Raw genomic sequence first — 57671 nt, 5'->3', positions numbered from 1 at the left:
AGGTCATAGATGGCCGCCTGCGTCGGGTTCGAACGCCCATAGGTGCCCTTGAGCGTGATATCGAGCTTGTCGTCCGGCTTGATGCGCAGAATCGCGCGGGCCGCCACCGAATTGGTGGAATTGAGGTCCGGCTGGCCAGGCGCGATGTTCTTGATGTAGCCATCGCCCTTCGCATAATTGGCCGACACGCGAAGACCCACGACATCCTTGACCAGCGTGGTGTCGAGCGCACCCTGAGCGGTGAAATTGTTGTAATTGCCATAACCGACCTGCACATCGCCGCTGGTGCCCGACAGGGTGGGGCGCCGCGAGATGAAGTTGATCGTGCCGCCCGTGGTGTTGCGGCCATAGAGCGTGCCCTGCGGCCCGCGCAGCACCTCGATCCGTTCCAGATCATAGAGCTGCAAGCCGTGCGCCGCGCGCGCCGCGATATAGGCATCGTCGAAATAGACGCCGACCGGCGAGGCCTGATTGGGGTTGTGCTCATTGGCGACGCCGATGCCGCGAATGGTGAAATTCGGCTGGGAATCGCCATAGGGGCTGTTGACCTGCAGCGAGGGAATCGTGCCGGTCAATTGCGCGGTGCTGGTGATGCCGCGCTTGGCCAGATCATCCTGCGAGATGGCGCTGATGGCGATCGGCACGCGCATCATGGATTCCGACCGGCGCTGCGCTGTCACGATGATGTCGCCCGACACGGGCGCCGAGGGAGCCGGTTGCGTGCCGACCTTTTCGGATGAGGCGGCCTCTGCAGCCGGCCTCGGGGTGCCGTCAGCTGTTTGGGCGTGGCCAAGTCCCGCCGATACGGTTAGCGCAATCGCAGCGACACTCGCGAGATAGTGCGTTTTCATGCATCCCCCTGTCATGGCCGATGTTACGGCTCTCATCAGGTGGGCATAGCGCCACGACCAGTTCAGCGTCGATTGACGGAAACCCGTCAGGGGCCGCCCTTCCCGGTCGGCCGCAAATATCGTGCTCAAAAGAGCAGCCCAATCACCCTCATCCGACAGGCTTTGACGCCAGTGATCATGCGGTGAGGAGTCAGCCCTCAGACAGGCCAGGCTCAGCCCGGGCGGATTTTTGACCGGCAGTGTGTGGGATTTGCGGCCCGGAATACAGGGCTTTATGTCCAGTGCATCCCTGAACCATTCGGCATCATAGCCCCGATCATCGACCCGAGGCTTACGGTGACTCTTGGGAAGATACGGCGACAAACGCTCATGCCCAGTCTCCTCCCGGAGCCTGAATCACATCGCGGGCCGCCAACCAATGGGTCCTGAGCCCAGTCGCTGCACCACCAGATCGAGCAATGCCCTCATTCTCGCCAACCGCCGCATATCCCTATGATAGCCCACGAAAGTGTCTCGCCCCGGCGGTGCCTCGCCAAGATCAACGGCGACTATGCCGGGCATGACATCCCCCAGCAGACGAGGCAGAACCGCAAGCCCAGCGCCATCAGCACAGAGGCGTGCCTGAACCTGCCGGTTGTTGCTGCGAAAAGCCACACAGGCCTCGGGCAATCTTTGCCGCAGCCAAACGGCATCGGGCATCTGGGCAAACCCGACGTCCATCGTAACCAGACGGGCTCCCTGCCCTTCCCCAATGGCTGATGCATCGAAGCCAAGCGGCGCGTAAACTGCGTAAGGAACATGCAGCAGGCGGCGCGAGATCACCTCCGGCTCGTCAAAAGGCTTGATGCGGAACACCATATCCGCCTCCCGGCGCGGCAGGCTGTAGAGCCGCGCATCGGTCAGCAGTTCCACGCAGACGCCGGGATGCAGCGCCCCAAACTCAGCCAGCACCGGGGCGAGCAGACAACTTCCGAACCATTCCGAGCAGGACAGGCGCAGCATGCCCTCCAACTGCCCCTCGCTGCCGTTGAGTTCGCGCTGGAAGGCCAGCGCCTCTTCCTCGATCCTTTCGGCATGGGCCAGCACGAGGCTGCCCTCATCGGTGAGGACAAAACCATCGGCGGTGCGCTGGAAGAGGATATGGCCGACCGCCTCCTCCAGCGCGCGCAAACGGCGCCCCATGGTCGGCTGCGTCTGCCCGAGCGAGCGCGCCGCCGCGCCCAATGTGCCGGTGCGGGCGATGGCCAGAAAGACCCGCAGATCACTCCATTCCATCATCGTCATTTCCCCTCTAATTGCGCGCGATCGAGGCATGGATCGGCAGCAGCGCAGCCCCCAGCGCCGGTCCTGCCCGTCCCAGCTTCGAGACCTCGATGGGACAGGCCGCGATCTCGCAATGGCCGCGATGGTCGCCCCAGACCAGCGGGCCCTTGTTCAGCCGGTCGGCCAGTTGCTGCATCAGCGCCATCGGCAAAGGGCTGATCAGCCGCAAGGCGCCCGGATCGAACCAGGCGATGGCCGAATTGATCGCCTGCAGCAATTGCGCCGAAGCCCGGTCCAGCCAGGCGTCGATGGTGCCCTGATAGCCCGAGGTCACCAGATCGAAATCCGCCAGCGAGGTCACGGGGCAGCCCGCGGCGCGCAGCATGTCGAGCAGATCGAGCGTGGTGGGGCGCGGGCGCCCGCTGGGATAGAACATGCCGATCTCGCCCGCGCTGCCCATCTCGCCGCGCATCAGGCGGCCCTCATGGATGATGCCCGCCCCCACACCGTGCCCCAGCAGGATCACCACCGCGGTCGAGCAGCGCTCGATCAGCCCGCCCAGATAATATTCGGCCAGAGCGGCAGAGGCGGCATCGTTCTCAATCCACACCGGCAGCCCCAGCGTATCGTCCATGATCTGGAGCAGCGGCACATTCTGCCAGCCGGGCCAGTTGTGCACCACATTCCAGCGGTTGCCGTCGCGCGACAGCGCCGGGCCCGGTACGCTGAGCCCCACGCCATAGAGCCTGCTGCTGAGCAGGCGATGCTCCACCGCCAGTTCGTGGATGCGCCGGTCGATCAGCCGTCCGAACTGCCATGGATCGACGGGCTCGATCTTCTCTGTGGTCATGGAGATAACGCCCCCGGCATAATCGATCAGCGCGATCTCCATGATGCCGGTGTACATCGTCACCCCCACCGAATAGCCGCCTGCCGAGGACACGCGCAGGGGCACAGTCGGGCGGCCGCGCCCTTGCGGGATGGCGCCTTCCACCTCCTCGATCAGCCCCAGTGTCAGCAGCCCGCGCGACAGTTTGGTGATCGCGCCATTGCTGACCTGCATCGCCTGCGCCAGATCGGACCGCGCCTGAGCACCATGCGTGCGCAGCCGCCACAGCAGGCGCTTTTCCTCATCCATCAGGTTCAGCAACTGGGGCTTGCTCATGGGATTCCTTAGCCGTGGTTGTGCCCGGTTTGGCAGTTTTGTCACAGAAATGCCATTTGAGATTTATTTTTCAAATAATAATTAAATCTGTCACCGCTTCTGCTCATATGCCCGCGAGCAGCAGACTCAACCGGAGGAATTTTCACAGGCCCGATCATGGTCGCCACAAGGCAGGCGAAACGCCGCTCAAGCCTTGCGGGCGAGACCGTGAAAAGCGCGCAAATATGACAATCATCCGCAAAAGATACCATTTCAAAACATTCGAGCAAATTTCATATACTTGTAATATCGGTATATTTTGATTTTATTTAATACCAATTCACCCATCGTCTTGTAATGATCTTGACATATTTCTCCCCGTCCACGACACTGGACCGACAAAACCAGTGCCGAACAAAGACGAGCCAAGACCGGTAGGGAGCCGGATTTCGTACCTAGACGCCAATGCCATGCCACAGCACGCCCATCGCGATGATCCATCGGGGCTGATCTGCCGGACGCACGCCTTCATCCGAAAGCGGCGCCTGCCGACGCGCGCCTGAAATCCGTCGCATAACCGGCCTGCCAAGGCAGAGCGCGGCGTCATGCCAGTTCCGATTGCGTAGCCCACAGGGGGGAGTACCTTTGATGACCAGAACCACTTTACTGCACAGTTGCGCCTGTCTGGCGCTGTCTCTGACCGCCACAACTGCCTTCGCCCAGAGCGAGGCCGGGGCATCCGACGCCGCCAACCAGCCCGCCGACATCGTCGTCACCGGCTCGGCCCGCGCGGAGCGCCGCTTCGACGTGTCCTATGCGGTCAACTCGCTCTCGCAGGCCGAAATCCAGAAGCTGGCGCCCGCCAGCATGGCCGATCTGCTGGGCAAGCTGCCCGGCATCCAGGTCGAGCCCACCGGCGGCGAGGTGCAGAACATCACCCGCGTGCGCGGCATCCCCACCGATGGCGGCTATGCCTATTTCCAGCAGGACGGCCTGCCGCTGTTCCATGAGGGCGACGGCTATTTCTTCCGCGCCGCCGACCTTCAGCGCTATGATCTGATGGATGCGCGCATGGAAACCGTGCGCGGCGGCCCGGCGCCGATCTATGCCAGCCAGGCGGCGGCCATCGTCAACAACATCACCGTTTCGGGCGGCGAGGTCTCCAAGGGCAAGGCGCAGCTCACGCTGGGCACCACCGGGCTTTATCGCCTCGACCTGATGCAGTCGGGCAAGCTGGGCGACCGCACCTATTACGCCATCGGCGGTTTCATCCGCTACAACGATGGCTATCGCGACAATGGCTTCCCCAATGACAAGGGCGGGCAGATCCGGGCCAACATCAAGCATGATTTCGACAATGGCTCGATCAAGATCACGGCCAATTATCTGAACGATCACAACGTCTTCTATCTGCCGATCCCCATTGCCGATCCGCGCAATCCGGGCACCAGCCTCAACCCCTACATCAACTATTTCAGCGGCACGATGAACTCGCCCGCGCTGCGCAATGTCAACATCAGCTATCTCGACGCCAGTGGCGCGCGCGAAACGCTGCATCGCGATCTGGGCAATGGCCGCCATATGCAGTTCGGCAATCTGGGCATCCAGTATGACGGCGACTTCAACGGCTGGATCGTTTCGGCCAAGGCCGGTTTCACCAAGGGCAAGCTGAGCTTCGACGCCTTCTACTCGACCACCAATCCGGTCGACGGCACGACTTTCGCCAACTCCTATCTGGGCGCGGCGCGCACCGCCTTTGGCGCGGGTGTCGACCACATCGGCTATGCTATAGCGGGAACGAACGGGCAGACCGCCTACAACCCCGGCGCGGATTCCGGGCTGGTGATGCAGGGCCAGTATCGCGCCGTCGAGTCCAGCTTCTACTCCGGCCAGGCCGATTTCAGCCTGACGCACAAGTTCGAGACCGGCATCGGCGCGCATGACGTCAAGGTCGGCCTCTATGCCAGCGCCTATGGCGAGACGCTGTTCAGCGTCTACCAGAACTATATGGTGCAGGTGAAGGGCAAGCCTGCCACGCTGGATATGGTCGCCTATTCGGCCAACAACAGCGTGCTGGGCTATGTCACCGACAATGGCGCGCTCAACGATGCCAGCACGCTGAGCCAGGGCAATGTCGATGCCAAGATGTATGCGGTTTACGCCAACGACACCTGGACCATCGCCAAGGGCCTGCGCGTCGATGCCGGTATCCGCCATGAGGGCTACACCTTCGACGGCTATGCGCTGCTGACCTCGACCGCCAATCTGGGCAATGCCTCGACGCTGGCCGACGATGCCACCCGCCGCTTCAACGGCAGCATCCAGCCGCACAAGCTGAGCCCCCAGATCACCAACTGGACGGTGGGCGCCAATTACGACATCACCCGCAACTTCGGCGGCTATGTGCGCGCCTCGCATCTGGAAATTCCGCCCACGGCGACAGTGGCGGCCTCGGTCGATCCGGTGATCCTGACCACCAAGGCCAACCAGTTCGAAGCGGGTCTGAAGGCCTCCTTCGGCCGGTCCTACCTCTATCTCACGGGCTTCTACACCAAGTTCAACCCCTACAACGCCTCCTTCGTGGCCTTCAACCCGACCACCGGACGCAACGACCAGAGCGTGCCCTTCTACGGCGACGTGGTGGTCAAGGGCGTGGAAATGGATGGCGCGCTGCATATCGCAGGCGGCCTCTCGGTGGCCGGATCGCTGACCGTGCAGAGCCCCAAATATCAGAACCTGACCAACACCAGTGGCGCCGATCCCTCGCAGGTCAATGGCCGCCAGATCATCCGCGAGCCCAAGCTGTTCGGCAACATCCGCCCCAACTATGCCTTTGACATGGGCGGCAACCATGTCGAGGTCTATGGCACCTACAGCTACACCAGCAAGCGCTATGTCGACTTCTTCAACCAGACGGCGCTGCCCGCCTATGGCATGTTCGGCGTGGGCCTGACCGCCACGCGCGGGACATGGCAGTTCCAGGCGGTGGGCGACAACATCACCAACGCCCATGGCCTGACCGAAGGCAACACCCGCACCGACATCCTGTCGGGTCAGGGCACGGCCAATGCGATCTATGGCCGCCCGCTCTTCGGCCGCAACTTCCGCTTCATCCTGAGCAAGAGCTGGTGATGAGAGCGGGTCTGACAGTCGCGGCGCTGACCGCCGCTTTTGTCGCGCAACCGGGGTTTTCCGCCCCGGTTGCGAGTAGCCACTGGCACGCCATGGCCGGCACCATGTTCCCCGCGCTGGAGGCTATCCAGCGCGAGGCACTGCCCGCGCAGGCCCAACGCATGCTGGCCGCAAGGCGGACACGGATCGAGGCCTGCAAGGACGACGCAGCCTGCCTGATGCAGGCCGCCCGCTGGCAGGAGGCCGAGATCGCCCAGATCGCGGACCATGCTGTCGCCCATTACAAGGCCCCCGATGACGGCGCCAAAGGCGATATCCGGCGGCAGTTGGTGGGCATCAATGCGATCATCGCCGTCTATGGTGAAGGTCAGCCCGCACGCTATCCCGCCATTGACGGGCCGGTGAAGGGCGCCGGGAGCGGGCAGAACGCGCTCACCAACCTGCACTTTGCCGCCGAACTGGCGCAGGGCGGCATGCAGGACCCGGTCGCCGCGCTGGACCCCAGCATCGCGGTTGCCATCGCCCTGCTCGACGCCAATGACCGCGACGAACCCGCCGCTTTCGAGCCGCTGGATGCCAAATACAACGCCGAGGCTCTGGCGCTGGCGAAGACCACCCCATGGGCCCGCTATCGCTACAGCGCGATCATCGTTCCGGGCGTGGGGCCCGAAGAGGTGGGCGTGCCGATCAGCGCGCGCAGCAAGCTCAATGTGCGCATGGCGGCGCAGCGTTTTGCCGATGGCCTCGCGCCCTTCATCATCGTGAGCGGCGCCAATGTCCATCCGCGCGGCACCCGCTTCGTCGAGGCGGTGCAACTGCGCAAAGCGCTGATCGAACAGTTCAACGTGCCCGCTGCGGCGATCGTCATCGATCCCTATGCGCGTCACACCACCACCAATCTGCGCAACATCACGCGCCGTCTGGTGGCGATGGGCGCTCCGCTGGACAAGGACACGCTGATCGTCACCAACCCGGAGCAGAGCGCGATGATCGAAAGCGCCGACTTTGCCGCGCGCAACCGCAAGGAACTGGGCTATCTGCCGGGAACGGTGGGCAAGCGATTGTCACCCAACGATCTGATCTTCCGACCGGCGATCCAGTCGCTGCGGGTGGATCCGCTCGACCCGCTCGACCCCTGACGCAGGGAGGCGTGGCGTGAACAGCGCCACGCCTTGGCATCGGCCATGAAATCTGGAACAAGCGCCGCCTCGCACATCCTTCGGGGGGAGGACGCCTTGACCACGCCATCGACATCACCCCCGGCCCCCGCATGGCGCCGCGATCTGCCGCTCGTCACCTATTCCGCCGGGAATTTCGGCAAGAATCTGCTGCTGTCCAGCGTCGATGTCACCCTGCTGTTCATGCTGACCGACATTCTGGGCCTCTCGCCCGTGGCGGTCGGGCAGTTGATGCTGGCAGTACTGCTGGGCGACCTCATCTTCGACATCGGTTCGGGCGTGCTGGCCAGTTGGGCGCAGCCTTACGGCTTCGACTATCGCCGGATCATCGCATGGGGAGCGCTGCCCTGTTCGGCCGGCTTTGCCCTGTTGTTCGCCCTGCCAGCGCTGGACTGGCACAGTGGCGTACTGATCGCCGCCATCCTGCTGGGCTTTCGCGGTGCCTATGCCATCATCGACGTGCCGCATAACAGCCTGCTCGCACGTGTCGCGCCTGGCAGCCATGCGCGAGGGCGCGCATCGGGCTATCGCCTGTTCTTCAGCACGCTGGCCAGCCTGGCCACGGCGCTGGTGCTGGCGCCTGCCGTCATGCAGGCCGCGCATCGTGGGCAGCCCCTTCGGCTGGCGCTGATCGGCGCGGCAGGAGGCGCACTGGCCTGCCTCGCCTTGTGGATCTCCGCCATGCGCTGGCGCAGGAGTGAGCGCGAGCCTGCACCCGCCATCCACGCCATGGCTCTGCTGCCCCGCTTCGATCCACTGTTCCTCGCCGTCGCCTGCATCGCGCTGATCACCGGCTTTGCCATGCCGATGTTCGGGCGGATGACCTTCTATCTCGCCAGCTATGTCTATGATCAGCCTGCTCTGGCCAGTCGGCTGCTGCTGGCCGTCACGCTGGGGCAATTGCCCGGCGTGCTGCTGTGGACCTGGGGCGTGCGCCATGCCGAGAAGACCACGCTGCTGGCGCTCAGCCATGCGCTGACGATCCTGAGCATCGCCCTTTTCGCCATGGTCGGACCGGGCTGGCTGATCCCGGCAGCGGGGCTCATCGGGCTGGCGCTGGCCGGCGTGTTCATGCTGCCCTGGGGCATCGTCGCCGATGCCGTGGACTTTGCCCAGATGCGCCACGGCACCCGCCGCGAGACCGCCGCCTTCGCCGCCGTGCTGGTGATGATCAAGGCCAGCGGCGCAGCCTCCATCGGCCTGATCGGCTGGACGCTGGGCCATCTGGGCTATGTCGCCGGAGCGGCGCAGCCCCCTTCCGTCGTGATGGGCATGAAGATCATGGGACTGGGCGTGCCGGTGCTGGGCAGCGCGGTGGCGATCCTGCTGTTGACGCGCATGTCGCTGGGCCACGCCAGACACGCAAGCGTGCTGCGCGTGCTGAACCGCAGAGCGCGTCGTTCGGCAGGCGGCTGACACGTTTCGACCAACGACATGGCGCCCCATTACGGTTTGGCGCGATCTCTTCTATGATGGAGGGATGTCATCGGACGAACCACCTGCCGCGCGGCTTGCCCCTTCCCTTGCCCTGATGTCGATCGCCTGTTTCTGGGCTTTCTATTTTACCATCTGGTCGCTGCGCTGGATGGCGCTCTGGCCGGACGATCAGACCGGCATGCTGGGCAAACGCGCAGTGGTTTCGCTGGCCAGCGCCGGAGTAACCGTGATCTTCTACCTACTGATGCGCCGCGTCGCCGGGAGGAGACTGCGCAGCAGCTTCATTCTGGCGCTGCTGCTCGCGGTGCCGGCGGCGATCTTCTACTCCTCCTTCAACTGGTACATGTTCAGCCATATCGGTGAAGGCGTGCCCATGAGCTGGCACTGGTCACCCGCGCCGAAACAACCCTTGCCGCCACCGCCGCCTGCTCCCCCCGCGCCTCCACCGGCGCCGGGAATGCCCAATGTCAGCGTCGGCATGGTGCACAAGGGCATGGAAGAGAGCATGACACCGCTGCAGTCGATCGCGGATCAGGCGGGCAACGGCTATTTCTTCTTCATCGCCTGGGCCGCGCTCTATCTGGCGCTCAGCTATGCGGTCCGGGCCGCCGCGCTGGAGCGGCGCGCGGCGGATCTGCGCGCGGCGGCGCAATCGGCCGAGCTCAAGGCGCTGCGCTATCAGGTCAATCCGCATTTCCTGTTCAACACGCTCAATGCCTTGTCGTCGTTGATCCTGACCGGCAAGCGCGAGGAAGCCGAGCAGATGATCATCAATCTGGCCACCTTCTTCCGCACCAGCCTGACCGGCGACCCGACCGAGGATGTGCCGCTGTCCGACGAGATCATGCTGCAAAGGCTCTATCTCGATATCGAACTGGTGCGCTTCCCAGAAAGGCTGCTGGTCGAGATCGATGTGCCCGAAGGGCTGCTCGCAGCTTGCGTGCCGGGGTTGATCCTGCAGCCGCTGGTGGAAAATGCCGTCAAATATGCGGTGTCGCGCTCGCGCCGCCCGGTGACGATCCGCATCGCCGCGCGCGAGGAAGGTGACAGGATCACGCTCATCGTCGCGGATGACGGCGATCCGGCGCCGCAAGCACAGGAAGGCGGTACCGGTCTGGGCCTGCGCAATGTCCGCGACCGGCTGATCGCGCGCTTCGGCACTTCGGCGAGCTGTGATTGGACGGCGGCGCCCAAGGGCGGATTTACCGTCACCCTGACCCTGCCGCTGGTGCGCCATGGTTGCTGAGCGGGCTTTAAGAACCCTGATCGTCGATGACGAACCCCTCGCCATCGAGCGGTTGCAGATCCTCTGCGCCGCCATCCCCGCTGTGCAACTGGTGGGCACAGCCTCCGACGGCGAGGCGGCGCTGCGGATGATCGAGGCGCTCTCGCCCGAGATCGTGCTGCTCGATATCTCGATGCCGGGGCTGGACGGGCTCGATGTGGCGCGGGCTCTGGAAGGGCATGGGTCAGGCAAGGTGACGCGACCGGCCATCGTCTTCTGCACCGCTTTCGACCAGTTCGCCGTGGCGGCCTTCGATGTCGCGGCGGTGGGCTATCTGCTGAAACCCGTGACGCCCGATCAGCTCGCCAAAACGATCGCCCGGATCGCCGAGACCCTGCACGCGCACAATCCCGCGCCTGCGCAAACGCCCGAATGGGTCGAGGAGTTCTGGGTCCCTCACCGCTCCGAGGTCATCCGCATCGCCGCGCAGGACATCGACCGCATCGAGGCCGAGCGCGACTATATGCGCCTGCATGTCGGCACGCGCAGTTTCCTGCTGCATCAGACGATCAGCGTGCTGGAGCAAAGGCTCAATCCCGCGCGCTTTCTGCGCCTGCACCGCTCGACCATCGTGCGGCGCGATCTGATCGCCAAGCTGCGTCATGACGGGCTCGGCACCTGGCATGCCGTGCTGAGCGACGGCGCGGAGATAAGGATCGGCCGCAGCTATCTGGCCAATGTCCGCGCGCTGGTCGGGCGCGGCTGACAAAAACAGCCTCCGGGATCATCTCCCGGAGGCTGTGGGGGGCGGGGGCGGCGGTGTCACGGTGCCTTGGGCGCCATTTTCTCATTGCTGGCCAGCGCCTTGTCGCCGCGCGCCTGGGCCAGCGCCATATGCACCTGCGTTCTGGAGCTGATCAGCGCAGTGTTGCGGCAGTTGTTGTAGATCTCGCGCATCGGCCCGAAATCGCCCGGATCGGGGCGGACGCACAGGTCGTTGACGGCATGCATCACCCGGCTGCGGAGCGCATCCTGCCCGGCGCGGGTGGTCAGATCGAGGTCGCCGTAATGCACGAAGCGCTGCGGCGCCTCCTCGGATGCGGGCGATGCGGCGAAGGCGGGCGTGGCTGCCAGCGTGCAGGACAGGCCGAGCACGGCAAGCGTGCGAAGAAAGGCGGTGGACATGATCGGTGCTCCTCCTGTGGCGGGGGGAAGGCCCCACCTGCTGCGGCACCATGGCTGCGGTGCCGCTGAGCACCGTTCTAGGCGCGGTCCGCGATGGAGGCGCGCGGTCCTCGATAAGCCCCCCACTGGCCTCCACCAAGGGCCGGAAGCATCGACGAAAGGCCAAGCCCTGTCGACGAACGTCAGGGGATTTCGGAGCCGCGTTGCGACGCGCGGCTCCGAAAGGGTCGTCAGAAACGATAGCGGGCGGTGCCGAAGAACTCCTGCGGCGAACCGGTCTGCATCGTGTTGTTCAGCGATGTGGCATCGTTGAAGAACTGGCCCGAACCCAGCGGGCCGATGTAGCGCTTGTTGAACAGATTGGTGGCGCTCACCTGCAGCTCGACGCCCTTGAGCGCCCCCTGCGTGAAGCGATAGCCCAGCGAGGCATCGACCACGGTGTAGCCCGGAACCTTCACGTCGCCGATATAGGTGACGTTACGCTGCGAAGTGTAAGTCCCGGAGATGTTGCCGAAGATCTGCCCGTCGTCATAATTGACCTCACCCTTGGCGAGATGGGCGGGGGTGTCGACCGGGCGCACGCCCTTGGTGCGCACCAGCGCGGCGCCGTTCACCGTGTCATCGTCATACTTGCTGTCATTGTAGGAGTAGGAGGCGATCAGCGACAGCGACCGGGTGATCGTCCAGGTGGCGCCCACCTCGACACCCCGGCTGGTGACGCTGCCGACATTCTGCAGCACGCTGGGGTTGCCCAGAATGTTGGCCTGCGCGAAAGCGGCCAGCAGGCGGTTCTTGAACTTCACGTCATAGAGCGCGATGTCGCCGCGCAGCTTGCCCGCCTTGAAGCGCCAGCCGCCCTCGATGGTGCGTGAGGTTTCGGGCTTCAACGTGTCCTTGATCGCCTCGAAACCGGCCTGCGTGGTGCCGAAGGGCCCACGGAAGCTGCTTTGATAGGCGCGCATATTCTCGGCGTAATTGGCGAAGAACTCTTGCCCCGCCACGCGATATGTTGCGCCAAGCTGCGGCTGGAACCAGTCCTTCGCGCCGATGGTGGCGTTGATGAAGGGTGTGCCCGCCGTGGTGACGATGCCATTGCGAATGTTCGCGCCCTTGAAGCCCAGATCGACGGTCACATGGCTGCCCAGCCCCACCTTGTCGGTGATGTAGATCTGGTCGGTGACGGTCGAGAGCTGCGTCAGAAAGTCGCTGCGAAACGGATTGCTCAGAAAGGAGGTGACATCCGGGCGGTCGGTCTGGCTGACGGCATAGTAATTGCGGTTGGTGACGCCGCGATTGTCCTCATGCCAATAGCCGAAGCTGACCTTCTGCGTGCCCAATTTGGCCACGAAATCCAGCAGCCCGCCATTGCGATGCACACCATATTCGGTGGTGCGCACCGAAAGCGGAAAGCCGCTGGGGCTGAAGACGGCGGGCGTGTAGATGCCGCCCGAACCCTTGTCGTCATGGTGGTAATAGGTGGCCTTGGCCTGCAGCCAGTCGGTCAGCGGCACTTCCAGCGTGAGCGCGCCCAGCAGGTCGCGACGGATGCCGCCGCTGTCATAATAGGTGTCGTTCACATTGGTGTAGGGTGCGGGAAAAGCCGTGCCCGCCGTGGGAAAGGGCAGCGCCTTGCCCGCCTTGGCCGCCGTCTGGTTGGCGCTGACCTGCGAGAGCAGCACCGCCGTGTCGAAATCGGGGCGCAGGAAGTCCAGATCATAACCGATGCGGCTCAGCGTCGCGGGCGACAGGTCGGCGTAATTGCGTTCCTTGTGCATCGAATAGTCGATCCAGCCGGTCAGCTTGGCCTTGCCGATGTCCTGAATGACCTTGGCATTGACCATGGCCTCGCTCTGGTTGCCCCAGCCCTTCCATTTGCCCGCCTGGGTCCACTGGCCGGAAACAGAGATGCGGGTGTTGGTCGAAAGCCGCCCGCTGTCGAGCCGCGCGAAGATATGGCCGGTGTCATAGCTGCCATAGCTGCCGGATATCTCGCCGCCCATTTTCTCGGAAGGATCGCGCGAGAAAAACTGGATGCTGCCGCCCAGATTGCTCGACGAGGCGACGCTGAGCGCGCCCGCGCCCTGCGCAAAATCCATCCTTGCGATGTTCTCGGTGGCGATGGCGCGGCTGATGTGCAGGCCGTTCCAGGTGTTGTAGAACATGTCGCCCAGCGGCACGCCATCCAGCGTATAGCCCATCTGGCTCTGGTTGAAGCCGCGCACCGAAAGGCGCGTGCCCAGCTCATAGGTTCCGAAAGGGTCGGCGGTCTGGAAGGCGACGCCCGGCAGGCGCGCGATGGCTTTCAGCGGCGAGCTGGCGGGCGCCAGAATCTCGAGCGCCTTGGCGGTGACGGTCTGCTGCTGGCGGCTCTCACCCTGACCGTAGACGACGATATCATTGACCGGCTCGGCTGCGGGCGCCGGATCGCTGGGGCCGGAGGGCGCGGCATGCAGGCTCACCACATTGCCGCTGCGTCCAGCCACCGCAAGGCCGGTGCCCGCCAGCAACTGGTTGAGCGCGGTGTTCACCTCCAGATCGCCATGCACGGCATGGGTGGCCCGGCCGCGCAGATTGTCGGCCGGTGCCACGATCTGCAGCCCGGCCTGCCCCGCGAAGGCGGGAATGCCTTTCACGGCAGGCTGCGCGGGCAGGTCGAAATGGCGAACCTGCGCCAGCGCCGGAGACGCAGCGAAACAGAGGGCAGCCACCGATGCGGTGGTGCCGAGATGGAAAAATCGCATCTGTTGTCCTTTGATTGTGCCGTTTGCCCCGGAGCATTCATCAACAAGATGCGGTAGCGCGCAGCTTCCGCCACCCGCCCGGCAGATTTTTTATCGCGCGTTCAGCGGAACCAACCGCGCGACATTGCCATCCACCGTGGCGCGCGCGTCAAGGCTGAGCGCGGCGGTGCGCGCAAAGCCTGCCGGATCGTTGGCGCTGAACAGGCCGGTGATCGGTCGCCGGGCCAGCGCGGGGTCGGTGATCTCGATAAAGGGGCGGCCATAGCGGCGGAAGGTGGCGGCGGCCTGCTCCAGCGTTTCACCCTCGAAGGAGAGCATGCCGTTGCGCCAGACCAACGCCCGATCCATCTCCCCGGAGGCGAGCTTGTGCGTCTTCGCAGCGGTGAGCGCGCTGCCCTTCTCCAACGTGATCCGCGTGCTGGCGGCAAGGTCGACAATCGCGCTCTGCCCCGCCTTCCCCATCGCCACCGCCCCACGCTCCACCAGCACGGAAAGCGGACTGTCGGGCAGCGCCTGCACGGCAAAGGCCGCAGCCGTCGCGCGCAGCACGATGCCGCCGACCTCGACCATGAAGGGACGGGATGAGGACGCGACCTCGAAATAGGCGCCGCCCGCAATCAGCCGGACGAGGCGCGTCGTGGTGCTGTAGACGACTTCCAGCGCGCTGTCGGTGTCGAGTGTGACCACCGAACCGTCCGCCAGAGGAATGCGCCGGATCTCCCCGATGCCGCTGCGCAGAGCAGGCGCAGGACGCAGCCAGGGCGACATGGTCACCACACCGACCAGTCCGGCAGCCAGCGCTCCCGCGCCGCCCAGCATCATCCGGCGGCGCGACACTCCGTGACGCGGTGTCTCCACCACCTCCGGCTCGGTGATCAGCGGAGCGAGGGACTCCGCCCGCTCGGCATGCAGCCAGATCGCGCGGGCACGCGCCAGCGCGCCCACCCGGCGACTGTCCTGCGCCAGCCATGCATCCAGTTCGGCCTGATCGCTGTCAGAGAGCCCACGGTCTATCCTCGCCGTCCATGCCGCCGCTTCATCGTCAATGGTTTGCGCGCACGCGCGGCCGGTCATGATCGGGCAATTGTCCTTTCTGCTGAGGGTTAGATGCATCAGCAGGGGGTTTTCCGCCACGTCCGAATTGCGCCATCAGCATTTTTATGCCGCGCATGATATGTTTCTCGACCGTATTCTCCGACAGGCCCAGCTCTGCGGCGATTTCGCGCTGTGACAGGCCGTCGATGCGGCGCAACTGAAAGGCGCGACGCGTCTGAGGGGGCATTTGCGCGATGGCCTGCACCACGCGGGCATATTCGTCGCGGGCGACGGCATGCTGTTCGGGCGTCGGCAGATCGGCGACTTCGCCAAGCTGGTCGAGATCGGCCAGCGTGCCCAGCGTCACCACGCGAGCCCGGCGAAGCTGCTGAAGCAGGATCGAACGCGCCACCTGAAAGGCATAGGCACGGGGGTTCTGGATGCCCGAAACATCGGCGCGCGTTGCCAGCACGGCATAGGTTTCCTGCACCAGATCATCGACCTGATCCGCCGCGATCCCCGCCAGACGCGACAGCCAGTCCCGCAGCGCACTCTCATGCGGCACGATATACGTGGCGAGCCAGAGGCTGCGATCGTCACCTGAAACGTCCATGCCCCGCGCCATCGGGCATCAATGTTACGGTATGAGGTCGGTTGCCGATTGCGACCCACAGGCAGTGCCGCGCAGCGATGATATGCTGCGCCAATTGACACAGTAACAACCGCCCGCCACAGGAGCTGCGACAGCTTCCCTCCCAGAAACGGAGCCCAGACAAGCGCCATGTCCAAGCCGCTTTTCAGCAATCCGATCGAATTGTACCGGGCACTTCGCGGAGCCTGGTCCGCCGAAACCGCCAGTCCGCCCGAGAGCTGGTCCTCCGACAATCCGGCGAAGAACCATTGCAGCGTGACCGCGCTGATCGTTCAGGACCACTTCGGCGGTGATATTCTTTCGACGAAAACCGTCGGCGGAACGCATTTCTACAATCTGATCGACGGCACACGCTGGGACCTGACGATCAGCCAGTTTGCCGAGCCTATCCCATTTGACGACACGCCCTCATCGCGCGAGACCGCGATGCATGACACCTCACCACAAAAATACGCTCTGATCGCAGCTCGCATCGGAAACTGACGCCGGCAATCAGGGGGCATCGCGACCATGCGCGTGCCCCCTGCCTTCAGGTCAGAACCCCATATCGAGCCGCACGCCGACATAGCGGAAGGAGTCCCGCGCCGGCTGCCAGTTGGTGCCCGACGCCACCACGCCGGGCGCGCTGAAGCCCGAAGTCGTGTTGCCAAGGCCCACGGCATAATGCTTGTCGAACAGATTGTTGACGAAGACCGACAGCTTGTAACGCCCGCCGCCGGCTGTCCCGCCGATCGAGGCATCGAAGACACCATAGGGCTTCTGCACCGTCACCGGGTCCTGGTTCAGCGAGAAGTTGATCTGGCTCTGCCAGCGATAGGCGAAGGTGATGAACCCGCCCAGATCCGGCTTGCCCAGCGGGAAATCATACTCGCTGCCCAGGTTGAACTTGAACCGCGGCGCATTGTTCAGCCGCTTGCCACCCAGGTTCTGGATGTTGCCGGGGTTCACGCTCACGCGCGGATCGGGCACACAGCCCTGCGCCGCCGTCTGCCCGCCATAGCAGGGACCGAAGGGGAAATCGATGATCTTGGCATCATCGAAGGCACCCGAAGCGTTCAGTTTCAGGCGGTTGGTCGGCTTGGCCATCATATCGACCTCGACACCGCGCGTGCGCAGCTTGCCGATCGAATTGAGGAAGGTGAGATAGGTCCCATCGGGCAGGAAGGACTGAACCGAGGTCTGGAAACCCTTGTAATCGGTCCAGAACAGCGTGGTGTTGAACAGCAGGCGGTGATCGAACAGGCTGCTCTTGAAACCGACCTCATAGTTCTTGGCGGTTTCGGGGCGGACCGGACCGTTGGCGGCCAAAGCGGCATTGAAGGTGCTGACCAGATCATAGGCCTGCCCCTTGTAGCCGGTCGAGAAGGTGGCATAGAGCATATTGTCGCGCGTCAGATGATATTGCGCGCCGACCTTGCCGGTGATCGCATCATCCAGACTGCCGCCCTGAAGATGGAAGGGCACCGCGGCGGTGTAATTGTCAAAGGTGTAATCGACATGCTGACGGTTGAGACGGAAGCCGCCGTTCAGCGTGATCTTGCGCGTCAGATCATAGGACAGATCGGTGTAGAAGGAATAGTTCTCATTGTGGCTGGTCGCCAGATATCTGATGTATTGCAGCACCGGTCCGCGATCGAGCAGACGGTCGAGCGAATTGCGCGCATACCAAAGGCCGAAGGTGTAACGCAGATGCTGCCCGGCCGGTGACGTCAGGCGCAACTCCTGCGTGATGGAGCGGGCATGGAAATGGCCGTTGATCCGCGCGCCGCTGTTGATGCCCGAAGGCGCTGCCACCGGGAAATAGAGCAGGAACGGCGCATCGGTGCCGTCGATATCCTGATAATCATGCATCTGATAACGGTCGAAAGAACCGATGTAGGTCAGGCTGGCGCCCGGCAACAGTTGGCCGTCGCCCGGCGTGTAGCTGGCCCGCAGCGTCGCGCCATAGGTCGAAGAATCCCCGCCCGAGCGGAAATCGTTGCGCACCTTCGTGTTGGCCGGATCGTTGATCGGGATGCCCGCCAGCACGCTCGACTCGGGTAACTGCTTGATGCCCTGATAGAACAGGCCGGGCGACAGTGAATTGATCGGGCTGACGCAGCAGGTCGCATCGGTCTGGTTGAAGCGCGGCTGGAGCGAGACGGTGATCTTTTCGCTGGGATCCCATTGCAGCTTGCCGGTGACCGTCAGCCCCTTGCTGCCGTTCAGCCATGTGCCGTTGGTGATGTTGCGAACATTGCCTGCATAGGAATCGCGGGCCACGGTCAGGCGCATCTTGAGCGTATCGGTGATCGGGCCGGAGATCGTGCCGCCCAGCCGCCATTCGCGGTCATTGGTGACCAGACCGGTCGCGCGCCCCGTCCATGTGCTGGTCGGCGCCTGCGTGGTGACGTTGAGCACGCCGGCGATGGCGCTCTTGCCGAACAGCGTGCTTTGCGGGCCTTTCAGGGCCTCGATCCGCTCGACATCGATCAGATCCTTGAAGGCGGCGGCCTGAAAGCCGACCGGCACGTCGTCGATCACCACGGCGACATCGGATTCCACCGCAATGCCGTTCGACAGCGTGCCGATGCCGCGCATGTTGATGCTGAAATTGCCCGGCTGCGATCCGTAATTGATGGTCAGGCCGGGCACCAGCTTGGTCAGGTCGGAGATGTCGCGGACATTCTGGCGCTCCAGCACATCCTTGGTCACGGCGGTCACCGAGATGGGCACATCCTGCAGACGTTCCGAACGGCGGTTGGCCGTCACGACGATGTCGGCCAGCCCCGGCGCGGCGCTGTCGGCTGCGGGCGTTGGCGCCGAGCCCTGATCGCCGGCCTGAGCCAGCGCCGGCGTGGCCGCCAGCAAAGCGGCCACGCAGGTCGCCGCGCGCAAATGCATCTTGTTCTTCAACATCCCCTGATCTCCCTGCCTTATGGCTTGTCCCGATTGCCTCCGCGGGCAATTCGCATTCTGACATCTTCAGAATCTGACATCGCTGTCACACTGGTCATATAGCAGCGAGAAATGTGTATGACAACTAGTTGTATGATAACTTTTCAATATGGATTTTCACGGCAAAAAACATCGTGAAAACAGAAGACTGCGACGTTCTACTGAAGCTGGCAAATGTCGCAGATGCCCATGTCGGTATAATCCAGATTCTCGCCCGCCATCGCCCAGATGAAAGCGTAAGCCGACGTGCCCGCCCCCATATGCACCGACCAGGGGGGCGAAATGACCGCTTCCTCATTGCGCATCACGATGTGCCGCAGGGCCTCGGGCTCGCCCATATAATGGAAGACGCGGCCCTCCTCGGGCAGGTCGAAATAGAGGTAGATCTCGGAGCGGCGGGCATGGACATGCGGCGGCATGGTGTTCCACACGCTGCCCGGTTTCAAAATGGTCAGGCCAAGACACAGTGAGGCGCTGTCGCACAGGCCGGGCAGGATCAACTGATAGACCGAACGCTCATTCGCCGTCGCCTGCGTACCGAGTGCCAGCGGATTGGCCCCCTCCAGCGTCAGCTTGCGCATGGCATAGGCCTTGTGGGCAGGCACGCTCAGCAGATAGAAACGCGCGCCCTCGCCATGGAACAGCACCTCGCGCGCGCCCATCGGCACATAGAGCGCCTCATACCGATCGAGCGCGACAGCCTCGCCATCCACCGTCACCACGCCCGGCGCGCCAATGTTGACGACGCCCAGTTCGCGCCGCTCCAGCAAGGGATGGCCCTTGGCCGAGGCAGGCTCATCCTGCACCGGCAGCGCCAGCGGAGTCGCCCCCGGCACCGCGCCGCCGATGATAAAACGCTCGCCATGCGAGTAGTTCAGCACGATCCGGCCCGGCGTGAACAGATCCGTCACGAGGTGGCGATCACGCAGATCATCATTGCTGGCGCCGTCCATCATGTCGGGATGGGTGGCGTAATAGGTCTTGGCGAACATAGGGGAAATCTCCGGAAAGAACGTCAGCGCTCAAGATCGGCCATGGCGACGGCAGCCATCAGAAAGGCGCCGGTGCCGTAATATTGGGTGTCAGAGGGCGCGACCTGCTCGGGCCGGTCGCTCACCTGCTGCACATAGCCGAGGCGCCCATCGGGCTGGATCGCGCGGGTCAGGGCCGCCCAGCCACGCTGCGCGGCGGGCGCGTAATGGGCCCGGTCCAGCAGCCCGGCCTTGACGCCCCAGGCCAGTCCATAGGTGAAAAAGCCGGTCCCGCTGGTTTCGGGCGGCGTGTCCCCTGTGGCCAACAAGGACGGCGCCCAATAGCCATCGGCTTTCTGCAACGCGACAAGCCGCTCGGCCATGGCGCGGAACAGGCCCTCCATCCATGTCCGGTCGGGGTCTCCGGCGGGCAGCATCGGGATGATCCGAGCCAGGCTGGCGAAGACCCAGCCATTGCCCCTGCTCCAGAACTCCTTGCGCCCGGCTTCATCGCGGCGCTCGAAGAAACGGCTGTCGCGGTAGAGCAACTGCTCGGCCGGATCATAGAGGAACTCGACCGTGCGGCGATATTCGGCCAGCGCATGGCGGCGATAGCGCGCATCGCCCGTCTGGCGGGAGAGCGCGATCCAGGCCGGGGGCGCCATGAACAGCGCGTCCGCCCAGCACCAGCGCGTTTCGCATTCGATCCCCTTGCCGCCCGCATAGAAAGCCAGCCCGACCTTGGGCGGCTGAGCCAGAATATGGTCGAGATGCGCCCGCGTCGGCGCGACCGCCTCGGCGCCGGCGCCGTGGGTCGCGGCCCAGAGATAGGCCTGCGCAATCGCCTGATCGTCGGCATGATAGGGGCGCGGACCGGGATGCCAGCCCTCGCCCTTGCCCATCGCCAGCACCGCCTTGGCCAGATGTTTGTCGGCGGGCAGATGGTCGGCCAGCATGGTCATGCCGATCCAGAAAGTGGCCTGCTGCCAGGAGGCGGGACGGCGGGTCTCCTCGCTGAAACGGGTGACCAGCGTGGTGTCGTCGCGGTGGGCAAGCTGCCAGTCGGCCAGACGCTCCGCCACCGCCAGAGGGGCTTGCGGGGCAGGCGCGGCCTGCGCCGGGCCGGACCAGAGCGTGAGCGCCAGCAGGGGCGCGAGATGACGCAAACTCATGACTGTACCTCCAGACGGGATGCCTCGACCGGCACAAGCCGGGGGCTGAGCAAATGCAGCGCAAGCAGCGCGAGAATGTAGGCGGAACCGGCCACCGCGAAGATGGGCGCGTAACTGCCGAGGGCATCAAGGACAAAACCGGCATATTTGGCCATCGCCATCCCGCCCAGCGCCCCTGCGGCGCCCGCAATGCCGATCACCGATCCCACGGCGCGGCGCGGAAAGAGATCGGAAGGCAAGGTCAACAGATTGGCGGAAAAGGCCTGATGGGCGGCGGTGGCAATGCCGATCAGCAATACGGCGGACCACAGGCGGTCCACAAATTGCACGAAGAGCACCGGCGTGACGGCAATGGCGCAGACCAGCATCACCAGCTTGCGGGCGCGATTGGGGGTGGCGCCGCGTTTCAGCAAGCGCGAGCTGGCCCAGCCCCCCGCCACGCTGCCCAGATCCGACATGAGGTAGATCACCACCAGCGGCGGCCCGAAGGAGGCCAGATCCAGCCCATAGCGCTTGCCCAGAAAGTCAGGCAGCCAGAACAGATACATCCACCAGATCGGATCAGTCATGAATTTGGCGATGACCAGCGCCCAGGTCTCACGCAAACCAAGCAATTGCCGCCATGACGAACCGCCGGAGCCTGCCGGAACCGAAGTCTCCGCCCCCTCACCGATCAGCGCCAGTTCCTCGGCGCCAACGCGCGGATGGCGGGAGGGCTGGCGGTAGATCGCGATCCACGCCACCAGCCAGACCAGACTGAGCGCCCCCGTCGCGATAAAGGCCATCCGCCAGCCATAGGCGAGGGTGATGGCTGGCACGATCAGCGGCGTCAGCACCGCGCCGACATTGGCCCCGGCGTTGAAAATGCCAACCGCCAGAGCGCGCTCACGCTGGGGGAACCATTCGGTCACGGCTTTCAGGCCCGCGGGAAAATTGCCCGACTCGCCGATGCCCAGCGCGAAGCGGGCAAGAGCAAATTGCGTGACGCCGCGCACCAAGCCATGCGCCATATGCGCCAGCGTCCAGAAGGCGAAGGTGATCGCATAGCCGAAGCGCGCCCCGGCCACATCCATGAACCGCCCCAGCGCCAGATAGCCGATGGCATAGGCGCATTGGAACCAGAAGACGATGTCGGCATACTGGCTTTCGCGCCAGCCCAGCTCGGCCTGCATGGTCGGCTTGAGCACGCCGATCATCTGGCGATCGATATAGTTGATCGCCGTCGCCGCGAACAGCAGAGCGCAGATCACCCAGCGATATCCGCCAAACGGCGGTGTGGCGCGCTGCGGCGCGCCCTCTTGAGCCCTTGGCATCAGCTCCCTCTCGATTGTGCCGGCCCTGGCGCGCCGACAGGCGCTGGCCGTTCTTTCGAGGGAGAGCCTATCGCTCTTTCATCGCCAAGGCAACAGTTGTATGACAACTATTGCAGGAGGATGTTCAATCCAGTGGACCGGCCTCCGCTTCGTCCTTCATCCGGCGGTGGCGTTCCAGGCTCTTTTGCATATGGCGGCGCGCGGCGCGGCGCGCGGCAACCGGGTCACCCGCCTCGATGGCGGTGAAGATCCCCTCATGATCGCGCTGAATGGCCTTGGCATAGGAGCGATGCGCCACATCGGACTGATCGCGCAGATAGACCGCGCGGCGGGGCACCAGACGGATGCCCAGAAAATCCATGAAGCGCGAGTAATAATCGTTCTGCGTCGCCCGCGCGATGGCCGCATGGAAGGCCGCGTCGGCATCGACGGAGGCCTCGACATCCCCTCCCTCGGCCATCCGATCGAGGCATTCGCGCAAGGTGGCAATATCAGCCTCAGTCCGCCGTTCCGCTGCCAGAGCGGCCATCTCGGTTTCCAGCGCCATGCGGATTTCGAGGAGCTTGATGACATCCTCGACCTCCTGCATCTCCTCAGGCGTCACCTGAAAGGCGCGGTAGCGCGCGGCGGCAGGCACATAGGCGCCGGACCCCCGGCGCGACTCAAGAAGCCCGCGCGCCGCCAGACGGGCAAAGGCCTCGCGCACCACGGTCCGGCTGACACCTGCGGAATCGGTGATCGCCTTTTCCGTGGGGAAACGGGATCCGGGCGGCAATTCGCCGGAATCGATCTGTCGTTCGAGTTGCCGCACGAGTTCGTCAGCCAGGGAGACCGCTTTGGTGGTTTTCATAGGCGCGATCCTAGCCATCCGCCGCCCGTCCCGCCAGTGCTATTTCGCCATGCAACAACATAGTTGTCATACAATCTTCCCGCTGCTAGCCTGATGGGCACAAGGGTGAGGAAAGCGAAACATGACAATCATCTCGAAGCGGGCATGGCCGGTGCTCGCCATGCTGACATCCACGCTGGCCGTCACGAGCGCGCCGCTCCGCGCGGCCCCGGACGATATGCCGCCGACCACCATGCCCCCGATCCATGGCGCGTTGACGGCGCCCGCCGAGACCGAGCGCCAGCCCCGCGCCACGGTCAGTTTCGCTCCCTATCGCTATGGCGACATTCTGTGGGAGAACGACCGCACCGCGCATCGCATCTATGGGCAACCGCTGGAAAGTGCCGAGCCGCCCTCCACCTCGGGCATGGACGCCTGGGGCAAGAATGTCCGCTGGCCCTTTATGGAGCGGCAATTGCGCACCGGCGACCAGCACGCCTATCATGGCGAAGGTCTGGACTTCTACAACGTCAACACCTTTCGCGGGGCTGGCGGGCTGGGCATCTGGCAGGACAACAAGCTGTGGGTGTCGCGCAATTATCGCGGCTACAAGATCCTGAAGAATGGCCCCGATGTCGCCCGTTTCGAGGTGAATTATGCACCCTGGCCGGTGGATGTCGATCGCAAGGTTTGGGAAACGCGGCGTTTCAGCTTGCCGCTTGGCACCAACTTCACGCGCATGGTCTCGACCATCAGCTCCGACAAGCCCGAGCCTTTGCTGGTGGGCATCGGCATCGGCAAGCATCCGACCTCCGAGGCCAAGGGCACGCTGCATGCGGATCGGGCGCGCGGCACGCTGTCATGGTGGGGGCCGGAAGATCCGATGAAGGGCGCGATGGCCGTGGCGCTGATGGTCGACCCGGCCATGATCGCCGAGATCCGCGAGGATTCGGACAATTATCTGGTGCTGCTGCGCGTTCAGCCGGGCCAGCCCTTCGTCTATTACATGGGCGCCGGATGGGACAAGGGGCTCGATTTCCGCAATGAGGCGCAGTGGGATGCCTATGTCGCAGCCCAAAAGCCCGATTTCGATCCCAAGCACGAATGAAGGCCTGAGTTGCGCCCGGTAGCCAAGCGCAGGGTCTGCCGATAGAGAGGCGGCCATGACCCAACACCGGATCGGCATCATTGGAACAGGGCGCGTGGCGCAAGCTCTTGCCCTGGCCCTGCGCCCTCATTCAGCCCCGCTGCCCCTGATCTGGGGGCGGTCGGCAAGCAGCGTTCAGGTGGCTCTGGAAAGGATCGGGGGCGCGGAGGCTGTTGGCGATTTGGCCCGGCTCGTAGAGGCCAGCGACATCATCCTGATCGCGGTCACCGATGACGCGCTGGGGAGCATTGTCGCCGATCTGGGCAATGCGGGCGCCTTCGCCCATGCTCCGCTGGTGGCCCATGTCAGCGGCGGCAGCGGCGTGGCTCCCCTCGCGCCTCTGGCGGCGCGGGGCGCCATCACTGCCGCGATCCACCCGGCGATGACCTTCACTGGCGATCCCTCCGGTGAAGTCCAGCGCATGGTCGGCGCCCGCTTCGCCATCACCGGGGTAGGCGAAGAGGCATGCGAACGGGCCACAAGGCTGGTGCGCCTGCTGGGCGGGGCGCCCGTCCTTATCGCCGAGGAGCATCGCGCGCTCTATCACGCTGCGCTGTGCCACGGGGCCAATCATCTGGTCACGCTGCTGGCCGGATCGCTGCAGGCCCTGCAGGCGGCGGGAGTCGACGATCCCGCAGCGCTGCTGGCGCCGCTGGTCCGCGCCGCGCTGGAGAACAGCCTCGCGCATGGGTTCGATGCGCTGTCCGGCCCGCTGCTGCGCGGCGACGGTATGACCATCCGCCGTCATCTCGATGCGATCAACCGGAGCTGCCCGGATCTGGCGCCCGCCTATCGCGCCATGGCGCTGGCCACGCTGGATACCTTGGAGCGGGCAGGAAAACCGACAGCACAGGATATGCGAAAGGAGCTGACGCCATGACCGATATCGAGGATGGCCGCCGCTCCGCCCCGGCTGCCCTGCGCAATCGCGAGCCCATTCTGGAGATTCTGCGCGACATTCTGCCTGCCTCCGGGCTGGTGCTGGAAGTCGCCAGCGGCACGGGCGAGCATGGCGTGCATATGGCCCGCCACCTGCCGCATCTGCACTGGCAACCCAGCGATCCTCTGCCCGAGGCCCGTCAATCCATCACCGCCTGGGCGCGGAGCGAGGGCCTGTCCAATCTTCTTGCGCCGCTAGAGCTGGATGCCGCTCGGGAGGTTTGGCCCATCGATCAGGCAGCGGCGATTGTCTGCATCAACATGGTCCATATCAGCCCATGGGAGGCCACAGCAGGCCTGATGCGCGGCGCGGGGCGTATTCTGCCCGCTGGCGGAGTTCTCTATCTCTATGGCCCATACCGGCGCGGTGCGCGGCCACTCGAACCGGGCAATGCAGCCTTCGATGCCGAGCTGCGCGCCCGTGATCCCCGCTGGGGATTGCGCGAGGTGGAAGATGTGGTGGGCTGCGCCGACGCCCAGGGCCTCACCTTCGAGCGATCCATCGAAATGCCCGCCAACAATCTCTCGCTGATCTTCCGCAAAAACTGACCTGCAAGGCAATGCTGCGGCGGAGCGAACCCCGCCGCAACAGGATCAGAAGGAATAGGAAGCACGCACCCCGAAATAGCGGGCGAAGTCGCGCGGCAGATAGCTCTGGATCGCCAGTTGCCCGGCGTAATTGCCGCTCGAATTGGTGATGTTCTGGTAATAGTGCTTGTCGAACAGATTGTTGACGAAGGCCATCACCTCATAGTGACACTCCGGCTGGCGGATGCCGATCGACAGATTGGCGATGCCATAGCCGCCCTGCACCGTCGTCGGGTCCTGACTGAGCGAATAGTTGATGGCGCTCTGATAGGTGTAGGCCGCCGTCACCACGCCCTGGAACGGCAGGCTGCCCAGATCATGGGCATAGTCCACATTGGCGGTCAGCTTCCATTCCGGCGCCTGAGGCGGACGCGAACCGGTCAGGTTCTGATGCGCCGGAACACCGCCCGCAGCCGGGACGCAGCCCTGCGCCGCCGTCTGGTTGGTGTAGCACTGGGCATTGGCGAAATCGGTGATCGTGGCATCCAGATAGGCCACCGATCCGCCGATGTTCAGCCCTTGCGCCGCGCGCGCCGAGGCTTCGACCTCCACGCCCCGCGTCCGCAGGCGGCCGACATTGGTCAGGCGGTAATTGACCGTGCCATCGGCCAGATTTTCGATGCCCTGGGCCTGGAAATCCTTGTAATGGGTATCGAACAGCGTGGCGTTCAGCGTCACGCGGCGGTCGAGCAACTGGGTGCGGACGCCCAGTTCCCAATCGGTCGAGGTCTCGGGCCGCACCGGCGTGGTGCGGTTGGCGTTGAAGCCGGTCGACAGGTCATAGGTCTGCCCCTTGTGCCCGGTGGCATAGGTGGCGAAGACCATCACATTGTCGCCCAGATGCTGCTGGATGCCCAGCTTGTAGGTGCCGAAATCGTCACCCGCGCTGCCCGAATAGAAGGTGTTGTTGCCCAGAATGTCGAGGAACGTGTACTTCACCCGCTCATGGCTGTAGCGGCCACCGGCGATCAGCGTGGTGTGGGGCAGAACGTCAAATTCCAGTTGCCCGAAACCAGCCTCCTGCTCCTGATTGGCCGTGGCGTACCAGCGGGCCTGCGAGTAGAAGGGCCCGCGCGTAAAGTCGCGCGAATAATCGACATTCGCATAGAACAGCCCCAGCGTGTAGCGGAAGCGGTCATGCCCCGGCGAAACCAGCCGCAGCTCCTGCGTCCACTGTTTTGAGGTGAAGGTGCCGAACTGCTTGTTGTTGATCGAGGCCAGCGCGGATTCATCCTGATCGAGCTGATCGTTCAGGCGGAAGCTGTCATGGCTGGTGATCGACATCAGCGTCGGCCCGCCCAGATCGAGCGAGATGCGCAGCGATTCCGCCAGATCGTGATATTGCGTGCCGGTGGTGTAATCGTTCACCACATTGCGATTGTTGGGCCCCACTGTGACGCCGGGCGCATAGGCCGACTGGGGATAGGCCGGATTGCCGCGCAGCAGCGCGGTGGGCGACAAAGCGACAAAGGGCCGCCCGGTGGTGTTCCGCCCATTGATGTAATCGAGCCCGGCATCGATCTTGAGGTTCGCGCTTGGGGTCCACACCAGACGGTTATGCGTCGAAAAGATGCGGCGCCCATTGACCTTCTTGCCATCGGCCAGATTGCGGATGTTGCCGCCGAAATCGTCATAATTGAGCGTGGTGCGGAAGCCCAGATTGTCGGTCAACGGCCCTGACAACACAGCATTGCCCTGCCATTCGCTGTCCGAGGTGGCCAGCGCGCTGACCTTGGCGGTGAGCGTCTTGCTCGGCCCCGGCGTGACGATGTTGATCAGGCCCGCCGAGGCGGATTTGCCGTAGAGGGTGCTCTGGGGTCCGCGCAGCACCTCGATCCGCTCGATATCGGCAAGATCGGCAAAGGCGCGCGCCTGAAAGGAGATCGGCACGTCATCGACCACCACAGCGACGCTGGGCTCGACGCCGATGGAGAAAGCAAAGGTGCCCACACCGCGGATCGACACCGAGGCATTGACCGGATTTTCCGCTGGCCTGACCACCAGCGAGGGCGCGACGCGGTTGAGATCGGCAAAGTCCCGCACGCCATTCGCCTGCAGCAACTGTCCGCTGACCACCTGCACCGCTGCTGGCACGTTCTGGAGGTTCTGCGCCCGCTTTTGCGCCGTCACGATGATATCTCCCGGCGCCGGAGCCTGATCTACCGGCGGGGCGGTCTGGGCCTGAGCCGCGGATGCAACCAGCAGCATTGCCGATCCGGCAAGCCATGCATGAATCATACGAGTGGCGGACGTCATTTCTTCATCTCCCCGCAAATGCAGATCGCTTCACGGCGATCCATCTGCCACTCGGCTACATATTAGCCTGACCAATTGCAAGGCGGATTCCGCAATATTGGTAAAATCTTCCGTTCGGATTGGCTTGCCATGGGATATAACCCAAGCTAGCATCCCGTTTATGACCAAACCTTGCGTGAGAGGCGGTCAGTCCAATACGGCCGCATCATGCTTCGAAACAGGCGGCACACAAGACAAGGGGGAGAGACACAGATGGCCGATATGACACGCCGCGGGCTGGATATGACGCGCCGGCAGATGTTCGAAGTCGGCGCCGGACTGGCCGTCAGCGCCTCGCTGGCCGATGTCGCGGTGGCCGCACCCGCGCCGGGCAAGGCCGACATCGCGGCCAATCCCCGCTTTACCCCGCTCTATCCGCATGAAAGCGCGACGCGCACCACCCGCGATCTGTCCGGCCTGTGGGACTTCCGCCTCGATCCCGAGGATCAGGGCGAGGCGAAGCGCTGGTTCGAAGGCTTCGATCAGGCGCGGCGCATTCCCGTTCCCTGCAGCTGGAACGACCTGTTCGACGATGCCCAGAACTACTTTGGCGCCGCCTGGTATCAGACCGAGTTTCACGCCGACGCCCCAACGCGTGACCGCCGTCTGGTCATCCGCTTCGGATCGGCGGTCTATCACGCCAAGGTGTGGCTCAACGGCCATCTGCTGGGCGAGCATCTGGGCGGCCACCTGCCCTTTGCCTTCGACGCCAGCGATGCCGTGCATGCAGACAAGCCCAACCGACTGGTGGTGATGGTGGAAAACCGGCTGCGGATCGACCGCGTGCCCGCCATCCCGGACACGCAGGCCTTCCATCTTTATCAGGAGGATCTGCCCGAAACCTCCTATGATTTCTTCCCTTACTCAGGGCTGCACCGGCCCGTCTGGCTCTGCTCGGTCCCGGCGGTCCATCTTCGCGATCTGACGGTCACGACGCGGCGCTCCGGCGGTGCCGCGCTGGTGGATGTGCGCCTTGCGGTCTCCGGCAATTGGTCAGGCCCCGCGCGGCTGACGCTCTCGGGCGGCGCCTCACCCATCGAGGTGGGTGTGTCGGTCAGCAATGGCGCGGGCATGGCGACGATCCATGTGCCCTCCCCCCGCCTGTGGGGCCCGAACGATCCTTTCCTTTACACGCTGACCACACGGCTGGGCGGTGGCGCGCCGCTGGATGAATATGCCCTGCCGGTCGGCCTGCGCACGGTCGAGGTCAAGGGCGAGGCTCTGCTGGTCAATGGCGAGCCGGTCCATCTGCGCGGCTTCGGCAAGCATGAGGACTTTGCGCTGCATGGGCGCGGGCTCGATCTGGCGGCGCTGGTGCGCGATTTCGAGCTGCTCAAATGGATCGGCGCGAACAGCTTCCGCACCTCGCACTATCCTTATTCCGAGGAAGCGATGATGCTGGCGGACCGCTATGGCTTCATGGTGATCGGGGAAACGCCGGCGGTCAGCATGACCTTTGCCGATGCCCCCGCCGCCATTGCCGCGCGGCATAAGCAACTCACCGAGGACATCACCGATCTGGTCTCGCGCGACAAGAACCATGCCTGCGTCATCCTGTGGTCGATCGCCAATGAGCCGCTGACCAAGCCCTTCCATTCGCTGGAAGCGGCGCCCGGCGATGCGGTAGCCAAGGGCAAGGCCTTCTTTGCCGACATGTTTGCCCATCTGCGCTCGCTGGACAGCACGCGCCCGGTCGCGCTGGTCAGCGTTCAGGGCGGCCCGGTCGAATGGGTGTCGCAGGGCGATGTGATCTGCACCAACAGCTACAATGGCTGGTATGCCGGATCGGGGCGGATCGCCGATGCGGGCGTGACCCTGGAACGCGAGATCCGCGCTCTGCACGAAAAATGCGGCGCCAAGCCGATCATCGTGACCGAATTCGGCGCGGACGCCATGGCGGGCATTCATGCCCAGCCCGCCGAAATGTGGAGCGAGGATTTCCAGTCCGACCTGATCGCCACCTATCTCGATGTGCTGGCGGGGCTGCCTTTCGTGATTGGCGCGCATCCCTGGGCCTTTGCCGATTTCAAGACATCGCAGAACATCATGCGTGTGGGCTCGCTCAATCTGAAGGGCGTCTTCACGCGGGACCGCAGGCCCAAGGAAGCCGCAAAAATGCTGCATGGCCGATGGGCGAAGGCCGGCATGAACAGCTTGTGACCCCGACCATGCGCTAACTTGCCACGCTCAGCGCATTGACAAGCCTTGCTTCTGCTGGTGCCATGGTGGCGGGCCCTGACCGGTCCGCCGCCTTCCCTCTGTCGCAAAGGTTGCCATGCGCGCTTTCCATTTGATGCTCGCCACAGGCCTGATGCTTGCCCCGCTCACCGTTCAGGCCAAATCCGATCCGGCGGCGCTGCGCAAACAGGTGGATGCCAGTTTCGATGCGCAGTGGAGCGACCTTGAGGCGCTCTATCAGGACCTCCACAAGAACCCCGAGGTCGCCTTTCAGGAGAACCGCACGGCGGGCATTCTGGCCGCGCGGCTGAAGGCGCTGGGCTTTGAGGTGAGTGAGCATGTCGGCAAGACCGGCGTGGTGGGCGTGCTGCGCAATGGCCCCGGCCCGGTGGTGATGCTGCGCACCGAACTCGACGCGCTGCCGATGGAGGAAAAGACCGGCCTGCCCTATGCCAGCCGCGCGCAGCAGACGGTCGAGGGCAAGCTGACCTTCGTCGACCACGCCTGCGGGCATGACAGCCATATGGCCTGGTGGGTCGGCACCGCCAAGGCGCTGGCCGGGATGAAGAGCCAGTGGCATGGCACGCTGATCATGGTGGGCCAGCCCGCCGAAGAGGTCGTCTCGGGCGCGAAAGCCATGCTGGATGACGGGCTCTACACCAGATTTCCCAAGCCCGATTACGCCTTTGCCGCCCATATCGGCTCGGCCCCGGCGGGCGAGGTGTCAGTGAAGCAGGGCGCCACCACCTCGGCCAGCGATTCCATCGTCATCACCTTCCACGGGCAGGGCGCGCATGGCTCGATGCCCGACAAGAGCATCGACCCCATCGTGATGGGCGCCCGCTTCGTCGAGGACGTGCAAACCGTGATCAGCCGCCAGAAAGACCCGCAGAAATTCGGCGTGGTGACGGTGGGATCGTTCCATGCGGGCACGGTGGGCAACATCATCCCCGATACGGCGCAACTGGCGCTCTCGCTGCGCTCTTACGAGCCTGCCGTGCGCAAGCTGCTGGTCGATGGCGTGGGCGAGACGGCGCGCGCCGTGGCGCAGATGTCGCATGCCCCCGCGCCCGATGTGGTGCGCATCCATGGCACGGCGCCGGTGCTCAACGATCCGGCGCTGGCGGCACGGGCGGCGGGCATGCTGACGCAGGCGCTGGGCAAGGACCGGGTCACGCTGGTCCCCACCAGCGAGCCGGGCTGGACCGCCAGCGAGGATTTCTCCGAATACACCGCCGCGGGTGTGGCGCAGACCACCTTCTTCAGCGTGGGCGGCTATGATCCGGCGGTGCTGGCGAAATATAAGGCGGAAGGCAAACCGGTGCCGGTCAACCACTCCCCCTTCTTCGCGCCCGATCCCAAGCCGAGTATCCGCACCGGCATGGAAGTGCTGACGCTGGCGGTGCTGATGGTTGCGGGCAAATAGCTATCCGCCCTTGCGGGAGGGCCATTCCTCGACCAGCAGGCCATAGATCAGCGAATCCCGCAGGCCGATATGCGTCTGCCACTCGGCCCGCAGCCGCCCCTCCAGCGAGAAGCCCAGCTTCTCCATCAGGGCGATGGAGGGCCGGTTGTCGGGATCGATATCGGCGAAAATCCGCCGCTGCCCCTGCGCGAAAAGCTGGTCGATCAGCAGGGTGACCGCCGCGCGCGCATAGCCCCTGCCCTGCGCCTCGCGGGCCAGCAGATAGCCGATTTCCACGAGGCCCTCACGCTTCTGCCCTGCCGATACGAAACCGAGGGGCCGGTCGTCCTCAGGCTTCACGATCGCCCATGACTGCCAGTTCGACTGCGCGTCACTCGCGAAAGTTTCGCGCAAATCCTCGACATTCTCGTAAGGCGCGCGCGACCACCACCGCATCGTCTCGGGATCGGACATGGTGGGGAACAGCGCATCGGCATCGCTGGCTTGGCGCGGGCGCAGGATCAGCTCTTCGGTCATGGCAAGTCCGGATCATCGGCGGCGCGCCGGGCGCGCTGGTGAAAGGCCACTGCCTATCCGAAGCGGCATGGGAATGCAAAAATGGCTGGGCGGCCAGCGGAGCCTCCTGCCGGACCGCCTCCCTCCACCCTTTCATGAGCCCACTTCATAAAGGCTTGCGCATAAGGCCAGCTTATCACGCCCGGACTGCAGGTTTAAAAAGGCTCTCCGCAGATTGATCGACCATGGACGCCCCCTCACGCAATCGAGTCGGCGCCTGTGCCCAGACAGGACGGAACCATGATCCTAAGCACCCGCATCCTTGGCTCCCTCGAGGTTTCCCCGATCGGCTTCGGCACCATGAGCTTCACCTCGATCTATAGCGAAGCCCCGGAAGAGTCCGAAATTTTTGCCTTCCCGAGGCGGTGTTACAACTCTCCTGCCGTTAAGTCTGCCGAGGCGCGGACAGGCGCCCGTTGAAAGGTTCTTCCATGAAAGAAGTCATTGTTCTGATTGGCGCCGGTTCCATCGGCCAAGCCATAACCCGCCGCGTCGCGGCAGGCAGAAGCGTGCTCATCGCCGATCTGCGGCAGGACGCCGCCGACAGCGCGGCCCAGACCTTGCGCGATGCCGGTTTCACCGTCGAAACGGCTGTGGTCGATGTGGCGTCCCGGCCCTCGGTCGAGGCGCTCTCGATGCGGGCCGCCGCCATGGGCGCGGTGATGGGCCTGGTGCATGCCGCCGGGGTCTCCCCCTCGCAGGCGCCCGCGCAGACCATTCTGGCGGTCGATCTCTATGGAACGGCGCTGATCCTCGAGGTGTTCGGCACGGTCATCGCGGCGGGTGGCTCCGGTATCGTGATTTCCTCACAATCAGGATACCGCATGCCCGCCCTCACCGCCGATCAGGATCGGCAACTGGCCACCACGCCCGCCGATGACCTGCTGGCCTTGCCCATGTTGCAGCCCGATTGCATCACCGATACGCTTCTGGCTTATCAGATGTCGAAACGCGCCAATGGCTTGCGGGTCAGAGCCGAAGCGGTGCGCTGGGGGCAGCGCGGCGCCAGGATCAATGCCATCAGCCCCGGCATCATCATCACGCCGCTGGCCCATGACGAGTTGAACGGACCGCGTGGCGAAGGCTATCGCAAGATGCTGGAACAGTCTCCGGCCGGACGCGCGGGCACACCCGATGAAGTCGGCGCTCTGGGTGCGTTTCTGATGGGCCGCGAGGGGGCATTCATCTCGGGCAGCGATATTCTGATGGACGGTGGAACGACCGCCAGCTGGTATTATGGGCCACTCGCGCCGCAATGACGCGCCATCGCATTCATGATCGGGGTTCATAGCGGCATCTCAACAAACCAGCCTAATCCTCCGCCCAAAGGCGGTCTAGAAGTGCGGTTCATTCCCTTCCGCATGTCGAGACCGTCATTATGGATATCATACGTAACGGCAGCGTTGCCGCTGTCTCAGGCCCGGACGAAACCTTCACCGGCTCGGTTCGGGTGGACACGCCCTTTGCCGGGACGGACGGTGCCACCATCATGGGCGCTCACGTCCATTTCCAGCCGGGGGCCCGCACCGCATGGCATCGCCACCCCAAAGGCCAAACGCTGATCGTCACCCACGGAGTGGGCCGCGTTCAGGCCGAGGATGGTCCGGTGCGGGCCATTCGGGCCGGCGACGTGGTCTGGATACGCCCGAATGAGCGCCATTGGCATGGCGCCGGCGACACCACGGCCATGAGCCATATCGCCATCGTTGAAACCAGCGAAGGCGTCTCCGCCGACTGGATGGAAAAAGTAACCGACGAAGCTTTTCTGGCGCCGTCGATCGACTGACACCCCACCCCCACACAGCTTCATGCGGGCCCATAACCGCGTGAACGCGGGCAGGGAATCATCGGGCTCTTCCCATCTCCCCCCGATGCTTCCCTGCCTGCCTGCTTCTCTTGCCCATGCCGGAGGCCGCGATCATGAAAAGCCCCAGTCTCGATGTCCTCCTTGTCGGCGCGACCGGCAGCATTGGCGAGCTTGTCACCCTCGAGGCGCTCAAGGCCGGGCATCGGGTCCGCGCCCTTGTCCGCTCCGCCAGAAAGGGCCGACGCCTTCCCGCGGGCGTCACCTGCCATATCGGCGATGTCACCGAGCCCGAAACCCTGACCCAGGCCGTCTCCGGCGTGGAGGCCATCATCATCACGCTGGGGTCTGACGGCTTTGGCAAGCAGGGCGCGAAAGCCGTGGATTACGGCGGCGTCCGCAACATCCTGACGGCTCTGGGCGACCGGACGCCGCGCCTCGCGCTGATGACGGCCATCGGCGTCACCGATCGCGTGGGCGACGACAACCGCCGCACCCATGCCCATGACTGGAAGCGCCGCGCCGAGCGCCTGCTGCGGGTCAGCGGCCTCGATTACACCATCGTGCGGCCGGGCTGGTTCGACGACAACGGCATCGATGACATGATGCCGCTCTTCCTGCAGGGCGACCGGCGCCACGCTGGCGACCCCAGCGATGGCACCGTCGCGCGCCAGACGATTGCCCGTGTTCTGGTCGACAGCCTGACCAATCCGGCGGCCAGTCGCAAGACGTTCGAACTGGTCTCGGCCTATGGGCTGGAGCCGGTCGACCTCACGCCGCTCTTTGCCGGCCTCAAGCCCGATCGCATCGAAGCGCTGGACGGCGTGGAGGATCTCGACAATCAGCCGCTCAGCGGTGAGCCATGGGAGGTCGCGAATGAACTCGCGGCGGAGGCCGGTCGCGGGCGCGAGCGGCGCATGCTGGCGGGACAGCTCGTTCAGTCGCCCTTGTAGCGCAGCGCATCCACCAGCAAGGCAAAAGCGGGCGAGGCCTGTCGTCGGCTCGGATAATAGAGATGATAACCGTCAAAGGGAGGGCACCAGTCTTCCAGAACCCTGACCAGCCTCCCCCCGGCGATGCTGTCCTTGACGATCTCGTCGATCGTCATCGCTAGCCCCAGCCCGGCCTCCGCCGCCTGAACCAGAAAGCCGGGGCCCGAAACCGTCAATTGCCCGCTGACACGCACATTCATCGCGCGCGCGTTGTTCTCGAACTCCCATGCATAGAGCCCGCCCGATGAGGGCAGGCGCATGTTGATGCAGTTATGGCTCGCCAGATCTTGCGGGGTCAACGGCACGGGATGCGTCTCGAAATAGGCGGGCGCGCCCACGCAAGCCATCCGGACGGGCTGACCGATGCGCACCGCGATCATGTCGCGGTCGATCGCCTCCCCCAGCCGGATCCCGGCGTCGAAGCGCTCCTCCACAATATCGACGAAACCGCCGTTGATGCTGACCTCGACATGAAGGTCCGGATAGTCAGGCAACAGCCGGTCGAGCGCGGGCAGCAGGATGCTGCGCGCCGCGTGATCGGAGGTGGTGATGCGGATCGTGCCCGCCGGCTTGTCGCGCAACTGCCCGATCTGGGTCACCCCCGCATCGATCTGGTCGAGCGCGGGGCGGATGATGGCGATCAGCTTCTCACCGGCATCGGTTGGCGACACCGACCGGGTTGTCCGCGTCAGCAGCCGCACGCCCATGCGTCCTTCCAAGCGGCGCATCGTATGGCTCAGGGCCGATTGGGAAATGCCGAGCTGGGCCGCGGCACGGGTGAAGCTGCGCTGCTCGGCCACGACCAGAAAGGCGGAGAGGTCGGCAAGATCGGTACGGTTCAAGCGGTGCGCCTTTCTCAGGACGGTCGAAGGGTGGTGCGATCGCTGCGGGCCCCCAGCCACAGGAAGCTCGCCATGGCGGCGCAGCCCGCCACGGCCATGGCATTCGCCATGGGGCGCGGTGTGCCATCGGCCATCACGCTGATCGCGGCCGAGCCCAGCATGCCGCAGCCATATTGCGCCGCCCCCAGCAAGGCGGAAACGGCGCCAGCCTGATCGGGGCGATGCGCCATGGCGCGGGCCATCGAATTGGCCACGATCAGCCCCGATGCGCCGACATAGACGAAGCAGGCCAGTGCCAGACTCCACAAGCCACCCCATTGCGTCCAGGCGGCAAAGGCGAGCACCAGCCCTGACGCCGCCGAGGCCAAGGCTCCCCAGCGGATAAGGCGCAAGCCGCCGAAATGAGGAAGCAAACGGACATTGGCCATATTGGCCAGCATGATGGCCACGATACCGGCGCCAAAGATCAGACCGTAACGCTGTGGCGGCACATGGCTGAAGGTGATGAAGGCAAAGGGGCTGCCCGCCACATAGGCATAGACGCCAAAGTAATAGAACCCGCCGACCATGGCGCATGTCATCACCCGGCCATCGCGCAGCAGGGCCGCGTAACCAGCCATGACCCCCGCCATATCACGGTGCGAGCGATGCGCCGGCGGCAGGGTTTCCGGGATTGTCGCAAGGCCCGCCCCGGTCAGCAGGCCAATGATGACCAGCACCCAGAAAATCGCCCGCCATCCGGCAAGAAGAAGGATCTGCCCGCCCAGCAAGGGCCCCACCAGAGGAGCCACCGCCATCACCGTGATCAGCGTGGAGAGCATCGCGCCCGAACGCTCGGCGCCATAGACGTCGCGCACCATGGCGCGCGACAGCACGACCCCGGCGCAGGCCCCGCAGGCCTGCACGATCCGCCAGACGATGATCGCGCTGGCCGATCCCGCCAGAGCGCAGCCGATCGAGCCAATGATGAAGAGCAGCAGCCCGATCGCGATCGGCCGCTTGCGACCGAAGCGGTCCCCCAACGGGCCCCACACCAATTGCCCGCTGCTGAAGCCGATGAGGTAACCCGCAATGGTCAACTCCATCGCGCCTGCATCGGCATGCAGTGCCTTGCCCATGGTCGGCATGGCCGGGAGGTAGAAGTCGGTGGAGATCGACGCGAAGCCCATCAATGCGCACAGCACCACCATCAGGCGCAGCGGCGGCGCGGCAGGCTGGTCTGCCTCGATGCGCGTGACTGTCACCGACATGACGGCATCTCGGCGATGGCAAGAGCATGGTCCCGCATGATCATGGGTCAGAGCCTTTCTGGTGGTTGAGCGAGGCTCTCCACTAGGCCCATTCATTCCCCTCGATTAGCGGCATAAATCAGCATGCCTTTATGAATTATATTCACAAATTATGGATGGCATGTGCTGCCTTCTCCGTTACCGCATCAAACGGGCAAACAGATCAAGCTGGGCAGCAAGGAGCGCCAAAGCAATATCCTCACGCAAGGCTGGCGCGTGATCTGGACAAATTCTGAAACTGCACCAAAGTAGGCTTCATAAAGCTTATGGCAGGCAGATGTGCGACGCGCATCATGCTTCCACAGAGCAACAGGGAAAGGCCTAGAATGAAGACTGTACGGACGGGCTTGGTCGCCATTGCAGCGCTGGTCATGGCATCATCCAGCCCGGCGCAAGCGCAGGTGACGGATTGCCCCTTAGCCACCGCGCCCTATTCCGTTGACAGTCCGCTGATCGACCTCCTGCTCAAACCCGAGGCTAAGGCGGTCCTGGCGCAAGACATGGGCGCCGACTTCGCCAAGGTCTCACCCTTCCTGAGCGGCACTCAGGCCCCGACCTTCAGCGTGATCATGTCGCCCCGCACGCTGTTCGACTTCCTGAAGCTGGACACATCGGCCCTGCCCCGGATCGATGCCCGGCTGAAGCAGATTTCGGTGACCCCGGCGGATCAGATCGCCCGCTGCGCGCGCTATGACAACGATCATGCCGACCCGCGTCCCGAGGGCAAGGGACTGCATGTTCTGGTCTTCGAGAAGATCAATGGCTTCTACGACAAGGGATCGGTCGATGCGGCCCATGCCGCTCTGGCAGACATGGCCGCCACACAGGGCTGGTCGATGCAGTTCACCGACAAGGGCGGCGCGATCCGGCCAGAGGTGTTGCAACGCTACAATCTGGTCGTGTGGAACAACATCAGCGGCGACGCGCTGACCGTGCCGCAGCGCGCCGCTTTTCAGACATGGATCCAGAATGGCGGCGGCTTCGTCGGCATTCACGGCGCGGCGGGCGATCCGGCGACCTTCTGGGACTGGTACACCGACAAGCTGGTTGGCGCGAGTTTCCTGGGCCATCCGATGAATCCGCAGTTCCGTGCGGCGACGGTGCGGGTCGCCGATCAGGCCGATCCGGTCACACGCGGACTGCCGATCAGCTTCAGCGTCACGGACGAATTGTATTCCTTCCGCAAAAACCCGCGGCAGGCGGGCGTTCATGTGCTGGCGACGCTGGATGAGGCAAGCTATGCGCCGCCGCCCGAACTCAGCATGGGCGCGGACCATCCCATCGCCTGGAAGCACTGCGTCGGTCGCGGCAGAGCCTATTATTCGGCGCTGGGCCATACACCAGCCAGCTATGCCGATCCAAATCACCGGCGCCTGTTGGTACAGGCGATCAACTGGGCCGGTACACCTGACCCGGCCTGTCGCTAAGCGTTGCAAGGCGCGCTGTTGGCCCCATCATATGGATCGCCGTAAACGGGATTATCGTTAGGTGGAGTGACCATCGGTGAGAACTCGATCGCCGATGAGTGAGCACCAACCTGCATAATTTCTGCACAACGCCTGCTGCATATCCACATCCGCCGCGCCATCGGTTGCGCATGGCCGGGCGTCAGATCTCGCCTTCATTCGATGGAGGTGGCGATGATGATGCGAAAGATCCGGTCTCGCGGCGATTTTCTGATGAAGCTCTGCGCCGGGGGAGCCCTGGTTGCGGCAGGTGATGCGATCTTTTGGCGCCTGGGTCAGGATCGTGCGGGTTGGGGAGCGGTTCTGCTGGCGCTCGTGCCATTGACGCTGGCGCTTCGCCCGGCCCTGCGCCGCGAACGGCGTGCGCTGGCCTGCTTTGCCCTGGCCATGACGATGGCGCTGGCGATGGTGTTCGACCCCGGCCTGCTGAGCTGGACTCTGTTCTGGATCTTCGCAGGCATGGGTACGCTGATGCCCAGCCTCGTGCGATTCGGCGATGCCTGGCAATGGGCCCAGCGGCTGATGCTGCATGGTCTGCGCTCTTGCGCGGCACCATGGCTGGACGGGTTCCGGGTGATGCGTCTGCGGCGCAGGAAAAAAGTGATCGGGCTGCGCGCCGCTTTACCGCAACTGGCTTTGCCGCTGATCGGCAGCGCGATCATCCTGGGCCTGTTCACCGCTGCCAACCCCGTGCTGGAGGATGCGTTCAACCGGCTGTTCTCGATCTCCCTGTTCGATTTTCCCATCGAACGCATGATCGTCTGGCCGCTTTTCTTCACCATGGTCTGGAGCCTGCTGCGCCCGCGCGGCTGGCGCCATCAGTTAGGCACCTTCGATGGCAGGGGCGACCTGGCCCTGCCCGGTGTTTCCGTGGGTTCGGTCCGCCTCTCGCTGATCGCGTTCAATGCGCTGTTCGCCCTGCAAAATCTGATGGATCTGGCCTGGCTGTGGGGCTTGCTGCCGCTGCCCTCGGGCATGACGCCGGCGTCCTACGCCCATCGTGGCGCCTATCCGCTGATCGTCACCGCCCTGCTGGCGGCAGGCTTTGTGCTGGTGGCGCTGCGCCCCGGCTCGCAGACGGCCAGCATGCCGCTGATCCGCCGCATGGTGGTGCTGTGGATCGCCCAGAATGTGCTGCTGGTGGGCAATGCCGCGCTGCGCACGCTCGACTATATCGCGGCCTTTTCGCTCACCTCATGGCGGATCGCGGCGCTGCTGTGGATGGGGCTGGTGGGCTTCGGGCTGGTGCTGGTGTGCTGGCGGATGCTGCGCGACAAGAGTTCGGCCTGGCTGATCAACGCCAATGCGGCGGCGGCGCTGGCGCTGATGGCGGCCTGCTGCTTTGTCGATCCGGGAACGGTTTCGGCGCGCTACAACATCACCCATGCAAGCGAGCTGGGCGGCGGCGGGGCCCCGCTCGACATCTGCTATCTCCAGCAATTGGGGCCATCAGCGCTGGTGCCGCTGGCTGACCTGGAAACCCGCCCCGCGCCTGAGCCGATCCATCTGTGGGCGCGCCTGCTGCGCCAGAATGCGCAATTCACCCTCAGCAACGATCAACACGGCGGCCACTGGACCATGCTGGGCGCGCTGCGACTGGCCGATGTGCGAACCCGGCTGAGGATGCTGGCCCTGTCCCCGCGCGCATTCGATGCCCCCGATTGCCGGACCCGCGATGTCCATGCCCTGCCCATCGCGCTGGAACTGGAACCGGCCCCACAGCCGCAACCCCGCCCTCAACCCGCCCCCACCTTGACGGAGCAGGCCCGGCCATGACAGATCGCCCCATGACCACGCCCGCCCGCAAGGTGCTTCTCGTCGATGACGATCCGCATATCCGCCAGCTTCTGGCCTTTGCCTTCGGCAAGGCGGGCATGGCCACCATCGAGGCAGGCGACGGCGAGGAAGCACTGGCCCGGATCACCGCCGAAGCCCCCGACCTGCTGGTGCTGGACATCAACATGCCCCGCATGGACGGGCTGGAAGTCTGCCGCCGCCTGCGTGGTATGGACAGCGCGGTGCCCATCCTCTTCCTTTCCAGTCGCGATGATGAAATCGACCGGGTTCTGGGCATCGAACTGGGCGCGGACGACTATGTCGTCAAACCCTTCTCCCCGCGTGAAGTGGTCGCCCGCGCCGGGGCCATCCTGAGGCGCAGCGCTCCCCAGCCCATAACGCCCCCCGATGCCGTATCCAGCCATGGCGGGCTCAGGCTCGACACCGCGAGCTGGCAGGCTTTCTGGCAGGGGCAGGAGGTGGCGCTGACCGTCACCGAATTCTCCCTGCTGGCCGCACTGTTTGCCGCGCCCCAGCGCATCTTCTCGCGCGAGGCGCTGATCGACCGGCTGCACGGCCCCGGCTTTGCCGTCACCGACCGCACCATCGACAGCCATATCCGCAATCTGCGCCGCAAATTCGCGGAATGCGGCGCCAGCGATGTGATCGAGACGCGTGCGGGGATCGGCTACCGGCTGGGCGCCTGCGGGCGAGGATGAGCTGGCTGCGATTTTGGCTGGGGCGGATCTGGCCGGTGATGCGGCTGCGGACCATCATGTTCGGCCTGCTGCTGGTGGTGGCGGCGCTGCCCGGCGTGGCAGCGATCATGCTGCGGGTTTACGAGAACGCGCTGGTGCGCCGCACCGAAGCCGAACTGATCGCGCAAGGATCGGCGCTGGCGGCCAGTGCGGCGCTGAACTGGCCGAACAAGACGGCCCCGGCCGCCGACCCCGCCGAGCCGCGCGATGCCGATGATTATACGATCTCCACCAGCATCGATCTGCGCGCCAGCGCGATCCTGCCCGAACGCCCCACAGCCCTGCCAACCAACACTGCCGCCGATCCCACGGCATCGCGCATGGCCGCACAGATGGCTCCGGCCATCGCTGAAACACGGCATGTCACGCTGGCCTCGATCCTGCTGCTGGACCGGCAGGGCATCGTGCTCAATGGCAGAGACACCGGGCGCAGCATGAGCGCCCTGCCCGAAGTGCGCGCGGCTCTGGCGGGCCATGCCGCCACCGTGCTGCGCCACAATGGCGCCTACACCCATCCCTGGCCGCTCGAATGGGTCAGCCGGGCCACCGATATCCGCCTGCATCATGCTCGCCCGATCACCGCGGGTGGGCAGGTGGTGGGCGTATTGCTGGTCTCGCGCTCGCCGCGCGCGTTGTTTCGCGGCATGTATGAGGATCGGGGCAAGATCGCGGCGGGCTCCGCGGCGATCTTCCTGTTTCTGCTGGCGATGACGGCGCTGCTGGGTCGCACCATTGTCCGCCCCATCGAGGCGCTGAGCCGCGCCACCCGCGCCCTGACCGAGGGGCGGCCCGCCGATCCGCCTCATCCCACACTGCGCATCACCGAAATCGACGGGCTGATCCGCGATTTTGCCAGCATGGCCGAGGCCATCGAGACCCGCTCGCACTATCTGCGCGATTTCGCCGCCGCACTGGCCCATGAGTTCAAGACGCCGCTGACCGGCCTGTCGGGCGGGATCGAGCTGCTGCAGGACCATGGCGCCAGCATGTCCGCCGATGAGCAGGCGCGCTTTCTGGCCAATATGGCGGGGGATGCCCAGCGGCTGAACCGGCTGATCTCGCGTCTGATGGATCTGGCCAAGGCCGATATGCGCCGCCCGGCGGACCAGACACAATGCGATCTGACAGAGGTTCTGGCGCGGATCGCCGATGGGCTGTCAGGCGAAACCTTCGCCGTGACCTACGCCATCGCCGACGGCGGCGACAAGGCTTCCATCGATGCGCCCGCGCTGGAAACCGTTTTGACCACGCTGATCGACAATGCCCGTGCCGCCGGTGCGGGGCAGGTCTTGATCGAGGCCAGGCGGGATGCCGCAACCACGGTGATCGTCGTCACCGACAATGGCGGCGGCATTCCCGAAGGTGACCGCGCGCGCATTTTCGAGCCCTTCTTCACCAGCAAGCGGGCGCAGGGCGGAACGGGGCTCGGCCTGCCCATCGCCCGCGCCCTGATCGAAGGGCATAGAGGGACGCTGAAGCTGGACAGGATTGATCAAGGCACACGATTCCTCATCCATGTGCCGTCCTGATTGCCGTGCCAACCGCCACTTTGAACAGAGAGGAGAGCTGGACGGCGAACACGCAGCTTTTATGGTAAGGTCGCTGACAAAGGCCACATAATGGGTGTCGGACGGGCCAGTCATAAGCAGCCTTAGGTTAATGGGAATAACCAGTGATCGATGGGGTTCAATGTAGCGATTGGCCGCACCATCTGCTCGTCCGTCAGCCGATACAGGTCGCTTATGTTCAGTCTCCTTGGGAACCCTGAATCACATCACCGCCTGCCAATCAATGGTTCCCGAGGCTCGTGGGATGACAGCACCAGTACGCAACCTATGCATGGATCGCTGCGACAATTCTCTCCCGATCTGGACCAATCATCCGGTCGCTTCCCGCCGGGGCAGCCAGAGGGAGAGAAAGCCAGCCAGGATCAGCAAGGCGACATTGCAGCCCAGTGCCGTCGCAAAAGCATGAGCATAGGCCAGGGCGCCATGCGCCTGCCCCAGCGTGCTGAAGAAAACTCCGCCAATGACGGCAATCCCCAGCGCGGCACCGATCTGAAAGGTGGAGATCACGATGCCGGATGCCAGTCCGGCATGGCGATGATCCACATCGCTGATGACCACGCCGATCACCGAAGGGGTGATGATCCCCAGCCCCATACCCGCCACCGTCAGCCCGAATTCAAACAGAGGCGGCATGCTGGCCAGCGCAGCGGCAATGACGGTGACAAAGCCCAACACCTGCACCGCAAAGCCCAGCGTCAATGCGCGCGCCCCCAGACCGCGCACCAACCGCGCCGAAGCGAAGGAGGCAACAAAGAACCCGCCACCGAAAGGTGCGATCCGCAGGCTGGCCGCCAGTGGTGAAAGACCCAAACCACTTTGCAGATAGGTCGAAACCGTCAGATAGAAGGCTGACAGCATGTAATAGAGAAACGCCATCCCCACGCCGATGGAAAAACCGCGCCGGGTAAACAGGCTCAGGTCAACCAGTGCCGCGCCGCCTCGCATGGTCAGGCGGTGCTCGAAGGCAACGAATGCGCCCAGCGCGAGAGGAAAGAACGCCAGCAAGGCGAGCAGATGCGGCGGCCAGCCGGTTTCTCGCCCCTCGACCAGCGGATAGACCAGACTACCCAGCGCCAAGGACAGCAGGACCACGCCGCCGCCATCCAGCCTGCTGACATGCGCGGCCCTGGTTTCGGGCAGAAACAGCATGCTGCCTGCCAGCGCGACAAGGCCAATCGGCACGTTGATCAAGAAAATCGCCTGCCACGGCAGGCCGAACGGCTGCATGGCCACCAGCACCCCGCCCAGAATCGGCCCCAAGGCTCCGGCCAGGCCGAAGGTTGCGCCATAAAGGCCCAGCGCCACCCCCGCTCCTCACGCGGGAACAGCACCCGGATCGAGGCGAGCACCTGCGGCGCCATGATGGTGGCCGTCAGCCCCTGCAGCACACGGCCCGCGATCAGCGCCTGCGCCGACCAGGCCAGCCCGCACAGCACCGAGGCGAGCGTGAAACCGGCGATGCCGGCCGTGAACATCCGCTTGCGCCCCAGCCTGTCGCCCAAGCGCCCGCCGGTGATCAGAAAGACCGCGTAAACCGCCGCATAGGCCGAGATAACGAATTGAATCTGGCCCGATGTGGCATGCAAATCCTGACGGATCGCCGGCAGCGCCAGATTGATGATGTTGAAATCCAGCACGGGCAGCAAGGCTCCGGTCAACAGCACGCTCAGTGCGATCCAGCGGCCCGGATCATGGGTGAGAGCGGTATTGGGAGCGCAAAGGGTCTGGGACGTCATCATACGCCTGTCTGGAGAAGGGACACAGGGTCAACATAATCGATCCTTTTCATAACGGAACAGGATGGATATACATTTCAGAGACAACATTTGGAAATGATAGCCCATGCCGACGCTTGATGTGGACTCCGTTCGGGCCTTTGTGATGGTCGCCGATCTGCTCAGCTTTACCCGTGCCGCATCAGCGCTGGGCACGACGCAAGGGGCGATCAGCGTCAAGCTCAAGCGGCTGGAGGACCATATCGGACATCGCCTGCTGGAACGGACACCCCGGCTTGTACGGCTGTCTTCGCAAGGCGCCGCTTTTCTGGAGGGCGCCCGCGATTTCCTTGATGCCCATGACCGTGCTCTGGCAGGGCTGATCGCGCAGCCACGCCGCTTTGCCTTGGGGATTTCCGCTTATGTTGCCGGGCCGGAGGTGCCTTCGCTGCTGGCCCGGCTCCATGCCCATGACCCACATTTGACCATCGAGGTGGAATTCGACACCTCGCGCCGGTTGATGGAAAGTTTCGACCGTGGCCTGATCGATGCCGCGATCATCCAGCGAGACGATGACCGCCGCGATGGCGAAACGCTGGCGCATGAACGCCTTGGCTGGTTTGCCGGTCCAGCTTTCCGCCATTGCCCCGGCCAGCCTTTGCGTCTGGCCACACTGGCACGTTCGTGCCGCGTCCGCCATCTCACCACGCGTGCGCTGGATATGGCCGGTTTTGAATGGGTGGAGGTGTTCCACGGCGGAGGGTCTTCCGCGGTGCTCGCGGCAGTATCGGCGGGACTGGCTGTGGCAGCGCTGTCCTATCGGGTCGCTCCAGCCGATGTGGTGGATATCGGCGCAAAGCTGGGACTGCCCGCCCTGCCCGATGCGGAGGTGGTGCTGCATTCCTCGCTAACCGATCCACGCTCGCGTGAAGCCTTGCGGGCTTTGGCTGCCGCTTTTCGCGAACACCGCGCGCCGTCACGAGCGGCCTGACCATAGCGAGGTCCATTATGTCGCAGTTGATCAAACGACACCATCGCCTCGGGAGAATGATGATGAAGCACTGGCTCATGGCCGTCACGCTTGTCTTTTCGGCAACTTCGCTTGCGGCCGCCCCTTATCGCACCCCTGTACCGCCGCGTTTCGACAGCCGGGGAGCCGACAGGCAGGCGATCGAGGCGTTGCTCGGCCATTATACGCAGGCAGTCTCGACGAAGGATCAGGCGCTGTTCGAAACTCTCCTGCTCAGCAAGGCGATCCCTTTCTCAGGCGTTCCCCTCTCCGGGAAAGGCGGAAACGCGGAGACCGCAAATTACGAGGGGTTTCGCAAAGCGGTCTTCGAAGGCTCCCCCTTCACACAGCGCTTTCAAGACATCCATATTGAACAGGACGGCCCGCTGGCCCATGTCTCTCTCGTCTTTGTAAACACGACGGCAAAAGGACAAAGCTGGGGGTGGAAAACACTTCAACTGATCAAGGTGGGCCCGGACTGGAAGATCACCTCGGAGTTCTTCACCGGGCACGATTGAGCTGAGCCTCTTCGCGAGCGCCTCCCGCATCCCGGTTTAAGCAGCGCTCTTAATGTAGTGACGTTACTACATCGTGCCTGCCCTGCAACAGTCCGGGCGGATGCGCGGAAAATGATGCGCGATCTGACAAAAATGGCTTGCTGATTGCAGGTTAAGCCGCTTCCCTCGCAGAAAATTCGGCCATCGCGCCGATGTCAGACCCAGGCAATACCCTTGGCAGAGAGGATGAAATCGAACGAAAGGCGCGTTCCGACGCGCGGCCAAGGCATCATCGTCATCCATAAAAACAACATGGTGCTCACCCGAATGTGAGGCGCCCGGCGAGAGAGAAGAGGCATGACACACAAGCAGCGTATCGTCATCGCAGGCGGGGGCACGGCGGGCTGGATGATGGCCGCGGCAATCGCCCGCACCCTGGCACACACAGTCGATCTCTGCCTGATCGAATCCGAGGAGATCGGAACGATCGGCGTTGGGGAATCGACCATCCCGCCTCTCGTCAACTTCAACCGCATCCTCGGCATTTCCGAAACCGAGTTTATGCGCGAAACGCAAGGCACCTTCAAACTCGGCATCCTCTTCGACAATTGGAAAGTCGACGGCGACCGCTACTTCCACAGCTTCGGAACCACGGGGCGCGATCACTGGTCCGCCGGTTTTCAGCATTTCTGGCTCAATGGCCTCACGCGCGGACACAATCAGTCCTATGACGATTATTGCCTCGAACTGGTGGCCGGGATGCAGGGCAAATTCGCCCATCTCCCCGAGGACCGGCTGAACTACGCCTATCATGTCGATGCCACGCTTTATGGACGCTACCTGCGCAAGCTGGCCGAAGCCGCGGGATGCCGGCGCATCGAGGGGAAAATCACTCGCGTCGAACTGCATGGGGAAACGGGCGAGATCGCCGCGCTGTATCTGGAGAACCAGGCCCGTATCGAGGGAGACTTCTTCATCGATTGCACCGGCTTTCGCGGGCTGCTCATCGAAGGCGGACTGCATGCCGGTTTCGAGGACTGGACCCATTGGCTGCCCAATGATTCCGCCATCGCGCTGCAGACCCGGCATCTGGGCCCGCCCCAGCCCTACACGCAGGCCATTGCGCATGATGCGGGATGGCAATGGCGCATTCCGCTACAGTATCGCATGGGTAGCGGCATCGTCTATTGCAGCCGCTATCTCTCGGCCGATGAGGCGCTGCACCGCCTGCGCAGCAGTGTCGGAGAGCCGCTGATCGATCCGATCCACCTGCGCTTTGCCGGTGGCGTGCGGCGGCGGCAATGGTTTCGCAACTGCGTCGCTGTTGGACTGGCGGGCGGTTTTGTCGAGCCTCTGGAGGCAACCACGCTGCACCTGATCCAGCGCGCTGTGCTCCGGATCATCCGGCTGATGCCCAATGGCAAGGTCAGCGCACGCGATACCGATGAATTCAACGAGCAGCAATTGCAGGACATCACCCAGATCCGAGACTTCATCATCCTGCATTACAAAGCCACCGAACGGCGCGACAGCCCGTTCTGGCGCCATTGCGCCGACATGCCCATCCCCGACAGCCTGAAACAGAAAATCGAACTGTTCCGCGAGACCGGGCGTGTGTTCCGCAAGAATGAGGAGCTTTTCGCGGAAAACAGCTGGGTGCAGGTGATGATGGGACAGGGCATTCACCCAGACAGCCACCATCCGATTGCCGGGAAGCTGGGCGATGAAGAAATGGCCCGGCTGCTCGAAGGCTTGCGCAGCAATGTCGCCAGGACCGCGGCGCAATTGCCGACACATGAGGACTACCTCCGCCAATATTGCCCGGCCCCAAAACCGGCTTATGCGCTCTAGGCCCTTCATTCCGTAATTATCGGAAGCCTCCTCGCTGCCGCACGTCATGCACCGCCGGAGATTTGACGTGCACCTCCTTGCAGAAGCCGGTGTGTGCCAACCGCGCGAGGCTGGCGATGTCATGAGGGGTGATCTTGTTCACCCCTCATTGCCTTGAGGCCTGTGGTACGCCTGGCGGGGATCGATGCACACCACCGGGAGACCCGGTTCGCGCAAACCCATCAATCAGCACTTACGGAATGTGGAAACCCTGAATCCGGATTGGTCACGGCACGCATCAGATCACGACCTCGAACCGCCCCCCTTCTCCTTCATCCGCACACAAACCGATGACCCCCTTGTGCAGCAGCACGATCTGGCGCGCGAAGCTGAGCCCTACCCCCGTGCCATGCTGCTTGGAGGTGAAGAAGGGCAGGAAGATGTCCTCGCGCAGCGCGTGCGGAACGCCAGGGCCATTGTCGGCCACGGTCAGATGGACCCGGCCCGCCTCCCCCGGCACGATGCGGATCGCAACGCCGGGCGCCTCGGCATGATCGCGCGCCGCTTCTCCGGCGTTCTTCAGCAGATTGAGCACCACCTGCCCCAGCAGGTGGGGATCGGCCACCAGCTCGAGCGCCTCGGGCTGCAGGGACAGCGTCACCCTGACCCCCGCCCCCTGCGGCATGGCGGCAAAGGAGCGCAACAGCTCGCCGATCCATGGCCCCACCGCGAAACGCTGCAAGGACACCGCAGGCGAATGGCTGAAGGCGCGATAGGATTCGACGAAATTCGACAGACCCGCCGCACGTTTCGACAGTGTGTCGATAGCCAGCCGCGCGCTGGCAATGGCGCTGGCATCGCCCGCGTCGGCCCGCGCCACCAGTCGCGCCGCCGATGTCGCCAGAGAGGTGACCGGCGTGAGCGAATTCATGATTTCATGCGTCAGCACACGCACCAGATCGCTCTGCGTTGCCAGCTCGGCGGCATCAAGTTCGCCCTGGATGATATGGACCGCCACCACCCGCCAGGGTTGCCCCAGCCGGTCAACCAGCGAGGCCGCCAGCACCGCGCGCTGGGCCAGGCCATTCCACAGCACCCGGCTACTGCGCCGCATGCCCGGCGCCATCTCGGCCAGAGCCGCAGCAAAATCCTCGCCATAGATCGCAAAATCCGCCGCCCCGCGCCCGTCCGAGCCATGGAACAACCGCCGCGCCGCCTTGTTGGCCAGCGAGACCTTGCCCTGCGCGTCAATCGCCAGCAGCGGCGTGGGCGCCTCATCCACCAGCGCAGCGGCAAAGCGGTTCTCGGCAAGGCTCGCCAGGCGCTCGTCGCGCAGATGCTTGAGCGCATCGTCCAGTGCGGCGCCCAGTTCATCCAGCGCCGCACCCTGCCCATGGGTGCGGAAGCTTTGCGCCAGATCCCGATGACGCAGCGCCGCGACAAAGCGCGCCAGCGTGCGATTGGTGCGCTGCGTGCGCGACCACAGCAGCCAGACGCAGCCCAGCGCCACCAGCGCCACCACCAGCTTGTCGGCCACAAAGCCCTCGCGCGGCAGCAGCCAGGCCAGCAAGGTGGCACTGGCCACCAGCCCCAGCGCCGGGGCGCCATAGCCCCCGGTCAGGCGCATGCCGGAAACAGACACCTAGAGCCCATGCCTTTCCATCCTGCGATAGAGCGTTGCCCGCGTCAGCCCCAGTTCCGCCGCCGCATGCGAGATGTTGTAGCCATGCTTGTGCAAGGCCCGCTCGATCAGCCGCCGCTCGGCGCGGTCCAGGTTGAGATCATCGGCGCTGGCATCGGTTTCGAGCGAAGGTGCCGCAAGCACCACGCCATGCGCTGAGACAGGCGTCTCCGCCAAAGCGAAATCCGCCATGGAAAAGCCCCGCTCATCGCCCAGAATGACGGCGCGCTCGGCGGCATGGCGCAATTCGCGCACATTGCCCGGCCAGCTGTAGGCGCGCAGCCTTGCCAGCACCTCGGCGGGCAGGGCGCGCTGCGGCTTGTCATAGCTGCGGGCGAATTCGCTCAGGTAATGGTCGAGCAGCAGGGGAATGTCCTCGGGCCGCTCGCGCAGGGGCGGCAGGCGGATCTCCACCGTGTTGAGCCGGAACAGCAGATCCTTGCGGAAGCGGCTTTCATCCGCCAGCTGCGCGGGCGCCATGTTGGTGGCGGAAAGCACCCGCACATCGATGTCGATCGGCTTGCTGGCGCCCACCGGGGTCACCTTGCGCTGCTCCAGCGCGGTGAGCAGCTTGGGCTGGAGATGCAGCGGCAGATTGCCCACCTCGTCAAGGAAGACCGTGCCTCCCTCGGCAGCCTGCAGGCGCCCCACGCGGTCGGCGCGCGCATCGGTGAAGGCGCCCTTCACATGGCCGAAGAGTTCGGAATCGAACAGGCTCTCGGCAACGGCCCCCAAATCCACCGTCAACAGCGAGGCCTCCGCCCGGCGCGACTGGCGATGCACCTCGCGCGCCACCAGCTCCTTGCCCGTGCCGTTCTCGCCGAGGATCAAGATGTTGGCCTGCGTGGGCGCGGCCTTCTCGATCAGCGAAAGCACCCGCGCCATGGCCGGGGACTGGCCCAGCAGCGAACTTTCCCCGCCGGGCCGCGACGCCGTTCCCCCCGCCTCGCGGCGCGAGCGATGCAACGCCGCGGCATTACGCACCGTGGCCAGCAGGCTTTCATTGTTCCACGGCTTGGAGACGAAATCGGTCGCCCCGCGCTTCATCGCCTCCACCGCGATCTGCACCCCGCCATGCGCCGTGATCAGCACGATGGCGATGGCCGGATCACGCTCGATCATGCGGCCCAGCCACAGGAAGCCCTCGCTGCCATCGGTGGCCCCGCGCGCGAAATTGGCGTCGAGCAGCACCACATCGGGCTGCTTGCGCTCGATCAGCGCCAGCGCCTCGCGCGGGGAGGTCAGGGTGATCACCTCACGGAACAGCTCCTCGACAACGAAGCGCGCCGAAAGCAGCACATCCTCATCATCGTCGATGATCAGGCAGAGGTCATAAAGGGGCGTGCTGGTCATGCGTCCATCCGTATCGGTCCGCCCGCGCCGGAGCAAGCTTCGCGCCAAACCGTCACCCTGCCGCAGATGGGGTTTTCGGCTGAAGACAAGGCCCGCCCACTGTCCGCTGGCGAACACTTCGCTGGCCTACTGTCCGCCAGCGGACAGTAGGCCCGATCAGCGAAATCCAGGAAAACGCCGGATTCTCGGGCTTTTCGCAAATTGGCACGCCCTCTGCACAGGGATGGACGACCGGCATGACGGCCGGCCGCAGGAAAGGATTTCCATCATGCGTACCACCGTGACGAACACCCTGTTTGCAGCCGCCAGCGCCGCTCTCACCATCGGCGCCGTGCTCATCTCCACCCCCGCCTCGGCCGAAACGACCGATGTGCTGACCCGCCATATCGATGTGCATTACAGCGATCTCGATCTGACCAGCACCGCCGGCCGCGCGACGCTCAAGCACCGCATCCACGCCGCCGCCTACAATGTCTGCACCACCGACGAGCAGTTCACCGGCCAGACCGCCAGCGCCGCCTGCCGCGAAAAGGCCGTGGCCGATGCCACCCGGCGCATGGACACGCTGATCGCCGAGGCCAACACGGCCAAGCGGATCGCGCTGCGCTGATGAGTGATACCAGCCTCCCCACCGGCGGCGCGGCCATGGATCGTCGAGTTGAACGGCCCGGACCGCGCCGCTGGCGCCTGCCGGCGGCGATCGGCGGCGCGCTGATTGTCGCGCTGCTGATCTGGCGGCTGATCCCCTCGGCAGGCTCCACCGACATGGCCGCCGCCGACATCGAGACCGGCGCCGTCGAGCGCAAGGCCTTCGAGGATGTGCTGCCGGTGCGCGCCACCGTGGCCCCGGCGATCACCACCTTCATCACCGCCGTTTCAGGCGGGCAGGTGGCCAGGCTGATCACGCAGGACGGCAGCCGGGTGAACGCCGGGCAACCGCTGGCCCTGCTCGACAATCCCACGCTCAAGCTGGACATTCTCACGCGGGAATCGAGCATCGCCGGACAGCTCGGCACCGTTTCGGGCGACGATCTGGCGCTGGAAAAGAGCCGCCTCGATCGCGAAACACAGTCCGCCTCCGCCGGCTACGACCTTATCAAGGCCCGCCGCGACCTTTCGGTGCAGCAGCAGTTGCACGATCAGGGCTTCGTGTCCGATGCGGGCGTGGCCAGCTACCGCGAACAGGCCGTCTATCAGGAAAAGCGCCTCGCCCAACTGACCTCGGGTCAGGCCTCGCAGAACCGCATCGCCGCCTTGCAGGCCCGGCGTCTGGCCGAAACGCGCGCGCGCCTTTCAGGCAATCTGGCCGCCGTGGAAGACAGCCTTGGCGCCCTCACCCTGCGCGCGCCGGTGGCCGGGCGCCTCACCAATTTCACCATCCAGCCCGGCCAGATGCTCAAACCCGGCGATCCGGTCGGCCAGGTCGACAGCGAGGGCGCATGGAAAATGGTGGCCGATGTCGATGAATATTACCTCGGCCATGTGCAAGTCGGCCAGCAGGCGCGCGGCGAAGGCGATCTGCGCCTCACCGTCACCAAGGTGCTGCCCGCCGTGACCGATGGGCGCTTCCGCATCGAACTGGCCTTTGTCGGCGCCGCGCCACAGGGCCTGCATCGCGGCCAGACCATCGATCTACGCATCACGCTGGGCGCCACCACCATGGCGACGCTCGCCCCGGTGGGTGGCTGGCTCGACAGCGGCGGCGGCTCTTCCGCCTTCGTTCTTGATGACTCGGGCACACGCGCAAGCCGGCGGCCGGTCAAGGTCGGGCGGCGCAATCCCGAAATGGCGGAAATTCTCTCGGGTCTTCAGCCGGGCGAACGTATCGTCACCTCCAACACGTCGACCATCAAGGGCGACACCATCAATATTCGATAATTGGCAATTCGCTAAAAACGGAACCCACCATGATCCGGCTAGACCATATCCAGCGCCGCTATCTCTCCGACGAGGTCGAGACCACCGCGCTTCACGACATCAATCTGGAGGTCGCCAAGGGCGATTTCCTTGCCATCATGGGCCCCTCGGGCTGCGGCAAGTCCACCCTGCTCAACACACTGGGCACGGTCGACCGCCCGAGCGGGGGACGCTATCTTTTTGGCGACCGCGATCTGGCCGCGTTGGATGAAGCCGCCCTCGCCCGGTTCCGCAGCGAAACGCTGGGCTTCGTCTTCCAGAGCTTCAACCTGATCGACGAACTCACCATCCGCGAGAATGTCGAGCTGGGTCTGGTCTATCGCAAGGATGCCGCCGGAGACCGCCGCGCCCGTGTGGAAGCGGCGATGGACCGGGTGGGCATCTCGCACCGCGCGCGCCATTTCCCGCATCAGCTTTCAGGCGGCCAGCAGCAGCGCGCCGCCATCGCCCGCGCCATCGTCGGCAATCCCCAACTGATCCTGGCCGACGAACCCACCGGCAACCTCGATACCGAGAATGGCGCGCAGGTGATGGACATCCTCACCAGCCTCAACGCCGAAGGGGCCACCATCGTGATGGTCACCCACTCGCCCTCCCATGCCGATATCGCGCGGCGGCGGATCGACATGCTCGACGGGCGGATCGTCTCCTCCGTCGCCCGCGCGATTTGAGGGAGCTTTCATGGATCGCCTCACCTTCATCGCCTTTCTGCGCGGCCTTTCCCGCCACAAGCTGCACAGCGCGCTCAACATCGGCGGGCTTGCCGTGGGCATCGCCGTCTTTCTGGTGCTGGGCCTCTATGTGCGTTTCGAAACCAGCTATGAGACCTGGCTGCCGCATTACCAGCAGATCCACCTGATCGAAACGCATCTCGACGGCGACCTGCTCGACAGGCCCTCCACCCGCAGCCCCATCGCCCTGTGGAGCGCCGTTCACGCCGATCTGCCGTCTGCCGTGGGCACGCGCATCAACCGGATCCAGGCCACGGTGGTGCATGGCGGCGTGGGCACCAGCGAGCCTTTCGCCTATGTCGACCCCGATTTCGGCAAGGTCTTCGATCTGCCGATGGTGCAGGGCGATCTGCTCCATGCCTTCGACAATCCGTCGAATGCGGTGATCACCCAGGCCCTTGCCAAGCGCTATTTCCCCGGCACGCGTGCCGTCGGCCAGACGCTCACCGTGGTGTTTCGCGGCGAGAAGCATGTCTACCGCGTGGTCGGCGTTGTCCAGGATCTGCCAGCCAACACCAGCTTGAGCGTTGGCATTCTGGCCCGCATGGTCATCCCGGAAGACCATGCCTCGGAGTATCATGCCCCGACGCATCAATGGAACTATTTCCAGACCATGACCTATGTGCGCCTGCCCGACGGCACCGCGCCGGGCACCTTCGCCGGGCAGATCGATGGCGTGATCCGCCGCCACGCCCGCGCCGAAACGCCCAGCAACCCCACCATGGAGATGACCACGCGCCTGCAGCCCATCGCCGATGTCTTCTTCGAAACGCCGGGCGCGGCGCTGACCGTGCGCACACTGGGCATCGTGGGCGTGCTGACCCTGCTGATCGCCGTGGTCAATTACGTCAATCTGGCCACCGCCCGCGCCGGGCTGCGCGCGCGGGAAGTGGCGATGCGCAAGGTGCTGGGCGCGCCGCGTGGCCTGCTCGCCCGCCAGTATATCGGCGAGGCCATCGTTACCACCGCCATCGCCGCCCTGTTCGGTCTGGCGCTGGGCGAGGCGGCCCTGCCGCTGGTCAATGCGGCGGGCGGGCTGACGCTCTCGATCCGCTATCTGGGGCTGGAGGGCGTGCTGCTGCCGCTGGTGGCGCTGGTGCTGGTGGTGGGTACGCTGGCGGGGATCTATCCCGCACTGGTGCTCTCGCGCATTCCGGCGGCGGCCGTGCTGGCCTCGGCGCGCTCGCCCGGAGGCGGCAAGGCGGGCACCCGCATTCGCGAAGGTCTGGTCATCTTCCAGTTCACCATCGCCATCGCCTTTGTGGTGGGCACGATGGTGCTCGTCGCCCAGACGCGCCATGTCCGCGCCTCCGACCTCGGTTTCGACCGGCAGGGGCTGATTGTCGTCCCCACGCTGAGCAATCCCAGCCTGAACAACGCCCAGCGCGACACGATCATCCATCGTTTTGCCGCCCTGCCCGGCGTGTCCTCGGTCAGCGTGGCCAACAAGGTGCCCGGGCCTGACAATTTCCAGGCCCAGAGCAATGTCGATCTGCCCGGCCGTCCCGGTGAAGCCCCGGCGGTGATGTTCTATGAAACGACCCCCGGCTTTTTCAAGCTGGTGGGCGCGCGCCTGCTGGCAGGCCGCGTCTTCGACCTTGCCCATCCGGGCGACGTGAACCCCAACCTTGACGAGCCCAACGGCGGCGTCCGGGGCGGCGATGGCGACAAACCCCATAACATCATGATCAACCGCACCGCCATGACCACCTTCCATTTCGCACGCCCGCAGGACGCCATCGGCAAGGTGGTGGGCGGCGGCAGGAGCCCCCTGCGCACCATCATCGGCGTGGTGGAGGATATGCGCTTTGGCGATCCGCGTACCCCGATCCCGCCGGAAATGTATGATTTCCAGCCGCGCAATCCCTATCTGGCCATCGGCATCCTGCGCTACACGGGCGATCCCCAGCCGGTGATCGATGCCGCCCGCGCCATCTGGCGGCAGGAGGCGCCCGAAGTGCCTTTCGACGCGCGCACCGCCAGCCAGAATGTCGAAAGCTTCTACAAGCAGGACGATCACGCCGCCAATCTCTTCTCGCTGGGCGCGGTGCTGGCGATTTCCATCGGCTGCGTGGGCCTGTGGGGTCTGGCCTCCTTCAACACGGCGCGGCGCATCAAGGAGATCGGCATCCGCAAGACGCTGGGCGCCTCCTCCGCCGACATCGTGCGCCTGCTGGTGGGGCAGTTCCTGCGCCCGGTGCTGATCGCCAACCTCTTTGCCTGGCCGCTGGCTTTCTTCGCCATGCGCACCTGGCTGGCCAGTTTTGACGACAGGATCGCGCTCTCCCCGCTCTATTTTCTGGCGGCGAGCGTGCTGGCGCTGACGATCGCGGGTCTTACGGTTCTGGCGCAATCGCTGCGCGCGGCGCGCAGCGCCCCGGCATGGGCCCTGCGCCATGAATAGGGCCCTGCTTCTGGCAACGCTGCCGCTTCTGGGCCTCGGCATGGCCACGCCGGCCACGGCGGAGACCATCCATGATGCCATCGCCGCCGCCTATGCCGGCAACCCCGCTCTGGCAGCGGCCCGCGCCCGGCAGGAAGCCCTTGGCGAGACGGTCGAGCAGGCCCGCGCGGGCGGGCGTCTGACCGCCTCGGTCGAGGCCGAGGGCGGTTACAACCGCTTCGACTATGGCAAGGGCGGCGGCGCCACGGCCACCGCCGCCCTGCCGATCTGGACCGGGGGCCGCGTCAGTTCGGCGGTGCGGGCGGCGCGGGGGGACGTGGCGGCAGGCGCCGAAGGCCTGCGCGACACCGAGGCCGCCGTGCTCGAAGCGGTCGTCACGGCCTTTGCGAACCTGCTCTATGACCAGCAGTCGCTGGAGATCGCGCAGGCCGATATCGCCCTGCTCGACAATCAGGTGGCCGATGCAAGGGCGCGCTTCAAGCTGGGCAATGCCACCCGCACCGATGTCGCCCGGCTGGAGGCGCAGCGTGCCTCGGCCGGGGCCACGCTGGCCGGGGCGCAGGCCTCTCTGGCCATCGACAGCGCGCGTTATCGCGCCACGGTGGGGCATGAACCGGGCACGCTGGCGCTGGGGCCCAACGCGCCGGATGCCCTGCCCGGCACGCTGGATCAGGCAAGGGAACGCGCACTGGCCGCCAATCCGCTCTTGCGCCAGAGCCAGCGGGCGATCGAGGCGCAGGATGCCCGCGTCGAGCAGGCACGGGCCGGGGGCCGCCCCACCGTCTCGCTCGATGGCTCCTATGGCTATGACGCCAATCTGGCCGCCTCGACCGACCGGACCTTCCCCCGCGCATCAAGCGCGGGGCTGACACTGCGCATTCCGATCCTGACGGGCGGACTGATCCGCTCCCAGGTGAGGCAGGCCGAAGCAACCCGCCGCGCCACCGAGTATGACAGCGACGAGGCCGGGCGTGAGGCCGTGCTGGCTGTCGATACGGCTTGGGCCGCGCTCATCAGCGCCAAGGCGCAAGGCGATGCCAATGCGCAGAGCGAGCAGGCCGCCGATCTGGCCCTGAAGGGTGTGCGGGCGGAATATGCCTTCGGCTTGCGGTCCACGCTGGACATTCTGGTGGCGGATGAAAGCCTGCGCTCCGCCCAGTTGGCACTGGCCCGCAACCGTAGCGATCTGATCATCGCCCAGGCCGCGCTGCTGCACGCCACGGGCATGCTCAACCAGGAGGCCTATTAAGGCCATGCATGCCCGCAAACCAGAGCCAGTCGCATACCGCAGGCCGCGTTTTTTCACCAGGCGGCTGGTTCTCTTCCTTGCCAACTCTGGCCTTGAGTTCGCCGTACAATGTGACGTGTCATAAGCAGCCTCCCGCTTTCCTGAACATGCCTCCGGCCCTGCGCGCTTGATGGCCGGGCCGGCTCGGGTCAATCTTGTGGCACAAGCGCATTCACGCGCTGCAGGGCCCGCTCCACGGTTGGTCGGCTGGAAATCCGCTGGTACCACTCTTACCCATGCGGATAATGCGCGAGGTCGATGTCGACGAAAGCGCGGCGCCAGATCCACCCGAAATGAGCGATATCGGCGATGGTGAAATCAGCGCCCGCAGCAAAAAGGACGTTCACCCAGAATACCGCCGAAGCGGTGCGCGAGGGCGTCTTGGGGGCAGGGTTGGGCTTCGCTGTCGCTTCAGAATGGATGTTCGCCCCCGAACTCATCTCGGGCGAGGTGCGCCGCATGCTGTCGGGCTTCCGCCAGTGGGCCTGTGGGTGGTGTTCCCGTCCGGGCGAAATGCCAGCATGAAGGCGCGAGCCTTTGCCAGCTTTATCGAGAAGG

Annotated in this window: 47 protein-coding genes and 2 pseudogenes (1 of these 49 only partly in view); 27 read left to right on the top strand and 22 right to left on the bottom strand. The window is 64.7% G+C overall.

The window, feature by feature from the left end; all coding sequences use genetic code 11:
- From ABDW49_RS23325 to ABDW49_RS23310, 4 genes and pseudogenes are all read right to left on the bottom strand, one after another.
- Nucleotides 1–698, bottom strand: the beginning of a protein-coding gene (locus ABDW49_RS23325; protein WP_343617370.1) for a TonB-dependent receptor. 1456 nt of this gene lie to the left of the window's left edge; the window shows 698 of its 2154 coding nt (coding positions 1–698); it begins with the start codon at nt 696–698; its stop codon lies off the left edge, out of view.
- Between the two features lie 381 nt (nt 699–1079).
- Nucleotides 1080–1175, bottom strand: a pseudogene (locus tag ABDW49_RS23320) (IS5/IS1182 family transposase); the annotation flags it as partial.
- 72 nt (nt 1176–1247) lie between these two features.
- Nucleotides 1248–2129: a LysR family transcriptional regulator gene (locus tag ABDW49_RS23315; protein WP_343615681.1), complete on the bottom strand. Its 882-nt coding sequence runs from the start codon at nt 2127–2129 to the stop codon at nt 1248–1250.
- Nucleotides 2130–2142: 13 nt separating this feature from the next.
- A complete protein-coding gene (locus ABDW49_RS23310) occupies nt 2143–3279 on the bottom strand; it encodes an ROK family transcriptional regulator (RefSeq protein ID WP_343615679.1) in 1137 nt (378 codons plus the stop codon).
- Nucleotides 3280–3906: 627 nt separating this feature from the next.
- On the opposite strand from ABDW49_RS23310, the gene ABDW49_RS23305 reads away from it, so the two are divergent.
- The 5 genes from ABDW49_RS23305 to ABDW49_RS23285 all read left to right on the top strand — a co-directional run bounded on the left by ABDW49_RS23305 (nt 3907) and on the right by ABDW49_RS23285 (nt 10996).
- Nucleotides 3907–6390: a TonB-dependent receptor gene (locus ABDW49_RS23305; protein ID WP_343615677.1), complete on the top strand. Its 2484-nt coding sequence runs from the start codon at nt 3907–3909 to the stop codon at nt 6388–6390.
- Complete coding sequence (locus tag ABDW49_RS23300) at nt 6390–7529, top strand: YdcF family protein (RefSeq protein WP_343615675.1); 1140 nt, start codon at nt 6390–6392, stop codon at nt 7527–7529. Before ABDW49_RS23305 ends, ABDW49_RS23300 begins: the two co-directional genes overlap by 1 nt.
- A gap of 96 nt (nt 7530–7625) precedes the next feature.
- Nucleotides 7626–8984 (top strand): MFS transporter, encoded by a 1359-nt coding sequence (locus tag ABDW49_RS23295; protein ID WP_343615673.1) that lies wholly within the window; start codon nt 7626–7628, stop codon nt 8982–8984.
- 64 nt (nt 8985–9048) lie between these two features.
- Nucleotides 9049–10251 (top strand): histidine kinase, encoded by a 1203-nt coding sequence (locus tag ABDW49_RS23290; RefSeq protein WP_343615671.1) that lies wholly within the window; start codon nt 9049–9051, stop codon nt 10249–10251.
- Entirely contained in the window at nt 10241–10996 is a 756-nt protein-coding gene (locus ABDW49_RS23285) for a LytTR family DNA-binding domain-containing protein (protein ID WP_343615670.1), read from the top strand. The genes ABDW49_RS23290 and ABDW49_RS23285 overlap by 11 nt, the downstream gene beginning before the upstream one ends.
- A 56-nt stretch (nt 10997–11052) precedes the next feature.
- On the opposite strand, the gene ABDW49_RS23280 is transcribed toward ABDW49_RS23285, so the two are convergent.
- The 4 genes from ABDW49_RS23280 to ABDW49_RS23265 form a co-directional block, all read right to left on the bottom strand.
- Nucleotides 11053–11415, bottom strand: coding sequence for a UrcA family protein (locus ABDW49_RS23280; protein ID WP_343615668.1), 363 nt, complete (start codon nt 11413–11415; stop codon nt 11053–11055).
- Nucleotides 11416–11645: 230 nt separating this feature from the next.
- Nucleotides 11646–14156 (bottom strand): TonB-dependent receptor, encoded by a 2511-nt coding sequence (locus tag ABDW49_RS23275; RefSeq protein ID WP_343615666.1) that lies wholly within the window; start codon nt 14154–14156, stop codon nt 11646–11648.
- A 90-nt stretch (nt 14157–14246) separates the two neighbouring features.
- Complete coding sequence (locus ABDW49_RS23270; RefSeq protein ID WP_343615664.1) at nt 14247–15230, bottom strand: FecR domain-containing protein; 984 nt, start codon at nt 15228–15230, stop codon at nt 14247–14249.
- Nucleotides 15199–15804 carry a sigma-70 family RNA polymerase sigma factor gene (locus ABDW49_RS23265; RefSeq protein WP_343615662.1) on the bottom strand — a complete coding sequence of 202 codons (606 nt, stop codon included), beginning with the start codon at nt 15802–15804 and terminating at the stop codon, nt 15199–15201. The genes ABDW49_RS23270 and ABDW49_RS23265 overlap by 32 nt, the downstream gene beginning before the upstream one ends.
- A 168-nt stretch (nt 15805–15972) precedes the next feature.
- On the opposite strand from ABDW49_RS23265, the gene ABDW49_RS23260 reads away from it, so the two are divergent.
- Nucleotides 15973–16326 (top strand): hypothetical protein, encoded by a 354-nt coding sequence (locus tag ABDW49_RS23260; protein WP_343615660.1) that lies wholly within the window; start codon nt 15973–15975, stop codon nt 16324–16326.
- A gap of 51 nt (nt 16327–16377) precedes the next feature.
- Here the strand turns inward: ABDW49_RS23260 and ABDW49_RS23255 are convergent, their stop codons facing one another.
- The 5 genes from ABDW49_RS23255 to ABDW49_RS23235 all read right to left on the bottom strand — a co-directional run bounded on the left by ABDW49_RS23255 (nt 16378) and on the right by ABDW49_RS23235 (nt 23086).
- Nucleotides 16378–18741 carry a TonB-dependent receptor gene (locus ABDW49_RS23255; RefSeq protein ID WP_343615658.1) on the bottom strand — a complete coding sequence of 788 codons (2364 nt, stop codon included), beginning with the start codon at nt 18739–18741 and terminating at the stop codon, nt 16378–16380.
- Between the two features lie 197 nt (nt 18742–18938).
- A complete protein-coding gene (gene kduI, locus ABDW49_RS23250) occupies nt 18939–19772 on the bottom strand; it encodes a 5-dehydro-4-deoxy-D-glucuronate isomerase (RefSeq protein WP_343615656.1) in 834 nt (277 codons plus the stop codon).
- A gap of 23 nt (nt 19773–19795) precedes the next feature.
- Complete coding sequence (locus tag ABDW49_RS23245; protein ID WP_343615654.1) at nt 19796–20923, bottom strand: glycoside hydrolase family 88 protein; 1128 nt, start codon at nt 20921–20923, stop codon at nt 19796–19798.
- Nucleotides 20920–22236 carry an MFS transporter gene (locus ABDW49_RS23240; protein ID WP_343615652.1) on the bottom strand — a complete coding sequence of 439 codons (1317 nt, stop codon included), beginning with the start codon at nt 22234–22236 and terminating at the stop codon, nt 20920–20922. Before ABDW49_RS23240 ends, ABDW49_RS23245 begins: the two co-directional genes overlap by 4 nt.
- Before the next feature lie 124 nt (nt 22237–22360).
- The gene (locus ABDW49_RS23235; RefSeq protein ID WP_343615650.1) at nt 22361–23086 is read right to left on the bottom strand and encodes an FCD domain-containing protein; all 726 of its coding nucleotides are present in this window, start codon (nt 23084–23086) and stop codon (nt 22361–22363) included.
- A gap of 121 nt (nt 23087–23207) precedes the next feature.
- On the opposite strand from ABDW49_RS23235, the gene ABDW49_RS23230 reads away from it, so the two are divergent.
- Genes ABDW49_RS23230 through ABDW49_RS23220 form a run of 3 tightly spaced genes read left to right on the top strand, consistent with a single transcriptional unit; the run spans nt 23208 to nt 25700 of the window.
- Nucleotides 23208–24173: a DUF4861 family protein gene (locus tag ABDW49_RS23230; protein ID WP_343615648.1), complete on the top strand. Its 966-nt coding sequence runs from the start codon at nt 23208–23210 to the stop codon at nt 24171–24173.
- A 55-nt stretch (nt 24174–24228) separates the two neighbouring features.
- Nucleotides 24229–25092, top strand: a complete 864-nt coding sequence (locus ABDW49_RS23225; protein WP_343615646.1) for a Rossmann-like and DUF2520 domain-containing protein — start codon at nt 24229–24231, stop codon at nt 25090–25092.
- Nucleotides 25089–25700 carry a DUF938 domain-containing protein gene (locus tag ABDW49_RS23220; protein ID WP_343615645.1) on the top strand — a complete coding sequence of 204 codons (612 nt, stop codon included), beginning with the start codon at nt 25089–25091 and terminating at the stop codon, nt 25698–25700. Before ABDW49_RS23225 ends, ABDW49_RS23220 begins: the two co-directional genes overlap by 4 nt.
- Before the next feature lie 45 nt (nt 25701–25745).
- Here ABDW49_RS23220 and ABDW49_RS23215 read toward each other — a convergent pair whose 3' ends face one another.
- The gene (locus ABDW49_RS23215; protein WP_343615644.1) at nt 25746–27947 is read right to left on the bottom strand and encodes a TonB-dependent receptor; all 2202 of its coding nucleotides are present in this window, start codon (nt 27945–27947) and stop codon (nt 25746–25748) included.
- Between the two features lie 300 nt (nt 27948–28247).
- Between ABDW49_RS23215 and uidA the strand changes: the two genes are divergently transcribed.
- Nucleotides 28248–30194 carry a beta-glucuronidase gene (gene uidA / locus ABDW49_RS23210; protein ID WP_343615643.1) on the top strand — a complete coding sequence of 649 codons (1947 nt, stop codon included), beginning with the start codon at nt 28248–28250 and terminating at the stop codon, nt 30192–30194.
- 115 nt (nt 30195–30309) lie between these two features.
- Nucleotides 30310–31638 carry an amidohydrolase gene (locus ABDW49_RS23205; protein WP_343615641.1) on the top strand — a complete coding sequence of 443 codons (1329 nt, stop codon included), beginning with the start codon at nt 30310–30312 and terminating at the stop codon, nt 31636–31638.
- Here the strand turns inward: ABDW49_RS23205 and ABDW49_RS23200 are convergent, their stop codons facing one another.
- On the bottom strand, nt 31639–32154 hold the full coding sequence (locus ABDW49_RS23200) for a GNAT family protein (RefSeq protein WP_343615639.1): 516 nt from the start codon (nt 32152–32154) through the stop codon (nt 31639–31641). It lies immediately after the preceding gene.
- Nucleotides 32155–32433: 279 nt separating this feature from the next.
- On the opposite strand from ABDW49_RS23200, the gene ABDW49_RS23195 reads away from it, so the two are divergent.
- The 4 genes from ABDW49_RS23195 to ABDW49_RS23180 all read left to right on the top strand — a co-directional run bounded on the left by ABDW49_RS23195 (nt 32434) and on the right by ABDW49_RS23180 (nt 34950).
- Entirely contained in the window at nt 32434–32613 is a 180-nt protein-coding gene (locus tag ABDW49_RS23195; protein ID WP_343615637.1) for a hypothetical protein, read from the top strand.
- An 11-nt stretch (nt 32614–32624) separates the two neighbouring features.
- Nucleotides 32625–33452, top strand: a complete 828-nt coding sequence (locus ABDW49_RS23190) for an SDR family oxidoreductase (RefSeq protein WP_343615636.1) — start codon at nt 32625–32627, stop codon at nt 33450–33452.
- Nucleotides 33453–33571: 119 nt separating this feature from the next.
- Complete coding sequence (locus ABDW49_RS23185) at nt 33572–33979, top strand: cupin domain-containing protein (RefSeq protein WP_343615635.1); 408 nt, start codon at nt 33572–33574, stop codon at nt 33977–33979.
- A gap of 134 nt (nt 33980–34113) precedes the next feature.
- On the top strand, nt 34114–34950 hold the full coding sequence (locus tag ABDW49_RS23180; RefSeq protein WP_343615633.1) for an SDR family oxidoreductase: 837 nt from the start codon (nt 34114–34116) through the stop codon (nt 34948–34950).
- On the opposite strand, the gene ABDW49_RS23175 is transcribed toward ABDW49_RS23180, so the two are convergent.
- Nucleotides 34935–35831 carry a LysR family transcriptional regulator gene (locus ABDW49_RS23175; protein WP_343615630.1) on the bottom strand — a complete coding sequence of 299 codons (897 nt, stop codon included), beginning with the start codon at nt 35829–35831 and terminating at the stop codon, nt 34935–34937. The two genes, ABDW49_RS23180 and ABDW49_RS23175, sit on opposite strands and share 16 nt — an antisense overlap.
- 14 nt (nt 35832–35845) lie before the next feature.
- Nucleotides 35846–37081 carry a multidrug effflux MFS transporter gene (locus tag ABDW49_RS23170; RefSeq protein WP_343615628.1) on the bottom strand — a complete coding sequence of 412 codons (1236 nt, stop codon included), beginning with the start codon at nt 37079–37081 and terminating at the stop codon, nt 35846–35848.
- A gap of 365 nt (nt 37082–37446) precedes the next feature.
- Here ABDW49_RS23170 and ABDW49_RS23165 point away from each other — a divergent pair, with 365 nt between their 5' ends.
- From ABDW49_RS23165 to ABDW49_RS23150, 4 genes are all read left to right on the top strand, one after another.
- Nucleotides 37447–38547, top strand: coding sequence for a ThuA domain-containing protein (locus ABDW49_RS23165; protein WP_343615626.1), 1101 nt, complete (start codon nt 37447–37449; stop codon nt 38545–38547).
- Between the two features lie 213 nt (nt 38548–38760).
- On the top strand, nt 38761–40362 hold the full coding sequence (locus tag ABDW49_RS23160) for a DUF4173 domain-containing protein (protein WP_343615624.1): 1602 nt from the start codon (nt 38761–38763) through the stop codon (nt 40360–40362).
- The gene (locus ABDW49_RS23155; protein WP_343615622.1) at nt 40359–41081 is read left to right on the top strand and encodes a response regulator transcription factor; all 723 of its coding nucleotides are present in this window, start codon (nt 40359–40361) and stop codon (nt 41079–41081) included. Before ABDW49_RS23160 ends, ABDW49_RS23155 begins: the two co-directional genes overlap by 4 nt.
- A complete protein-coding gene (locus tag ABDW49_RS23150; RefSeq protein WP_343615620.1) occupies nt 41078–42649 on the top strand; it encodes a HAMP domain-containing sensor histidine kinase in 1572 nt (523 codons plus the stop codon). The genes ABDW49_RS23155 and ABDW49_RS23150 overlap by 4 nt, the downstream gene beginning before the upstream one ends.
- 348 nt (nt 42650–42997) lie before the next feature.
- Here the strand turns inward: ABDW49_RS23150 and ABDW49_RS23145 are convergent.
- Nucleotides 42998–44424, bottom strand: a pseudogene (locus ABDW49_RS23145) (MFS transporter).
- 106 nt (nt 44425–44530) lie between these two features.
- On the opposite strand from ABDW49_RS23145, the gene ABDW49_RS23140 reads away from it, so the two are divergent.
- The 3 genes from ABDW49_RS23140 to ABDW49_RS23130 all read left to right on the top strand — a co-directional run bounded on the left by ABDW49_RS23140 (nt 44531) and on the right by ABDW49_RS23130 (nt 47760).
- Entirely contained in the window at nt 44531–45394 is an 864-nt protein-coding gene (locus tag ABDW49_RS23140; protein WP_343615618.1) for a LysR substrate-binding domain-containing protein, read from the top strand.
- Between the two features lie 17 nt (nt 45395–45411).
- Complete coding sequence (locus ABDW49_RS23135) at nt 45412–45930, top strand: hypothetical protein (protein ID WP_343615616.1); 519 nt, start codon at nt 45412–45414, stop codon at nt 45928–45930.
- A 336-nt stretch (nt 45931–46266) separates the two neighbouring features.
- Nucleotides 46267–47760 carry a tryptophan halogenase family protein gene (locus tag ABDW49_RS23130; protein ID WP_343615615.1) on the top strand — a complete coding sequence of 498 codons (1494 nt, stop codon included), beginning with the start codon at nt 46267–46269 and terminating at the stop codon, nt 47758–47760.
- A 16-nt stretch (nt 47761–47776) separates the two neighbouring features.
- On the opposite strand, the gene ABDW49_RS23125 is transcribed toward ABDW49_RS23130, so the two are convergent.
- The 3 genes from ABDW49_RS23125 to ABDW49_RS23115 all read right to left on the bottom strand — a co-directional run bounded on the left by ABDW49_RS23125 (nt 47777) and on the right by ABDW49_RS23115 (nt 50773).
- Entirely contained in the window at nt 47777–47902 is a 126-nt protein-coding gene (locus tag ABDW49_RS23125) for a hypothetical protein (protein ID WP_343615614.1), read from the bottom strand.
- A gap of 135 nt (nt 47903–48037) precedes the next feature.
- On the bottom strand, nt 48038–49381 hold the full coding sequence (locus tag ABDW49_RS23120; protein ID WP_343615613.1) for an ATP-binding protein: 1344 nt from the start codon (nt 49379–49381) through the stop codon (nt 48038–48040).
- Nucleotides 49382–50773: a sigma-54 dependent transcriptional regulator gene (locus ABDW49_RS23115; protein WP_343615611.1), complete on the bottom strand. Its 1392-nt coding sequence runs from the start codon at nt 50771–50773 to the stop codon at nt 49382–49384.
- A 268-nt stretch (nt 50774–51041) separates the two neighbouring features.
- Between ABDW49_RS23115 and ABDW49_RS23110 the strand changes: the two genes are divergently transcribed.
- The 5 genes from ABDW49_RS23110 to ABDW49_RS23090 are packed head-to-tail and all read left to right on the top strand — an operon-like array spanning nt 51042 to nt 57074.
- Nucleotides 51042–51383, top strand: coding sequence for a UrcA family protein (locus ABDW49_RS23110; protein ID WP_343615610.1), 342 nt, complete (start codon nt 51042–51044; stop codon nt 51381–51383).
- On the top strand, nt 51383–52651 hold the full coding sequence (locus ABDW49_RS23105) for an HlyD family efflux transporter periplasmic adaptor subunit (protein ID WP_343615609.1): 1269 nt from the start codon (nt 51383–51385) through the stop codon (nt 52649–52651). The genes ABDW49_RS23110 and ABDW49_RS23105 overlap by 1 nt, the downstream gene beginning before the upstream one ends.
- 29 nt (nt 52652–52680) lie before the next feature.
- Nucleotides 52681–53361, top strand: coding sequence for an ABC transporter ATP-binding protein (locus ABDW49_RS23100; protein WP_343615607.1), 681 nt, complete (start codon nt 52681–52683; stop codon nt 53359–53361).
- Nucleotides 53362–53371: 10 nt separating this feature from the next.
- The gene (locus ABDW49_RS23095; RefSeq protein ID WP_343615606.1) at nt 53372–55825 is read left to right on the top strand and encodes an ABC transporter permease; all 2454 of its coding nucleotides are present in this window, start codon (nt 53372–53374) and stop codon (nt 55823–55825) included.
- Entirely contained in the window at nt 55818–57074 is a 1257-nt protein-coding gene (locus tag ABDW49_RS23090) for a TolC family outer membrane protein (protein ID WP_343615604.1), read from the top strand. Before ABDW49_RS23095 ends, ABDW49_RS23090 begins: the two co-directional genes overlap by 8 nt.
- Nucleotides 57075–57343: 269 nt before the next feature.
- Here the strand turns inward: ABDW49_RS23090 and ABDW49_RS23085 are convergent, their stop codons facing one another.
- The gene (locus ABDW49_RS23085) at nt 57344–57574 is read right to left on the bottom strand and encodes a hypothetical protein (protein WP_343615603.1); all 231 of its coding nucleotides are present in this window, start codon (nt 57572–57574) and stop codon (nt 57344–57346) included.
- Nucleotides 57575–57671: the final 97 nt, after the last annotated feature.

This window comes from Novosphingobium sp. (assembly GCF_039595395.1).
GTDB lineage: Bacteria > Pseudomonadota > Alphaproteobacteria > Sphingomonadales > Sphingomonadaceae > Novosphingobium.
This window is presented reverse-complemented; position numbering and strand designations above follow the sequence as displayed.

Coding starts and splice junctions, on each gene's coding strand:
- ABDW49_RS23165 (WP_343615626.1), top strand. CDS start 37,447: ATGAAGACTGTACGGACGGGCTTGGTCGCCATTGCAGCGCTGGTCATG.
- ABDW49_RS23265 (WP_343615662.1), bottom strand. CDS start 15,804: ATGGACGTTTCAGGTGACGATCGCAGCCTCTGGCTCGCCACGTATATC.
- ABDW49_RS23300 (WP_343615675.1), top strand. CDS start 6,390: ATGAGAGCGGGTCTGACAGTCGCGGCGCTGACCGCCGCTTTTGTCGCG.
- ABDW49_RS23195 (WP_343615637.1), top strand. CDS start 32,434: ATGATCCTAAGCACCCGCATCCTTGGCTCCCTCGAGGTTTCCCCGATC.
- ABDW49_RS23170 (WP_343615628.1), bottom strand. CDS start 37,081: ATGTCGGTGACAGTCACGCGCATCGAGGCAGACCAGCCTGCCGCGCCG.
- ABDW49_RS23255 (WP_343615658.1), bottom strand. CDS start 18,741: ATGTTGAAGAACAAGATGCATTTGCGCGCGGCGACCTGCGTGGCCGCT.
- ABDW49_RS23230 (WP_343615648.1), top strand. CDS start 23,208: ATGACAATCATCTCGAAGCGGGCATGGCCGGTGCTCGCCATGCTGACA.
- ABDW49_RS23285 (WP_343615670.1), top strand. CDS start 10,241: ATGGTTGCTGAGCGGGCTTTAAGAACCCTGATCGTCGATGACGAACCC.
- ABDW49_RS23200 (WP_343615639.1), bottom strand. CDS start 32,154: ATGACCGAAGAGCTGATCCTGCGCCCGCGCCAAGCCAGCGATGCCGAT.
- ABDW49_RS23290 (WP_343615671.1), top strand. CDS start 9,049: ATGTCATCGGACGAACCACCTGCCGCGCGGCTTGCCCCTTCCCTTGCC.
- ABDW49_RS23305 (WP_343615677.1), top strand. CDS start 3,907: ATGACCAGAACCACTTTACTGCACAGTTGCGCCTGTCTGGCGCTGTCT.
- uidA (WP_343615643.1), top strand. CDS start 28,248: ATGGCCGATATGACACGCCGCGGGCTGGATATGACGCGCCGGCAGATG.
- ABDW49_RS23090 (WP_343615604.1), top strand. CDS start 55,818: ATGAATAGGGCCCTGCTTCTGGCAACGCTGCCGCTTCTGGGCCTCGGC.
- ABDW49_RS23150 (WP_343615620.1), top strand. CDS start 41,078: ATGAGCTGGCTGCGATTTTGGCTGGGGCGGATCTGGCCGGTGATGCGG.
- ABDW49_RS23315 (WP_343615681.1), bottom strand. CDS start 2,129: ATGATGGAATGGAGTGATCTGCGGGTCTTTCTGGCCATCGCCCGCACC.
- ABDW49_RS23135 (WP_343615616.1), top strand. CDS start 45,412: ATGTCGCAGTTGATCAAACGACACCATCGCCTCGGGAGAATGATGATG.
- ABDW49_RS23270 (WP_343615664.1), bottom strand. CDS start 15,230: ATGACCGGCCGCGCGTGCGCGCAAACCATTGACGATGAAGCGGCGGCA.
- ABDW49_RS23085 (WP_343615603.1), bottom strand. CDS start 57,574: ATGCGGCGCACCTCGCCCGAGATGAGTTCGGGGGCGAACATCCATTCT.
- ABDW49_RS23140 (WP_343615618.1), top strand. CDS start 44,531: ATGCCGACGCTTGATGTGGACTCCGTTCGGGCCTTTGTGATGGTCGCC.
- ABDW49_RS23115 (WP_343615611.1), bottom strand. CDS start 50,773: ATGACCAGCACGCCCCTTTATGACCTCTGCCTGATCATCGACGATGAT.
- ABDW49_RS23185 (WP_343615635.1), top strand. CDS start 33,572: ATGGATATCATACGTAACGGCAGCGTTGCCGCTGTCTCAGGCCCGGAC.
- ABDW49_RS23190 (WP_343615636.1), top strand. CDS start 32,625: ATGAAAGAAGTCATTGTTCTGATTGGCGCCGGTTCCATCGGCCAAGCC.
- ABDW49_RS23095 (WP_343615606.1), top strand. CDS start 53,372: ATGGATCGCCTCACCTTCATCGCCTTTCTGCGCGGCCTTTCCCGCCAC.
- ABDW49_RS23260 (WP_343615660.1), top strand. CDS start 15,973: ATGTCCAAGCCGCTTTTCAGCAATCCGATCGAATTGTACCGGGCACTT.
- ABDW49_RS23155 (WP_343615622.1), top strand. CDS start 40,359: ATGACAGATCGCCCCATGACCACGCCCGCCCGCAAGGTGCTTCTCGTC.
- ABDW49_RS23160 (WP_343615624.1), top strand. CDS start 38,761: ATGATGATGCGAAAGATCCGGTCTCGCGGCGATTTTCTGATGAAGCTC.
- ABDW49_RS23240 (WP_343615652.1), bottom strand. CDS start 22,236: ATGCCAAGGGCTCAAGAGGGCGCGCCGCAGCGCGCCACACCGCCGTTT.
- ABDW49_RS23130 (WP_343615615.1), top strand. CDS start 46,267: ATGACACACAAGCAGCGTATCGTCATCGCAGGCGGGGGCACGGCGGGC.
- ABDW49_RS23205 (WP_343615641.1), top strand. CDS start 30,310: ATGCGCGCTTTCCATTTGATGCTCGCCACAGGCCTGATGCTTGCCCCG.
- ABDW49_RS23225 (WP_343615646.1), top strand. CDS start 24,229: ATGACCCAACACCGGATCGGCATCATTGGAACAGGGCGCGTGGCGCAA.
- ABDW49_RS23110 (WP_343615610.1), top strand. CDS start 51,042: ATGCGTACCACCGTGACGAACACCCTGTTTGCAGCCGCCAGCGCCGCT.
- ABDW49_RS23280 (WP_343615668.1), bottom strand. CDS start 11,415: ATGTCCACCGCCTTTCTTCGCACGCTTGCCGTGCTCGGCCTGTCCTGC.
- ABDW49_RS23245 (WP_343615654.1), bottom strand. CDS start 20,923: ATGAGTTTGCGTCATCTCGCGCCCCTGCTGGCGCTCACGCTCTGGTCC.
- ABDW49_RS23235 (WP_343615650.1), bottom strand. CDS start 23,086: ATGAAAACCACCAAAGCGGTCTCCCTGGCTGACGAACTCGTGCGGCAA.
- ABDW49_RS23100 (WP_343615607.1), top strand. CDS start 52,681: ATGATCCGGCTAGACCATATCCAGCGCCGCTATCTCTCCGACGAGGTC.
- ABDW49_RS23275 (WP_343615666.1), bottom strand. CDS start 14,156: ATGCGATTTTTCCATCTCGGCACCACCGCATCGGTGGCTGCCCTCTGT.
- ABDW49_RS23180 (WP_343615633.1), top strand. CDS start 34,114: ATGAAAAGCCCCAGTCTCGATGTCCTCCTTGTCGGCGCGACCGGCAGC.
- ABDW49_RS23310 (WP_343615679.1), bottom strand. CDS start 3,279: ATGAGCAAGCCCCAGTTGCTGAACCTGATGGATGAGGAAAAGCGCCTG.
- ABDW49_RS23215 (WP_343615644.1), bottom strand. CDS start 27,947: ATGCTGCTGGTTGCATCCGCGGCTCAGGCCCAGACCGCCCCGCCGGTA.
- ABDW49_RS23220 (WP_343615645.1), top strand. CDS start 25,089: ATGACCGATATCGAGGATGGCCGCCGCTCCGCCCCGGCTGCCCTGCGC.
- ABDW49_RS23105 (WP_343615609.1), top strand. CDS start 51,383: ATGAGTGATACCAGCCTCCCCACCGGCGGCGCGGCCATGGATCGTCGA.
- kduI (WP_343615656.1), bottom strand. CDS start 19,772: ATGTTCGCCAAGACCTATTACGCCACCCATCCCGACATGATGGACGGC.